This window comes from Pseudomonas linyingensis (genome assembly GCF_900109175.1).
GTDB lineage: Bacteria > Pseudomonadota > Gammaproteobacteria > Pseudomonadales > Pseudomonadaceae > Geopseudomonas > Geopseudomonas linyingensis.
The window spans coordinates 1-51057 of the sequence record NZ_FNZE01000025.1 but is presented as its reverse complement, the minus strand read 5'-3'; the positions used below and the strand labels follow the sequence as shown (position 1 = coordinate 51057).

The 51057-nt window shown below is 65.6% G+C and carries 45 protein-coding genes and 1 tRNA gene; 33 read left to right on the top strand and 13 right to left on the bottom strand.

Features of this window, described 5'->3' with window-relative positions:
* The 4 genes from BMZ19_RS20985 to BMZ19_RS20970 form a co-directional block, all read right to left on the bottom strand.
* Positions 1-958, bottom strand: a 958-nt coding sequence (locus tag BMZ19_RS20985; protein ID WP_090313540.1) for an aldehyde dehydrogenase family protein, incomplete at its 3' end; no start/stop codon positions are given.
* A gap of 16 nt (positions 959-974) precedes the next feature.
* A complete protein-coding gene (locus tag BMZ19_RS20980; RefSeq protein ID WP_090313538.1) occupies positions 975-1898 on the bottom strand; it encodes a catechol 2,3-dioxygenase in 924 nt (307 codons plus the stop codon).
* Positions 1899-1970: 72 nt separating this feature from the next.
* Entirely contained in the window at positions 1971-2267 is a 297-nt protein-coding gene (locus tag BMZ19_RS20975; RefSeq protein ID WP_090313536.1) for a 2Fe-2S iron-sulfur cluster binding domain-containing protein, read from the bottom strand.
* Between the two features lie 8 nt (positions 2268-2275).
* The gene (locus BMZ19_RS20970; protein WP_090313534.1) at positions 2276-2503 is read right to left on the bottom strand and encodes a hypothetical protein; all 228 of its coding nucleotides are present in this window, start codon (positions 2501-2503) and stop codon (positions 2276-2278) included.
* Between the two features lie 442 nt (positions 2504-2945).
* Between BMZ19_RS20970 and BMZ19_RS20965 the strand changes: the two genes are divergently transcribed.
* Positions 2946-4643, top strand: a complete 1698-nt coding sequence (locus BMZ19_RS20965; protein WP_090313532.1) for a sigma-54-dependent Fis family transcriptional regulator — start codon at positions 2946-2948, stop codon at positions 4641-4643.
* 34 nt (positions 4644-4677) lie between these two features.
* Here BMZ19_RS20965 and ald read toward each other — a convergent pair whose 3' ends face one another.
* Complete coding sequence (ald, locus tag BMZ19_RS20960; protein WP_090313530.1) at positions 4678-5799, bottom strand: alanine dehydrogenase; 1122 nt, start codon at positions 5797-5799, stop codon at positions 4678-4680.
* A gap of 167 nt (positions 5800-5966) precedes the next feature.
* On the opposite strand from ald, the gene BMZ19_RS20955 reads away from it, so the two are divergent.
* The 3 genes from BMZ19_RS20955 to zapE are packed head-to-tail and all read left to right on the top strand — an operon-like array spanning position 5967 to position 8405.
* Positions 5967-6860 carry an RluA family pseudouridine synthase gene (locus BMZ19_RS20955; RefSeq protein WP_090313528.1) on the top strand — a complete coding sequence of 298 codons (894 nt, stop codon included), beginning with the start codon at positions 5967-5969 and terminating at the stop codon, positions 6858-6860.
* A gap of 13 nt (positions 6861-6873) precedes the next feature.
* Positions 6874-7266: a cupin domain-containing protein gene (locus tag BMZ19_RS20950; RefSeq protein WP_090313526.1), complete on the top strand. Its 393-nt coding sequence runs from the start codon at positions 6874-6876 to the stop codon at positions 7264-7266.
* Positions 7267-7271: 5 nt separating this feature from the next.
* Positions 7272-8405, top strand: coding sequence for a cell division protein ZapE (gene zapE, locus BMZ19_RS20945; RefSeq protein WP_090313544.1), 1134 nt, complete (start codon positions 7272-7274; stop codon positions 8403-8405).
* A gap of 20 nt (positions 8406-8425) precedes the next feature.
* On the opposite strand, the gene BMZ19_RS20940 is transcribed toward zapE, so the two are convergent.
* From BMZ19_RS20940 to dnaA, 5 genes are all read right to left on the bottom strand, one after another.
* The gene (locus tag BMZ19_RS20940; protein WP_090313524.1) at positions 8426-8683 is read right to left on the bottom strand and encodes a hypothetical protein; all 258 of its coding nucleotides are present in this window, start codon (positions 8681-8683) and stop codon (positions 8426-8428) included.
* 162 nt (positions 8684-8845) lie between these two features.
* The gene (gyrB, locus tag BMZ19_RS20935) at positions 8846-11266 is read right to left on the bottom strand and encodes a DNA topoisomerase (ATP-hydrolyzing) subunit B (RefSeq protein WP_090313523.1); all 2421 of its coding nucleotides are present in this window, start codon (positions 11264-11266) and stop codon (positions 8846-8848) included.
* A complete protein-coding gene (recF, locus tag BMZ19_RS20930; RefSeq protein ID WP_090313521.1) occupies positions 11263-12363 on the bottom strand; it encodes a DNA replication/repair protein RecF in 1101 nt (366 codons plus the stop codon). The genes gyrB and recF overlap by 4 nt, the downstream gene beginning before the upstream one ends.
* Positions 12364-12514: 151 nt before the next feature.
* On the bottom strand, positions 12515-13618 hold the full coding sequence (gene dnaN, locus BMZ19_RS20925) for a DNA polymerase III subunit beta (RefSeq protein WP_090313519.1): 1104 nt from the start codon (positions 13616-13618) through the stop codon (positions 12515-12517).
* 29 nt (positions 13619-13647) lie between these two features.
* A complete protein-coding gene (dnaA, locus tag BMZ19_RS20920; RefSeq protein ID WP_090313517.1) occupies positions 13648-15114 on the bottom strand; it encodes a chromosomal replication initiator protein DnaA in 1467 nt (488 codons plus the stop codon).
* A 648-nt stretch (positions 15115-15762) separates the two neighbouring features.
* Here dnaA and rpmH point away from each other — a divergent pair.
* The 28 genes from rpmH (at position 15763) to siaD (ending at position 45704) form a co-directional block, all read left to right on the top strand.
* Positions 15763-15900: a 50S ribosomal protein L34 gene (rpmH, locus tag BMZ19_RS20910; RefSeq protein WP_090313513.1), complete on the top strand. Its 138-nt coding sequence runs from the start codon at positions 15763-15765 to the stop codon at positions 15898-15900.
* Positions 15901-15914: 14 nt separating this feature from the next.
* On the top strand, positions 15915-16319 hold the full coding sequence (gene rnpA, locus BMZ19_RS20905; protein ID WP_090313510.1) for a ribonuclease P protein component: 405 nt from the start codon (positions 15915-15917) through the stop codon (positions 16317-16319).
* Positions 16312-16557: a membrane protein insertion efficiency factor YidD gene (yidD, locus tag BMZ19_RS20900; protein WP_090313508.1), complete on the top strand. Its 246-nt coding sequence runs from the start codon at positions 16312-16314 to the stop codon at positions 16555-16557. Before rnpA ends, yidD begins: the two co-directional genes overlap by 8 nt.
* A 4-nt stretch (positions 16558-16561) precedes the next feature.
* Positions 16562-18229, top strand: coding sequence for a membrane protein insertase YidC (gene yidC / locus BMZ19_RS20895; RefSeq protein WP_090313506.1), 1668 nt, complete (start codon positions 16562-16564; stop codon positions 18227-18229).
* Between the two features lie 64 nt (positions 18230-18293).
* Positions 18294-19661, top strand: a complete 1368-nt coding sequence (gene mnmE / locus BMZ19_RS20890; protein WP_090313504.1) for a tRNA uridine-5-carboxymethylaminomethyl(34) synthesis GTPase MnmE — start codon at positions 18294-18296, stop codon at positions 19659-19661.
* A 549-nt stretch (positions 19662-20210) separates the two neighbouring features.
* Entirely contained in the window at positions 20211-22103 is a 1893-nt protein-coding gene (mnmG, locus tag BMZ19_RS20885; protein ID WP_090313502.1) for a tRNA uridine-5-carboxymethylaminomethyl(34) synthesis enzyme MnmG, read from the top strand.
* Complete coding sequence (rsmG, locus tag BMZ19_RS20880; protein WP_090313500.1) at positions 22103-22750, top strand: 16S rRNA (guanine(527)-N(7))-methyltransferase RsmG; 648 nt, start codon at positions 22103-22105, stop codon at positions 22748-22750. The genes mnmG and rsmG overlap by 1 nt, the downstream gene beginning before the upstream one ends.
* Positions 22751-22766: 16 nt before the next feature.
* Complete coding sequence (locus BMZ19_RS20875; protein WP_090313498.1) at positions 22767-23555, top strand: ParA family protein; 789 nt, start codon at positions 22767-22769, stop codon at positions 23553-23555.
* A gap of 10 nt (positions 23556-23565) precedes the next feature.
* Positions 23566-24435 (top strand): ParB/RepB/Spo0J family partition protein, encoded by an 870-nt coding sequence (locus tag BMZ19_RS20870; RefSeq protein ID WP_090313496.1) that lies wholly within the window; start codon positions 23566-23568, stop codon positions 24433-24435.
* Positions 24436-24580: 145 nt separating this feature from the next.
* Positions 24581-24979, top strand: coding sequence for a F0F1 ATP synthase subunit I (locus tag BMZ19_RS20865; RefSeq protein WP_090313494.1), 399 nt, complete (start codon positions 24581-24583; stop codon positions 24977-24979).
* Positions 24980-24994: 15 nt separating this feature from the next.
* Entirely contained in the window at positions 24995-25813 is an 819-nt protein-coding gene (gene atpB, locus BMZ19_RS20860) for a F0F1 ATP synthase subunit A (protein ID WP_090313492.1), read from the top strand.
* 63 nt (positions 25814-25876) lie between these two features.
* Positions 25877-26116 (top strand): F0F1 ATP synthase subunit C, encoded by a 240-nt coding sequence (gene atpE / locus BMZ19_RS20855; protein WP_090313490.1) that lies wholly within the window; start codon positions 25877-25879, stop codon positions 26114-26116.
* 89 nt (positions 26117-26205) lie between these two features.
* Positions 26206-26676 carry a F0F1 ATP synthase subunit B gene (locus tag BMZ19_RS20850; RefSeq protein WP_090313488.1) on the top strand — a complete coding sequence of 157 codons (471 nt, stop codon included), beginning with the start codon at positions 26206-26208 and terminating at the stop codon, positions 26674-26676.
* 12 nt (positions 26677-26688) lie between these two features.
* A complete protein-coding gene (locus BMZ19_RS20845; RefSeq protein ID WP_090313486.1) occupies positions 26689-27225 on the top strand; it encodes a F0F1 ATP synthase subunit delta in 537 nt (178 codons plus the stop codon).
* Positions 27226-27240: 15 nt separating this feature from the next.
* Positions 27241-28785 carry a F0F1 ATP synthase subunit alpha gene (gene atpA / locus BMZ19_RS20840; RefSeq protein WP_090313484.1) on the top strand — a complete coding sequence of 515 codons (1545 nt, stop codon included), beginning with the start codon at positions 27241-27243 and terminating at the stop codon, positions 28783-28785.
* 50 nt (positions 28786-28835) lie between these two features.
* Positions 28836-29705 carry a F0F1 ATP synthase subunit gamma gene (gene atpG / locus BMZ19_RS20835; RefSeq protein ID WP_090313482.1) on the top strand — a complete coding sequence of 290 codons (870 nt, stop codon included), beginning with the start codon at positions 28836-28838 and terminating at the stop codon, positions 29703-29705.
* Between the two features lie 28 nt (positions 29706-29733).
* The gene (gene atpD, locus BMZ19_RS20830) at positions 29734-31110 is read left to right on the top strand and encodes a F0F1 ATP synthase subunit beta (RefSeq protein WP_090313480.1); all 1377 of its coding nucleotides are present in this window, start codon (positions 29734-29736) and stop codon (positions 31108-31110) included.
* A 77-nt stretch (positions 31111-31187) separates the two neighbouring features.
* Positions 31188-31622 carry a F0F1 ATP synthase subunit epsilon gene (locus BMZ19_RS20825; RefSeq protein WP_090313478.1) on the top strand — a complete coding sequence of 145 codons (435 nt, stop codon included), beginning with the start codon at positions 31188-31190 and terminating at the stop codon, positions 31620-31622.
* A 162-nt stretch (positions 31623-31784) separates the two neighbouring features.
* Positions 31785-33152 (top strand): bifunctional UDP-N-acetylglucosamine diphosphorylase/glucosamine-1-phosphate N-acetyltransferase GlmU, encoded by a 1368-nt coding sequence (gene glmU, locus BMZ19_RS20820; RefSeq protein ID WP_090313476.1) that lies wholly within the window; start codon positions 31785-31787, stop codon positions 33150-33152.
* Between the two features lie 314 nt (positions 33153-33466).
* The gene (locus BMZ19_RS20815) at positions 33467-34240 is read left to right on the top strand and encodes a DeoR/GlpR family DNA-binding transcription regulator (protein ID WP_090313474.1); all 774 of its coding nucleotides are present in this window, start codon (positions 33467-33469) and stop codon (positions 34238-34240) included.
* Positions 34241-34251: 11 nt separating this feature from the next.
* Positions 34252-36087 (top strand): glutamine--fructose-6-phosphate transaminase (isomerizing), encoded by a 1836-nt coding sequence (gene glmS, locus BMZ19_RS20810; RefSeq protein WP_090313472.1) that lies wholly within the window; start codon positions 34252-34254, stop codon positions 36085-36087.
* Between the two features lie 198 nt (positions 36088-36285).
* Positions 36286-37470: a C17 cyclopropane fatty acid synthase CfaB gene (cfaB, locus tag BMZ19_RS20805; protein WP_090313542.1), complete on the top strand. Its 1185-nt coding sequence runs from the start codon at positions 36286-36288 to the stop codon at positions 37468-37470.
* Between the two features lie 248 nt (positions 37471-37718).
* Positions 37719-40652 (top strand): bifunctional diguanylate cyclase/phosphodiesterase, encoded by a 2934-nt coding sequence (locus tag BMZ19_RS20800; protein ID WP_090313468.1) that lies wholly within the window; start codon positions 37719-37721, stop codon positions 40650-40652.
* An 88-nt stretch (positions 40653-40740) separates the two neighbouring features.
* Positions 40741-41781: an NADP(H)-dependent aldo-keto reductase gene (locus BMZ19_RS20795; protein WP_090313466.1), complete on the top strand. Its 1041-nt coding sequence runs from the start codon at positions 40741-40743 to the stop codon at positions 41779-41781.
* 144 nt (positions 41782-41925) lie between these two features.
* The gene (gene siaA, locus BMZ19_RS20790) at positions 41926-43917 is read left to right on the top strand and encodes a biofilm regulation protein phosphatase SiaA (RefSeq protein WP_090313464.1); all 1992 of its coding nucleotides are present in this window, start codon (positions 41926-41928) and stop codon (positions 43915-43917) included.
* An 8-nt stretch (positions 43918-43925) separates the two neighbouring features.
* Entirely contained in the window at positions 43926-44468 is a 543-nt protein-coding gene (gene siaB / locus BMZ19_RS20785; RefSeq protein ID WP_090313462.1) for a biofilm regulation protein kinase SiaB, read from the top strand.
* A 20-nt stretch (positions 44469-44488) separates the two neighbouring features.
* Positions 44489-44869, top strand: coding sequence for a biofilm regulation phosphoprotein SiaC (gene siaC, locus BMZ19_RS20780; RefSeq protein WP_090313460.1), 381 nt, complete (start codon positions 44489-44491; stop codon positions 44867-44869).
* A gap of 7 nt (positions 44870-44876) precedes the next feature.
* The gene (siaD, locus tag BMZ19_RS20775; RefSeq protein WP_090313458.1) at positions 44877-45704 is read left to right on the top strand and encodes a biofilm regulation diguanylate cyclase SiaD; all 828 of its coding nucleotides are present in this window, start codon (positions 44877-44879) and stop codon (positions 45702-45704) included.
* A 119-nt stretch (positions 45705-45823) separates the two neighbouring features.
* On the opposite strand, the gene BMZ19_RS20770 is transcribed toward siaD, so the two are convergent.
* The 3 genes from BMZ19_RS20770 to gabD form a co-directional block, all read right to left on the bottom strand.
* Positions 45824-46894, bottom strand: a complete 1071-nt coding sequence (locus tag BMZ19_RS20770; RefSeq protein ID WP_090313456.1) for an FAD-dependent oxidoreductase — start codon at positions 46892-46894, stop codon at positions 45824-45826.
* A 292-nt stretch (positions 46895-47186) separates the two neighbouring features.
* The gene (gene gabT / locus BMZ19_RS20765) at positions 47187-48467 is read right to left on the bottom strand and encodes a 4-aminobutyrate--2-oxoglutarate transaminase (protein ID WP_090313454.1); all 1281 of its coding nucleotides are present in this window, start codon (positions 48465-48467) and stop codon (positions 47187-47189) included.
* A gap of 141 nt (positions 48468-48608) precedes the next feature.
* Positions 48609-50063 carry an NADP-dependent succinate-semialdehyde dehydrogenase gene (gabD, locus tag BMZ19_RS20760; RefSeq protein ID WP_090313452.1) on the bottom strand — a complete coding sequence of 485 codons (1455 nt, stop codon included), beginning with the start codon at positions 50061-50063 and terminating at the stop codon, positions 48609-48611.
* Positions 50064-50277: 214 nt separating this feature from the next.
* Between gabD and BMZ19_RS20755 the strand changes: the two genes are divergently transcribed.
* Positions 50278-50354, top strand: a tRNA-Arg gene (locus BMZ19_RS20755).
* Positions 50355-51057: the final 703 nt, after the last annotated feature.

The window sequence follows — 51057 nt, the reverse complement described above, 5'->3', positions numbered from 1 at the left end:
GCTCGCCGATCTTCAGGCCTTCTGCGCCGGCCTTCAGGCGGGCGACGAACTCGTCGAAGATCGACCGCTCGACGTACACGCGCTCGGTGCCCAGGCAGACCTGGCCGCAGTTGGCGAAGGCCGAGCGCAGGGTGCCCTCGATGGCCTTGTCCATGTCGCAGTCGGCGAACACGATGCCGGCGTTCTTGCCGCCCAGCTCCAGCGACACCTGGCGCACGCCCTTGGCGGCGGCGCGCATGATGGTCTCGCCGGTGCCGGTTTCGCCGGTGAAGGTGATGGCGTCGACGTCCGGGTGGGCGGTGAGGAAGGCGCCGGCTGAGTTGCCGCCGAAGCCGTGCACCACGTTGTAGACGCCGGCCGGCACGCCGGCGGCGTTCATCACCTCGCCGAGCAGGGCGGTGGTGGTGGGGGTTTCCTCGGAGGGCTTGACCACCACGGTGTTGCCGCAGGCCAGCGCCGGACCGACCTTCCAGGTCATCAGCAGCAGCGGCAGGTTCCACGGGCTGATCACGCCGATCACGCCCTTGGGGCGGCGCACGCCGTAGTTGAGCGCGCCGCTGCCATCCGGGGTGGCCATCTCGAAGGCCTCGGTGGGCACGTTCTTCACCAGGTCGGCGAACACCGAGAAGTTGGCCGCGCCGCGCGGGATGTCGATGTGCGAGGCGAGGGATTTCGGCTTGCCGGTGTCCAGGCACTCGGCTTCGAGGAACTCGTCGAAGCGCGCGGTGATGCCGGCGGCGACGCGGTGGAGGATCTCGGTGCGCTCGGCCACAGTCATACGGCCCCACGGGCCTTTCAGCGCTGCGCGCGCGGCCTTGACCGCGGCGTCGACCTCTGCCTCGCCGGCCTCGTGAATCTTGGCGATCACCTGGCCGTTGGCCGGGTTGACGTTGTCGAACAGCTTGCCGCTGGCCGAGCCGACGTATTCGCCGTTGATGAAGTGCTTGATCTCTTTCATGGATGCGGTCTCGGGATCAGGTCAGGACGGTGAGGAAGCGCTCGTTGAGCTCGCGGTCGTGATAGAAGATCGCCTTGCCCAGCTGGTCGGCGGTCCAGGTCACCGGCGGGTGGTCCGGGTAGTGGTAGTCGCCGCCGCAGAACACCTCGTTGCGGTTGCCGGACGGATCGAAGAAGTAGATGGTCTTGCCGTGGGTCAGGCCGTGGCGGGTCGGGCCGATGTCGATCGAGGTGTCGGTCATGCTGATCAGGTCGGCGGCGCGCAGCACGTCGTCCCAGGTCTCGAGGAAGAACGAGGCGTGGTGCAGCTTGCCCTGCTCGGCGTGCAGGATGAACGCCACGTCGTGGGCCTTCATGCCGACGGTGAGGAACTGGGCGACGCGCTTGCCCTCGGGGTCGATCACCTGCTCGGCCAGATCGAAACCGAGCACCTCGCTGAACAGGCGCAGGGTTTCATCCAGGTTGCCGCCGTAGAGCAGGGCGTGATCGAAGCGGGTCGCCTTCATGCCCTTGAGGCCGCGCGGCCAGGCTTCCGGGTTGATCTCGGCGATGCCCCACTTGCCGGTCTGCTCCTTCTCGGCGAACAGCTCGAAGCGGTGGCCGGTCGGCGCGCTGAAGCGGATGCGCCGGCCACAGCCCTTCAGCTCGCCGGCGGGGATGCTCTCGACCATGCAGCCGAAGGCCACCAGGTCCTCGCTCAGACGGCCGAGGGTGGCGTCGTCGAGCACCTTGAAGGCCATGAAGTCCATGCCGGCCTCGTCGGCCTCGCGCAGCACCACGGAGAACTTGTCGACCTCGGTCCAGCCCTTGAGGTACACGCGGCCCTTGTCGTCACGGTCGACCTCGATCAGACCGAGCAGCTCGACGTAGTGCTCGAGGGCCTTGGCCATGTCCAGCACGCGCAGCTGAATGTGCCCGGGGCGCATCACACCTTTTTTCATCTCGACACCTCTGTTGTCTTTTTTGTTGGGTCAAACGGGTTGCCCGGCCGTGCTAGCGCAGCGGCAGGGATGTCACGACCGGCCCGATGGAGCCGGCTGGATGGCCAGGTCGCTGCGCGGAAACAACCGGCAGGCGAGGACCAGGCCCTGCTCACGGTCGATGGCGTTGACATGGCGGCTGCTCATGCGCCCGCAGTCGAACTCGCCACTGACCACCTGCACCTTGCACAGGCCGCAGCCGCCGCCGCGGCAGCCGACCGGTACGCAGCGCTGGTGCTGCTGCTCCATGGCGGCAAGCACGCTCTGCTCATCGCTGCAGGCGAAGCTCTTGCCGCTGCGGGTTTCGGTAATGCGGAAGGATTGGCTCATGGGTCACCTCAGCTCCGCTTGGGCAACGCGGCAGGCGCGGCTGCCGAGCCGTCGAGGTCGACGCCCGTGGTCACTGGGGAAGTCAGGCCTGGCCGCAGGTTGCCCAGCGCGCCAAAGACAATGACGAGGGCGAGGACAGCGATTTCCAGCAGGCGGGCTCGGCGCCTTACGCGGGCGCCGCAGGGGGAAGGCTGGCGGATTGACCCCAGCGCATGGATCTTGGGTTGAATGCTCATGTCGACCGTACCGTTTTGTTTTTGTATCGGTTGGCGGCAGCAGGCTGATCAGTCTTCAGGCAGCTCTGCTTGTACGGAACACTGGAGCAATGGCTGTGCCAAGGCCGCCGCCGGCCTCGAGAATCGAATCTAAATAACTGATTTATATGAATTTTTTATCGAATATCGACGTACGGCGACGTCGTCACGATCAGCGGGCCGGCAGCGGGAGAGGATGGCCAGGCAAGAAAATTCACGATTTGATCAACTTCTCGCCACGCTCCCAAGCCAAAGGCCCAGCCCATGCAGGGCAGGGCGCTGCCGCGGCAAATTGCAGCAGATGATCAATTTCCGTCGTTTTTGACCATTTGATTGATTTTTTGCCGGCAACCCGGTTCCATGCCGATATCGGCCGCGCGCGCGCGCCACCTCCCCCCACAACAACAAGCAAGGGGCCCGCCCGATGGCGATCAAGTACAAGCCGCAACTGCAATACCCGGACATCCAGGACCTCAGCAACCAGATCCGCTTCGTCAGCCAGGAGGGCAAGATCTGGCTGGGCGAGCAGCGCATGCTGCTGATGCCGCTGTCGGCGCTGGCCAACTTCCGCCGGGAGATGGTCGACCTGCTCGGCGTCGAGCGCGCCAAGGGCTTCTTCCTGCGCCTGGGCTACCAGTCCGGCCTCAAGGACGCCGAGCTGGCGCGCAAGCTGCGCCCCGACTCCAGCGAGCTGGACATCTTCCTCGCCGGCCCGCAGCTGCACATGCTCAAGGGCATGCTGCGCTCGCGGCCGATCGAGGTGGACATCGACGTCGATAAGGGCCGCTTCTACGCCGAGATCGACTGGCTGGACTCCTTCGAGGTGGAGACCGAGCTGGGCCTGATGGACCAGCCGGTCTGCTGGACCCTGCTCGGCTACGCCTGCAGCTATACCTCGGCGTTCATGGGCCGCGAGATCATCTTCAAGGAGATCAGCTGCCGCGGCCGTGGCGACGACAAGTGCCGGGTGATCGGCAAGACCGCCGAGGAGTGGGAGGACACCGCCGAGTTCAAGGCCTACTTCAAGAACGACCCGGTGATCGAGGAACTCTACGAGCTGCAGTCGCAGGTCGCCACCCTGCGCAGCCGCCTGCAGACCCACGACGGCCAGTACTACGGCGTCGGCCAGTCGCCGGCCTACCAGCGCATCTGCCAGACCATCGACAAGGCCGCGCGCGGCAAGGTCTCGGTGCTGCTGCTCGGCGAGACCGGGGTGGGCAAGGAGGTGATCGCACGCAGCGTGCACCTGCGAAGCGCGCGCGCCGAGCAGCCGTTCGTGGCGGTGAACTGCGCAGCCATCCCGCCGGACCTGATCGAGGCCGAGCTGTTCGGCGTGGAGAAAGGCGCCTACACCGGCGCCACCCAGTCGCGCGCCGGGCGCTTCGAGCGCGCCCACGGCGGCAGCATCTTCCTCGACGAGGTGATCGAGCTGACCCCGCGCGCCCAGGCCACCCTGCTGCGCGTGCTGCAGGAGGGCGAGCTGGAGCGGGTCGGCGGCCAGCGCACCCACAAGATCGACGTGCGGGTGATCGCCGCCACCAACGAGGATCTGGCCGAAGCGGTGCAGGCCGGACGTTTCCGCGCCGACCTGTACTACCGTCTCAACGTGTTCCCGGTGCAGATCCCGCCGCTGCGCGAGCGCCTCGAGGACATCCCGCTGCTGGCCGAGCACTTCCTCAAGAAGTTCCACGAGCAGTACGCCAAGAAGACCCTCGGCCTGTCCGACCGCGCCCTCGAGGCCTGCCAGCACTACGCCTGGCCGGGCAACATCCGCGAGCTGGAGAACGTCATCGAGCGCGGGGTGATCCTCACCGACAGCAACGAGAGCATCAGCGTCGAGGCGTTGTTCCCCGGGCTGGTGCTGGAAGGCGAGAACAGCGGCGTGCGCCTGTCGCGGGCCGGCGAGCTGACCGCCGGCACCGCGGCGGCGGCGGCGGTGCACTGGGTCGAGCAGATCCTCGAGGGCGGCATCAGCCTCGACGAGGTGGAGGCCATCCTGATGCGCGAGGCCATGCGCCGCAGCCAGAACAAGGTGTCGCGCGCCGCGCGCCTGCTCGGGGTGACCCGCCCGGCGCTGGCCTACCGGCTGAAGAAGGCCGAGGGCGACATGCCGGCCGGCTGATGCCATCCGGCCGCCCCTGTTCCACGTGGAACACTCACAGGCGCAGCAGCACTTCCTCGGTCGGCACGTACGGCAACTTGTGCGCCTGTGCCACGCCGGCATTGTTGATCGCGCCGCTGGCGACGTTGAGGCCGTTGCGCAGATGCACGTCCTCCTCCAGCGCCCGCCGGATGCCCTTTTCGGCCAGGGCGACGACGAAGGGCAGGGTGGCGTTGTTGAGCGCCAGAGTGGCTGTGCGCGCCACGCCGCCGGGCATGTTGGCCACGCAGTAGTGCACCACCTCGTCGACCACGTAGGTCGGATGGGTGTGGGTGGTCGGCCGCGAGGTCTCGGCGCAGCCGCCCTGGTCGATGGCCACGTCGACCAGCACCGCGCCGGCCTTCATCTGCCGCACCATGCCGGCGCTGATCAGCTTGGGCGCCGTCGCGCCGGGGATCAGCACGCTGCCGATCACCAGATCGGCCGCCAGCACCAGCTCGCTCAGCGCCGCGCGGGTCGAGTAGCGGGTGGCGATGCGGTTGCCGTACTGCGCATCCAGACGGCGCAGGGCCTCCATGTTCTTGTCGAGGATGGTCACCTCCGCGCCGAGGCCGATGGCCATCGCCGCGGCATGACTGCCAACCACACCGCCGCCGACGATCACCACCTTGCCCGGCGCCACCCCGGGTACGCCGCCAAGCAGCACGCCGCGCCCACCATGGACCTTCTCCAGGCAGCTGGCGCCGACCTGGATCGACATGCGCCCGGCCACCTCGGACATCGGCGCCAGCAGCGGCAGGCGGCCCTTGGCATCGGTGACCGTCTCGTAGGCGATGCAGGTGGCGCCGCTGGCCAGCAGCTCGTCGGTCTGCGGCCGATCCGGCGCCAGGTGCAGGTAGGTGAACAGGGTGTGTCCGGCATGCAGGCGGGCGCGCTCCGAGGCCAGCGGCTCCTTGACCTTGACGATCAGCTCGGCCTCGGCGAACACCTGCTCGCCATCCGCGGCGATCCGCGCCCCGGCCTTCTCGTAGTCGGCGTCGCTGAAGCCGATGGCCGCCCCCGCCTGGGTCTCCACCCAGATATGGTGACCGAGCGCGCGCAGCTCGGCGACCGACTGCGGGGTCAGTCCGACGCGGTACTCATGATTCTTGATTTCCCTGGGGACACCGATACGCATGGCAGTTCTCCGTAGCCGCACATGGACTTTTCCTGAGCGTAGCACGGTGCCAGCACCCTGCCGCCGACCGGCGGCGGGGCAGCGGCGGGGCGCAAATGGTCGCGCACTTTTGACGGCGGCGACCGCCTGCGGCCTAATGCACTCCATCCAGCAGCCCGAGTGTCGCCATGTCCCTTCCGTCGTCCAGCGCCGTCATGCGTCCGAGTACCCTGCACCTGCCGCAGGGCGCCTGGGCCACGGTGCTCGACTGCCTGTGCGAGCATTTCCCGGCCATCGACCGCGCCACCTGGCTGGCACGCATGCAGCGCGGCCGGGTGCTGGACGGCGACGGCGCGCCGCTCAACGCCGCGCATCCCTACCGGGTCGGCCTGCGCATCCACTATTTCCGCGAGGTGGCGGAGGAGACGCCGATCCCCTTCGAGGAATGCGTGCTGCATGCCGACGAGCACCTGCTGGTGGTCGACAAGCCGCACTTCCTGCCAGTGATGCCGGCCGGCGCCTGGGTCGAGCAGACCCTGCTGGCGCGCCTGGTACGCCGCCTCGGCAATCCGCAGCTGGTGCCGCTGCACCGCATCGACCGGCCGACCGCCGGGCTGGTGCTGTTCTCCACCAACCCGGCCAGTCGCGGACGCTATCAGGCACTGTTCCGCGAGCGGCAGATCGACAAGCACTACGAGGCCATCGCTCCGGCGTTGCCGCAGCTGCAATTCCCGCTGCAACGCGCCACCCGCCTGGTGGCCGGCGAGCCGTTCTTCCGCATGCAGGAGGGCCCCGGCACGCCGAACAGCGAAACGCGCATCGAAGTGCTCGAGCGCCGCGGCGCGCTGTGGCGCTACGCGCTGTATCCGGTCACCGGCAAGAAGCACCAGCTTCGCGTGCACCTGGCCGCCCTCGGTGCGCCAATCTGCAACGATCCCTTCTATCCCGAGCTGACTGCCGCCCTCGACGCCGCGGACGACTTCGAGCGTCCGCTCAAGCTGCTGGCCCGCGGCCTGCACTTTCGCGACCCGCTGAGCGGCGAGCCGCGCACCTTCACCAGCCGCCTGCAGCTGGACTGGTAAACCGGAGTCCCCGATGCCCGCCAACCTGTTCCAGCCGCTGCCCGATGCGCGCAGCGGCGAGTGCTTCGACGACCTGCTCGAGCGGCCCGGCTGCCGGATCGAGCGCATCGTCTCCCACGGCCAGGCCAGCCCGCCGGGCTTCTGGTACGACCAGGCCTGGGACGAATGGGTGCTGCTGCTCAGCGGCAGTGCCGTGCTGCGCCTGGAACCGCAGGCCGAAGCCGTCGCGCTGCAGCCCGGCGATCACCTGCTGATCCCGGCCGGCGTACGCCATCGCGTCGAAGCCACCGCAGCGGGACAACCGACGGTGTGGCTGGCGGTGCACTGCGGCGCAGCGGCCACGCCCGTGTGGCCGCGCGAATCGCCAGCCGCGCGACCCGAACAGCAAGGAAACCCTCTCCCGTGAACACGCTGGATGTCGTCTCGCCCCTGACCGCCTACCGGCAGGCCATCGACCAGCACGGCTTCGTCGCCGATGCAGCGCAATGGCAGGCCGTGCAGCAGCTGGAAGCCTGCCATCAGGCCCTGCATCGGCAGTTTGATCCGCTGTCGCCGCCGCGCGGGGTGTACCTGTGGGGGCCGGTCGGGCGCGGCAAGACCTGGCTGATGGACCGCTTCCACCACAGCCTGCGCATCCCGGCGCGACGCCAGCACTTCCACCATTTCATGCGCTGGGTGCACCGCCGCCTGTTCCAGCTCACCGGCACGCCCGACCCGCTGCAGGCGCTGGCCGGCGAGCTGGCGGCGGAAGTGCGCGTGCTGTGTTTTGACGAACTGTTCGTCAGCGACATCGGCGACGCCATGCTGCTCGGCCCGCTGCTGCAGGCGATCTTCGCCGCCGGGGTGACGGTGGTCGCCACCTCCAACCAGCCGCCCGAACAGCTGTATGCCGACGGCTTCAACCGCGAACGCTTGCTGCCGGCGATTGCCGCCATCCAGCGCCACATGCAGGCGCTCGCCGTCGACGGCGGCCAGGACCACCGCCTGCATCCCGGCGCGCAGCAGCCGCGCTACTGGGTCGCCGAGCCGGCCAGCAGCAGCGCCCTGCACACGCTATTCGACCGCCTGAGCGCGGGGCAGCCGCTATCCACGGCACCCATCGAACTGGGCCGGCGGCACATCGCCGCCGTGCAGCACAGCAGCACGGTAGTCTGGTGCCGCTACGCCGAGCTGTGCGAGCAACCGCTGTCGGCCTTCGACTTCATCGCCCTGTGCGACCGCTTCAGCGCCATCCTGCTCGGCGAGGTGCCGCGCCTCGGCGGCCAACAGCGCGCGGCGAAGATCGCCCGCGGCACCGAGGACGGCAGTCAACGGGTGGTCGCCGGCGACCGCCAGCTGCCGGCGCTCGCCGCCCACGACGACAGCGTGCGCCGCTTCATCGCCTTGGTCGACGAATGCTACGACCGCCGCGTGCCACTGTACCTGGAGGCCGCCGTGCCGCTGGAAGAGTTATACACAGAGGGTTATCTGGAGTTTCCGTTCCGCCGCACCCTGAGCCGGCTACGGGAGATGCAGCTGGCGCGATTCGGCGACAGCTGTGGATAACTACCCGACAACACCTCAGCTCACTTGCCCAACAGACGATCGGCCGCCGCAATGATCCGGCGCATCTGGCCCACCGTCCGTGCGGTCAGCGCCATGACGATATGCTGGCGCAGCTGGCCCTCGAGAATCTGCGAGTTGTAGACCCTGAGCGCAAACACCACGCTGGCCCGCAGCGACATATCCACAGCCCTGCCGTCCGGCAGGCTCAGCCCCGCCGCGTCGACCAGCACGCTGGCGGCGCAACCATCCGCCGGGCGGGAATCGTTCATGTTGTCCATAGCTGGCGCATTCTCCAAGAGTTACCCACATTGTCGGCAGCATGTAGCTCGCGCTTGAGCACGTTCGGCGCCCAGAAAAACGAAACCCCCGGCAGACGTTCATCCACCGGGGGTTTTGCTAGCCTCACCTGTGGATAACAATCTTATCCACTGTTTTTTCTGTCACACGTCCAGATTCGACACCGCCAGGGCGTTGGTCTCGATGAACTCCCTGCGGGGCTCCACCGCATCCCCCATCAGGGTGTTGAAGATCTGGTCGGCGGCGATGGCGTCCTCGATGGTCACCTTGAGCATGCGGCGCACCGCCGGGTCCATGGTGGTTTCCCACAGCTGCTCGGGGTTCATCTCACCAAGACCCTTGTAGCGCTGGATGCTGTGGCGCTTGGTGCTTTCGGTCATCAGCCAGTTGAGCGCTTCCTTGAAGGTCGCCACCGGCTTCTTGCGCTCGCCGCGCTGCACGTAGGCGCCTTCCTCGAGCAGACTGTTGAGCTGCATGCCGAGATCGGTGACGGTGCGGTAGTCGTTGCTGGCGAAGAAGTCGCGGTTGAAGGTGACGTAGCTGGACAGGCCGTGGGCGACCAGCTCGACTTCCGGCAGCCACAGGTGGCGTTCGCGATCCTCGTGCAGGCTGAGCCGGTAGCTCTGCCCGGACTTTTCCACCGCCTTGAGACGTTCGCCCAGGCCGGCCAGCCAGGTCTGCATGGCGGCATGGTCGGCGAGCTGCTCGACATCGACGCGCGGCAGGTAGACGAAGTGCTCGGTGATCTCCTGGGGATAAAGTCGCGACAGGCGGGCGAGGGTCTTCATCACCGTGCGGTAGTCGTTGACCAGGGTCTCCAGCGCGGTGCCGGACAGACCCGGGGCGCTCTCGTTGACGTGCAGGCTGGCGTCCTCGAGGGCCGACTGGGTCATGTATTCCTCCATGGCCTCGTCGTCCTTGATGTACTGCTCCTGCTTGCCCTTCTTGACCTTGTACAGCGGCGGCTGGGCGATGTAGATGTAGCCGCGTTCGACCAGCTCGGGCAGCTGGCGGAAGAAGAAGGTCAGCAGCAGGGTGCGGATGTGCGAACCGTCGACGTCGGCATCGGTCATGATGATGATGTTGTGGTAGCGCAGCTTGTCGATGTTGTACTCGTCGCGGCCGATGCCGCAGCCCAGCGCGGTGATCAGCGTGCCGACCTCCTGCGAGGAGATCATGCGGTCGAAGCGGGCGCGCTCGACGTTGAGGATCTTGCCCTTGAGCGGCAGGATCGCCTGGGTCTTGCGGTTGCGGCCCTGCTTGGCGGAGCCGCCCGCGGAGTCACCCTCCACGATGTACAGTTCGGAGAGGGCGGGGTCCTTCTCCTGGCAGTCGGCCAGCTTGCCGGGCAGCCCGGCGATGTCCAGCGCGCCCTTGCGGCGGGTCATCTCGCGCGCCTTGCGCGCAGCCTCGCGGGCGCGGGCGGCGTCGATCATCTTGCCGACCACGGCCTTGGCCTCGTTGGGGTTTTCCAGCAGAAAGTCGGCGAACTGCTTGCCCATCTCCTGCTCGACCGCGGTCTTCACCTCGCTGGAGACCAGCTTGTCCTTGGTCTGCGAGCTGAACTTGGGGTCCGGCACCTTGACCGAGATGATCGCGGTGAGGCCTTCGCGGGCGTCGTCACCGGTGGTCGCCACCTTGAACTTCTTGGCCAGGCCCTCGGCCTCGATGTAGTTGTTCAGGTTGCGGGTCAGCGCCGAGCGGAAGCCGGCCAGGTGGGTGCCGCCGTCGCGCTGCGGGATGTTGTTGGTGAAGCAGAGGATGTTCTCGTTGAAGCTGTCGTTCCACTGCAGCGCCACTTCCACGCCGACGCCGTCTTCCTCGCGCTGCACGTTGAAGTGGAACACCTGGTTGACCGGGGTCTTGTTGGTGTTCAGGTAGTCGACGAAGGCCTTGAGGCCGCCCTCGTAGCGGAATTCCTCTTCCTTGCCGCTGCGCTCGTCCTTGAGGACGATGCCCACCCCGGAGTTGAGGAACGACAGTTCGCGCAGGCGCTTGGCGAGGATGTCCCAGCTGAAGTGGATGTTGTGGAAGGTTTCGGCCGAGGGCTTGAAGTGGATCTGCGTGCCGGTGCTGTCGGTGTCGCCAACTGGCGCCAGCGGGGCCTGCGGCACGCCGTGCACGTAGGTCTGCTCCCAGACCTTGCCGCTGCGGCGCACGGTCAGCACCAGCAGTTCGGACAGCGCGTTGACCACCGACACGCCGACGCCGTGCAGGCCGCCGGAAACCTTGTAGCTGTTGTCGTCGAACTTACCGCCGGCGTGCAGCACGGTCATGATGACCTCGGCTGCGGAGACGCCTTCTTCCTTGTGGATATCCACCGGGATACCGCGACCGTTGTCGCGTACGGTGATCGACTCGTCGGTGTGGATGGTAATGCTGATGTCGTTGCAATGACCGGCCAGCGCCTCGTCGATGGAGTTATCCACAACTTCGAAGACCATGTGGTGCAGACCGGTACCGTCGTCGGTGTCACCGATGTACATGCCGGGGCGCTTGCGTACGGCGTCCAGACCTTTCAGCACCTTGATGCTGGAGGAGTCGTACGTGTTGTTCTCGCTCATGCCTTAACTCCCGAGTATTCAATACGGCCATGCTCCACGTGGAACATGGCGACCGGCGTATCCGTGCGCCAGCCGTCTTTGAGGGTTGCGCCATCGACGCCGGTGATGAATACCTGGCAGTCGAGGTCTTCCAGCAGGCGGCACAGTGCGTGCCGGTGCTGTTCGTCGAGTTCCGAGGGCAGGTCGTCCACCAGGTAGACGCACTGTCCGTGTTTGGCCTGGTTGACCAGGTGACCCTGGGCGATGCGCAGGGCGCAGACCACCAGCTTCTGCTGGCCGCGCGAGAGGATGTCGGCGGCGTTGTGGCTGCCGATGCGCAGGCGCAGGTCGGCGCGCTGGGGTCCGGCCTGGGTATGGCCGAGCTGCTGGTCGCGCAGCAGGCTGGCCGCCAGCACCTCGTCCAGGCTGCGTTCGCGGTCCCAGCCGCGGTAGTAGCTGAGGGTCAGTTCCGGCAGTTCGACCAGCTGCGCCAGGGTGCGTTCGAACACCGGCTTGAGCGCCTGGATGTAGGCGCGGCGGTACTCGTCGATCACCTCGCTGGCCAGGGCCAGTTCGCGGTCCCAGGCGGCCTGCGCAGCGGGGTCGATTCTACCATGGCGCAGCCACGAGTTCCGCTGCCGCAGGGCTGCCTGCAGGCGCTGCCAGGCAGCGAGAAAGCGTGGTTCCACGTGGAACACGCCCCAGTCGAGAAACTGTCGGCGGATCTTCGGGGCGCCTTCGAGCAGGCGGAAGCTGTCCGGGTTGATCAGCTGCAGCGGCAGCACCTCGGCCAGCTGCGCGGCGCTGCGCGCGTTCTGCCCGTCGATGCGGATCTGACAGTTGCCGTTGCGCTCGCGGGCGATGCCGAGACTGCTCTGCCGGCCGTCGGCCAGCTGCACCAGGCCGAACACCACCGCGCGCTCCTGGTCGTGCTGGATCACCGGGGTGAGGCGGGTGCTGCGAAACGAGCGGGCCAGGCCGAGCAGGTGGATGGCCTCCAGCACGCTGGTCTTGCCGCTGCCGTTGTCGCCATGCAGCAGGTTGATGCGCGGCGAAGGCGTCAGCTCCTGGGCCTGCAGGTTGCGGATGGCAGTGAGGTTCAGGCGGATCAGCGACATGGGCAGCCGCCATAACTGTGGATAAACGGGACTGACAGCTTGTGCACAGCGTTATCCACAGGTCTATCCAGCCACATGCTGCACAGCCCGGGGTGGGGCAGACCCTGTGGCGGGTACATCCACATCTTATCCACAGGATCCGCCCGGCAGGTCACAGACGCATCGGCATCACGACGTAGGACGAATCGTCGTTGTCGGCTTCCTGCAGCAGGGCGCTGCTGTTGGCGTCGGCGAGGGTGATGCGCACCTGGTCGGCGGTCATCACGCCGAGCACGTCGAGCAGGTAGCTGACGTTGAAGCCGACTTCCAGGGCATCGCCGAAGTAGTTGACCTGCACTTCTTCCTCGGCCTCTTCCTGCTCCGGGTTGTTGGCCTGGATCTTCAGCTGGCCGTTGCTCAGCTGCAGGCGGATGCCGCGGTACTTCTCGTTGGAGAGGATGGCGGTGCGGCTGAACGCCTCGCGCAGCGCCTGGCGGTCGCCGAGGACCAGCTTGTCGCCATTGCGCGGCAATACGCGCTGATAATCGGGGAACTTGCCGTCCACCAGCTTGGAGGTGAAGGTGAACTCGCCGGTGGTGGCGCGGATATGGTGCTGGCCGAGGACGATGCTGATCGCCTCATCCGGCGCCGTCAGCAGGCGCGCCAGCTCGAGGATGCCCTTGCGCGGCACGATGACCTGGTGCTTGTCGGCCGCTTCGATGCCGGCCTCCAGCGAGCACAACGCCAGGCGGTGGCCGTCGGTGGCGACGGCGCTGAGACGGCCGGCGTTGACCTCCAGCAGCAGGCCGTTGAGGTAGTAGCGCACGTCCTGCTGGGCCATGGCGAAGCTGGTGCGCTCGATCAGCCGGCGCAGCTTGCTCTGCGCCACGGCGAAGGTCAGCGAACCCTGGCTTTCCTCCACCGAGGGGAAGTCGTTGGCCGGCAGGGTGGACAGGCTGAAGCGGCTGCGCCCGGCCTTGATCAGCAGTTTCTGCTCGTCGACGCGGATGTCGACCAGCGCGTCGGACGGCAGGCTCTTGCAGATGTCCATCAGCTTGCGCGCCGGCACGGTGATCTCGCCGGCTTCGGCGGGCTCTTCCAGCTGCACGCGGCCGACCAGCTCGACCTCGAGGTCGGTGCCGGTCAGCGACAGCTGCTGGCCCTGCACCACCAGCAGCACGTTGGACAGCACCGGCAGGGTCTGCCGGCGTTCGACGACACCGGCGACCAGTTGCAGCGGCTTGAGCAGGGCTTCGCGTTGAATGGTGAAATGCATCTTCAGTCTCGGCTTCCGGGGCACGCCTGTCAGGTAGTCAGGGTGCGCAGCAGGTTCTTGTAGTCTTCACGAATGTCGGCGTCCTGCTCGCGAAGCTCGGCGATCTTGCGGCAGGCGTGCAGCACGGTGGTGTGGTCGCGACCGCCGAAGGCATCGCCGATTTCCGGCAGGCTGTGGTTGGTCAGCTCCTTGGACAGGGCCATCGCCACCTGGCGCGGACGGGCCACCGAGCGCGAGCGGCGCTTGGACAGCAGGTCGGAAATCTTGATCTTGTAGTACTCGGCCACGGTGCGCTGGATGTTGTCGATGCTGACCAGCTTGTCCTGCAGGGCGAGCAGATCCTTCAACGACTCGCGCACCAGCTCGATGCTGATCTCGCTGCCGGTGAAGTGGGCGTGGGCGATCACCCGTTTCAGCGAGCCTTCCAGTTCGCGCACGTTGGAGCGGATGCGCTGGGCGATGAAGAAGGCGGCGTCGTGGGGCAGGTCGACCTTGGCCTGCTCGGCCTTCTTCATCAGGATCGCCACGCGGGTTTCCAGTTCCGGCGGCTCGACGGCGACGGTCAGGCCCCAGCCGAAGCGCGACTTCAGGCGCTCCTCCAGGCCCTCGATCTCCTTCGGGTAGCGGTCGCTGGTGAGGATCACCTGCTGGCCGCCCTCGAGCAGGGCGTTGAAGGTGTGGAAGAACTCCTCCTGGGAACGCTCCTTGCGGGCAAAGAACTGGATGTCGTCGATCAGCAGGGCGTCCACCGAGCGGTAGAAGCGCTTGAAGTCGTTGATCGCGTTGAGCTGCAGGGCCTTGACCATGTCGGCGACGAAGCGCTCGGAATGCAGGTAGACCACCTTGGCATTCGGGTTCTTCTTCAACAGGTGGTTGCCCACCGCATGCATCAGGTGGGTCTTGCCGAGGCCGACGCCGCCATACAGGAACAGCGGGTTGTAGCCGTGCTTGGGGTTGTCGGCCACCTGCCAGGCGGCGGCGCGCGCCAGCTGGTTCGACTTGCCCTCGACGAAGTTCTCGAAGGTGAAGTTGCGGTTCAGGTAGCTGGTGTGTTTCAGGCCGCCCTCGACTTGCACGGTGCGCTCGGTACGCACCAGCGGCGCGCTCTGCACTTCGGTCACCGCCTTGGCCGCCGCCGATTCGGCGCTGGCCACCGCGCTGTCGGCCACCGTCGGTTCAAACATCGGCGCGGACGCCACCTGGGCCATCTGCGCCGAGGGGGCGGCAGGCGCCGGGCGCGGGGCAGCGGGACGCTTGCTGCCGATCAGCAGGGACAACGCCGGCGTCTGGCCGTTGCCGCGCTCGCCCATCAGTTCGAGCAGGCGACCGATGTATTTCTCGTTGACCCAGTCGAGCACGAAACGGTTGGGCGCGTACACGCGCAACTCGTCGCCGTGCGTCTCGACCTGCAGCGGACGGATCCAGGTGTTGAATTGCTGGGAAGGCAGCTCGTCGCGCAGAACCTCCACGCATTGCTGCCACAGTTCCACGGACACTCGGTTTCCCTCGCTAGGAAAGCGTCTTGATAGACAGGGCAAAGGACGCATTGTAGCGGCGCGTTGCAAAGTTATCCACATGCCCGAGCAGCTTCCAGCGCCTGACGGAGGGCAAATCCGACATTTTTTGCCGCCTCCCGCCACCCGACCGTCCAAGGCATGTGGATAACCGGGCCGCAAAGTGCCCCGCAACCCTCTGGACAAGCTGGTCGATAATCCGTCTGTGGATAAAAGCGCCTTTCATCCCCAGCTTTCCCCAAGGGCCCACACACCCGCAGCCCACCTTCTCGACAGCCTTTTGTTTTTGGCAAAGCCTTGTGGATAAAGGGCTCCATAGGGTTATCCACAGAAAATGGCCTGTGTATATATCATTACCAGAACTATCTTTTAAGAATTCTTCTTCGTTTATGTTGTTTGTGGACAGTTCGAAACCCGTGGCGAGCCGACCAGATCGCCCGCTCATCGCCAAGCGCTGGGCAAAGACAGCCCTGACGAGCAACGTCGACAAACCGAGCCGAACGCCGCCTGTGGATTACCGTAGCAACCTGCTGGTTGGAAATTGACCTATGGCGCCGCTTTCAATAGAATCGCCGGTCTCTTTAACTGCGGACCCCTGTCGGGTTCCTGTGATCACTAGGTAAATGACCCATGAAACGTACCTTTCAGCCCAGCAATCTGAAGCGCGCCCGCACCCACGGCTTCCGTGCGCGCATGGCAACCAAGAACGGTCGTGCAGTCCTGTCGCGTCGCCGCGCCAAGGGCCGCAAGCGTCTGACCACCGTCTGACTTGCCCGGGAAGGGTGGTGAGTCGGAGTTTCGGCCGGGACAAGCGTCTGCTCACGTCCCGACAATTCACGGCAGTCTTCGACTCCCCCACCGGCAAGGCTCCCGGCAAGTCCGTTCTACTGTTGGCCCGTGAAAACGGCCTCGATCATCCGCGCCTCGGCCTGGTGATCGGCAAGAAGAGCGTCAAGCTTGCCGTCGAGCGCAATCGCCTGAAGCGCCTCATCCGCGATTCCTTCCGTCTGCATCAGGAGATGCTCGCCGGTCTGGATATCGTGATGGTCGCGCGCAAGGGTCTCGGCGATCTGGACAATCCCGAGCTGCACCAGCAGTTCGTCAAGCTCTGGAAACGCCTGGCGCGCAACCGGCCTGGTCCGCAAGCCCGCCCCGAACAGCCCCTGGCCAACGGATCCCATGCGTAAACTGGCACTCGCACTGATCCAGTTCTATCGCTATGCCATCAGTCCCCTGATGGCCAGCCGCTGTCGCTTCTATCCCAGCTGTTCCTGCTACGCCCACGAAGCCATCAGCACGCATGGCTTTGCTCGTGGTGGCTGGCTGACCCTGCGTCGGCTGTCACGCTGCCACCCCTGGCATGCCGGTGGTTATGACCCGGTGCCAGCCTCCCGCACGTCCCGACCCTCATCGATGGCCGAATAAAATCATGGACATTCAACGCTCGATACTGATCGTCGCTCTGGCAATCGTGTCTTATCTGATGGTTCTGCAGTGGAACCAGGACTACGGACAACCGCAGATGCCGCCGCCGGCCGTGGCCGCCACTGCCGCTCCGGCACTGCCGACAACCGATGTCCAGGGCAATGCCGGCGTCAACGCCGATGTGCCCAGCGCCAGCAACCAGCAGATCGAACCGGCCAGCCAGGTTGCCGCCAGCAGCCGTGCGCTGATTCAGGTGGAAACCGATGTACTGAAGCTGGCCATCGATCCGCAGGGTGGCGACGTGGTGCAGCTGGCGCTGCCGGCCTACCCGCGTAGCTTGCAGAACAGCGACGTGCCTTTCGCGCTGTTCGACAACGGTACCGAGCGTACCTATATCGCCCAGAGCGGTCTGGTCGGCGACGGTCCGGATGCCCGTGCCAGCGGTCGTCCGCTGTACAGCGCGGCGCAGCAGCAGTACCGCCTGGTCGACGGCCAGGACGAGCTGGTGGTCGAGCTGAAGTTCAGCGAGGCCGGCGTCGACTACGTCAAGCGCTTCAGCTTCAAGCGTGGCGACTATGCCTTCGCGGTCAGCCATCGCATCGCCAACCACAGCGACAAGGCGTGGAGCGGCAACCTGTTCGCCCAGCTCAAGCGCGATGCCAGCGGCGACCCGTCGCAGACCAGCGCCACCGGCATGGCCACCTATCTAGGCGCCGCGCTGTGGACCGCCGACTCGCCGTACACCAAAGTCCCCATGAAGGACATGGACGACAAGAACCTGCGCGAAAGCGTGCAGGGCGGCTGGGTCGCCTGGCTGCAGCACTACTTCGTCACCGCCTGGGTGCCGAGCAAAGACGACACCAACCTGGTCACCACCCGCAAGGACAGCCAGGGCAACTACATCATCGGTTTCGTCGGCCCGCAGCTGAACGTGGCGCCCGGCGCCAGTGCTGAAACCAGCGCCACCCTGTACGCCGGTCCGAAATCCCAGGGCAAGCTCGAAGAGCTGTCACCGGGTCTCGAACTGACCGTCGACTACGGCTTCCTGTGGTTCATTGCCCAGCCGATCTTCTGGCTGCTGCAGGTTATCCACAGCATCGTCGGCAACTGGGGCTGGTCGATCATCTTCCTCACCGTGCTGATCAAGCTGGCGTTCTTCCCGCTGTCGGCGGCCAGCTACAAGTCCATGGCGCGCATGCGCGCAGTGGCGCCCAAGCTGCAGGCCCTCAAGGAGCAGTACGGCGACGACCGCCAGAAGATGTCCCAGGGCATGATGGAGCTGTACAAGAAGGAGAAGATCAATCCGCTGGGCGGCTGCCTGCCGATCCTGGTGCAGATGCCGGTGTTCCTCGCCCTGTACTGGACCCTGCTGGAAAGCGTGGAGATCCGCCAGGCGCCGTGGCTGGGCTGGATCGTCGACCTATCGATCAAGGATCCGTACTTCATCCTGCCGATCATCATGGGCGCCACCATGTTCTTCCAGCAGACCCTCAACCCGACCCCGCCGGATCCCATGCAGGCCCGGGTGATGAAGCTGATGCCGATCATCTTCACCTTCTTCTTCCTGTGGTTCCCGGCCGGTCTGGTGCTGTACTGGGTGGTCAACAACGTCCTCTCCATCGCTCAGCAGTGGTACATTACCCGGAAGATCGAGCGGGCCGCACAGGCCTGAATCAGTCGCTGAATGCAGACGCCCCCTCGTGGGGCGTCTTGCTATCCGCCATCCGGAGACCGCCATGCAACCCGTCCGTGACACCATTGCCGCCGTCGCCACCGCGCAGGGTCGCGGCGGGGTCGGCATCGTCCGCGTTTCCGGTCCGCGCGCGCGGGCCATCGCCATCAGCCTCAGCGGCCGCGAGCCCGAGCCGCGCCACGCCTACTACTGCGAGTTCTTCGCTGACGACGGCGAGGTGATCGACCAGGGCCTGCTGCTGTTCTTCCGCGGCCCCAACTCGTTCACTGGCGAGGACGTCCTCGAGCTGCAGGGCCACGGCGGCCCGGTAGTGCTCGATGTGCTGCTGCGCCGCTGTCTGGAACTGGGCGCGCGCCTGGCGCACCCCGGCGAGTTCAGCGAGCGCGCCTTCCTCAACGACAAGCTCGACCTGGCCCAGGCCGAGGCCATCGCCGACCTGATCGAGGCCAGCAGCGAACAGGCGGCGCGCAATGCCGTGCGCTCGCTGCAGGGCGAGTTCTCGCGCAAGGTGCAGCGCCTGTCCGACAAGCTGATCGAGCTGCGCATGTACGTCGAGGCGGCCATCGACTTCCCCGAGGAGGAGATCGACTTTCTCGCCGACGGCCACGTGCTCGGCCAGCTCGACGGCGTGCGCGCCGAGCTGCTGGCGGTGCAGCGCGAGGCGGGGCAGGGCGCCCTGTTGCGCGACGGCATGACCGTGGTGATCGCCGGGCGGCCGAATGCCGGGAAGTCCAGCCTGCTCAACGCCCTGGCCGGGCGCGAGGCGGCGATCGTCACCGAGATCGCCGGCACCACCCGCGACGTGCTGCGCGAACATATCCACATCGACGGCATGCCGCTGCACGTGGTCGACACCGCCGGCCTGCGCGCTACCGAGGACCAGGTCGAGCGCATCGGCGTGGAACGCGCGCTCAAGGCCATCGGCGAGGCCGACCGGGTGCTGCTGGTGGTCGACGCCACCGCGCCGGAGGCCGTCGATCCGTTCGCCCTGTGGCCGGAGTTCCTCGACCAGCGCCCCGACCCGGCGAAGGTCACCCTGATCCGCAACAAGGCCGACCTGTCCGGCGAAGCGGTGCGTCTGCAGACCTGCGCCGACGGCCACGTCACCCTCAGTCTGTCGGCGCGCCACGGCGCCGGCCTCGAGCTGCTGCGCGAGCACCTCAAGGCCTGCATGGGCTTCGAGCAGACCACCGAAAGCAGCTTCAGCGCCCGCCGCCGCCACCTCGACGCCCTGCGTCAGGCCGCCGCCTGCCTCGACCACGGCCGCCAGCAGCTGACCCTGCTCGGCGCCGGCGAACTGCTCGCCGAGGACCTGCGCATGGCCCACCAGGCGCTCGGCGAGATCACCGGCGCCTTCACCCCCGACGACCTGCTCGGGCGGATCTTCTCCAGCTTCTGCATCGGCAAGTAAGTCCTCCTCCCGGCCCGCCGACGAACGTCGGCGAGCAGTCTTTTCCTGCATTGTGCTGCCAGCACCGGTCTTGCCATCGGCGCTGCGCCAGCGTGCGCCGGTTTTTTGCCTTCCCTGCAGCCGTCAGGGCTTGTCCACAGAATAAATCCGTGCGGATAAGCTCTGTGGACAACTCATCACAAGCTCCGTAGACAAGACGGCGCGCCAGCTGTGGATAAGCGCGCCTGTGGATAAGTCACTTGTCCACACACAGGCTCAGGCTGCTTGTCCAGAGCCCTCAGAGCTGCCTGTATACAGCCTTATTCAGTGCATAACTGCTTGATTTTAAATGGCTATATGAAACTATCCACAGATTCTGTGCACACCTATAACAAGCTCTAAAACAAGCCTTTAAAAAATCCTTCTCTCTATTTTCTTGTTGATCACTCGTTCCGTGCAGCCTCTCGACCGACTGGCTATTTTTTGTCCACACAGCTTCATTCACCCCGGATAAGCCTCTATACTGCGCGGCTCTCTGAATTCCCTTCCTGAACAGGCACGAGGTGCGTGGTGGATTTCCCTTCCCGTTTTGATGTGATCGTCATCGGTGGCGGCCATGCCGGTACCGAAGCGGCACTGGCAGCAGCACGCATGGGGGTGAAAACCCTGCTGCTTACCCACAACGTGGAAACCCTCGGCCACATGAGCTGCAATCCGGCCATCGGCGGGATCGGCAAGAGCCATCTGGTCAAGGAAATCGATGCGCTTGGCGGCGCCATGGCCGAAGCCACCGACAAGAGCGGCATCCAGTTCCGCATCCTCAACAGCCGCAAGGGCCCGGCGGTACGGGCGACCCGGGCGCAGACCGACCGCGCGCTGTACAAGGCCGAAGTACGTCGCATCCTGGAAAACCAGCCGAATCTGTGGATATTCCAGCAGTCCGCCGACGACCTGATCGTCGAGGGCGAACAGGTGCGCGGCGTGGTCACCCAGATGGGCCTGAAATTCCATGCCGACAACGTAGTGCTGACTGCCGGCACCTTCCTCGGCGGACTTATCCACATCGGCCTGCAGAACTACTCCGGCGGTCGCGCCGGCGATCCTCCGTCGCTGGCCCTGGCCAGACGCCTGCGCGAGCTGCCGCTGCACGTCGGCCGTCTGAAGACCGGCACTCCGCCGCGCATCGACGGCCGCTCGGTGGATTTCTCGCGGATGACCGAGCAGGCTGGGGATAACCCGGTGCCGGTGATGTCGTTCCTCGGATCGCGCGAGCAGCATCCGACCCAGGTCAGCTGCTGGATCACCCACACCAACGCGCGCACCCACGAGATCATCGCCGGCAACCTGGACCGCTCGCCGATGTATTCGGGGGTGATCGAGGGCATCGGCCCGCGCTACTGCCCGTCGATCGAGGACAAGATCCACCGCTTCGCCGACAAGGACAGCCACCAGGTGTTCATCGAGCCGGAAGGCCTGAGCACCCACGAGCTGTATCCCAACGGCATCTCCACCTCGCTGCCGTTCGACGTGCAGCTCGAGATCGTCCGCTCGATCCGCGGCATGGAGAACGCCCACATCGTGCGCCCCGGCTACGCCATCGAGTACGACTTCTTCGATCCGCGCGACCTGAAATACAGCCTGGAAACCAAGGTGATCGGCGGGCTGTTCTTCGCCGGACAGATCAACGGCACCACCGGCTACGAGGAGGCCGGCGCCCAGGGTCTGCTCGCCGGCGCCAACGCCGCGCTGCGATCCCAAGGCCGCGAGGCCTGGTGCCCGCGCCGCGACGAGGCGTACATCGGCGTGCTGGTCGACGACCTGATCACCCTCGGCACCCAGGAGCCGTACCGCATGTTCACCTCGCGCGCCGAGTACCGGCTGATCCTTCGCGAGGACAACGCCGACCTGCGCCTGACCGAGAAGGGCCGCGAACTGGGCCTGGTCGACGACCGCCGCTGGGCGGCGTTCTGCGCCAAGCGCGAGGGCATCGAACGCGAGGAACAGCGCCTGAAGAGCACCTGGGTGCGCCCGGGTACCGCACAGGGCGAGGCCATCGTCGCGCGCTTCGGCACCCCGCTGACCCACGAGTACAACCTGCACAACCTGCTGGCGCGTCCGGAGATCGACTACGCCGGTCTGGCCGAAATCACCGGCGCGGCTGTGGATAACCCGCAGGTGGCCGAGCAGGTGGAAATCCGCATCAAGTACGCCGGCTACATCGACCGCCAGCAGGAGGAGATCGAGCGCCTGCGCGGCAGCGAGAACACCGCGCTGCCTGACGACCTCGACTACGCGGGGATTTCCGGGCTGTCCAAGGAAATCCAGGGCAAGCTCGGCGCCGCCCGTCCGCAGACCCTCGGCCAGGCTTCGCGGATTCCCGGGGTCACCCCGGCCGCCGTGTCGCTGCTGCTGATTCACCTGAAGAAACGCGGCGCCGGCCGCCAGCTGGAGCAGAACCTCTGATGTCCGCCGTGACCCCGGCGCACGCCGCCGAACTGGCGCGCGGCGCCGCCCAGCTCGGTGTCGAGCTGAACGACCACCAGCAGCAACAGCTGCTGGCCTACCTGGCCCTGCTGATCAAGTGGAACCAGGCCTACAACCTCACCGCGGTGCGCAATCCCGACGAGATGGTGTCTCGGCATCTGCTCGACAGCCTGAGCCTGGTGCCGTTCGTCCGCGCGGCCGGCGACAACTGGCTGGACGTCGGCAGCGGCGGCGGCATGCCCGGCATCCCGCTGGCCATCCTGTTCCCCGAGCGGCGCTTCACCACCCTGGACTCCAACGGCAAGAAGACCCGCTTCCAGACCCAGGTCAAGCTGGAACTCAAGCTGGCCAACCTCGAAGTTGTCCACAGCCGTGTGGAAAACTTCCAGCCGGCGCAGCCGTTTGCCGGCATAGTGTCGCGGGCGTTCAGCTCGCTGGCGGATTTCGCCCACTGGACCGGTCATCTGGGCGACGCCGAGACCTGCTGGCTGGCGATGAAGGGCCAATATCCACACGAGGAACTCGCCGCGCTGCCGGCGGATTTCCGCGTCGAAGCCGAACACGTGCTGCAGGTGCCCGGTTGCCAGGGCCAGCGCCATCTGCTGATACTGCGCCGCAGCGCCTGAAGGGAGACTGCCGAGCATGGCTAAAGTATTTGCGATCGCCAATCAGAAGGGCGGGGTGGGCAAGACCACCAGTTGCGTCAACCTCGCCGCCTCGCTGGTGGCCACCCAGCGCCGCGTGCTGCTGATCGACCTCGATCCGCAGGGCAACGCCACCACCGGCAGCGGCGTGGACAAGCTCAACCTCGAGCATTCGGTCTACGACGTGCTGGTCGGCAACTGCGATCTGGCCCAGGCCATGCAGACCTCCGAGCACGGCGGCTACCAGCTGCTGCCGGCCAACCGCGACCTCACCGCCGCCGAGGTCACCCTGCTCGATCTGCCCAACAAGGAGCAGCGCCTGCGCCAGGCGCTGGTGCCGATCCGCGACAACTACGATTTCATCCTGATCGACTGCCCGCCGGCGCTGTCGATGTTGACCATCAACGCGCTGGTCGCCGCCGACGGAGTGATCATCCCCATGCAGTGCGAGTACTACGCGCTGGAGGGGCTGTCCGACCTGGTCAACAGCATCCAGCGCATCGGCCAGCTGCTCAATCCGAGCCTGCGCATCGAGGGCATCCTGCGCACGATGTACGACGCGCGCATCGGCCTGACCAACGAGGTCACCGCGCAGCTGCAGGCGCACTTCGGCGAGACCCTCTACGAAACCACCATTCCGCGCAACGTGCGCCTGGCCGAGGCGCCCAGCCACGGCATGCCGGCGCTGGTCTACGACAAGGCCTCGCGCGGGGCCAGGGCCTACCTGGAACTGGCCAAGGAACTGGTCACCCGTCAGCGCCGCGTCAAGCGCGCCGTCACCGCTTGAGGAGTAGCACATGGCTGTGAAGAAACGCGGTCTCGGCCGCGGCCTGGACGCCCTGCTCGGCGGTACCAGCGTCAGCGCCCTGCAGGAGCAGGCGGTCAAGGTCGATCGCCAGGAGCTGCAGCAGCTGCCCCTGGACCTGCTTCAGCGCGGCAAGTACCAGCCGCGCCGCGACATGAATCCGCAGGCACTGGAGGAGCTGGCGCAGTCGATTCGCCGCCAGGGCCTGATGCAGCCGATCGTGGTGCGCCCGATCGATGGCGAGCGTTACGAGATCATCGCCGGCGAACGACGCTGGCGGGCCAGCCAGCTGGCCGGCCTGGAGCGCATCCCGGCGCTGGTGCGCGAGGTCAGCGACGAGGCGGCGATCGCCATGGCGCTGATCGAGAACATCCAGCGCGAGGACCTCAATCCGATCGAGGAGGCCGCCGCCCTGCAGCGCCTGCAGCAGGATTTCCAGCTGACCCAGCAGCAGGTCGCCGACGCGGTGGGCAAATCGCGTGTGACCGTTGCCAACCTGCTGCGTCTCATTGCCCTGCCGGATGAAGTAAAGACCCTGCTCGCCCATGGCGATCTGGAGATGGGCCATGCCCGTGCACTGCTCGGCTTGCCGGCTGCGCAGCAGGTGGAAGGGGCGCGACATGTTGTCGCGCGTGGGCTGACCGTTCGTCAGACCGAGGCGCTGGTGCGCCAGTGGCTGAGCGGCAAGCCCGAGACGCCGGCGGCCAAGGCCGATCCGGACATCGCCCGCCTCGAACAGCGCCTGGCCGAGCGGCTGGGCGCGGCGGTGCAGATCCGCCACGGCGACAAGGGCAAGGGCCAACTGGTGATCCGCTACAGTTCGCTGGACGAGTTGCAGGGTGTGCTGGCGCATATCCGCTGACATATGCGGACATGTAGCGAATGGTTTTTTTTGACTACCTGACAGTTGAACGGGGGAATTTACCCCCCTATACTCCCGGCGCAATTTTTGCCGGCACAGAGTCTGCACTGCAGACGGTCCAGCAACACGGAAGCGGGGCAACGCGGTGAAAATTCGCAACAAGACCCCCCTGCATCGCCTGGCGGTGTTTCCGTTGCTGCTGACCCAACTGGCGGTCGCTCTGCTGGCTGCTACAGTCGGCTGGCTGTGGAAGGGTCCGCTTGCCGGATACTCCACGCTGCTCGGCGGCATGATTGTGCTGGTGCCGAACCTGTACTTCACGTACAAAGCGTTTCGCTACTTCGGAGCGCGTTCGGTCAACGCCATCGTCCAGTCCTTCTGGTCGGGCGAGATGGGCAAACTGATTCTGACGGCAGCGTTGTTTGCGCTGGTGTTTGCAGGAGTGGAGCGGTTGAACGTGGCGGCGCTGTTTGTCGGCTACGGACTGGTGCTAGGCACCTCCGCCTGTTCCCTCCTGCTGGTGAAAGGCTTTCCAAAGCATTAGAGCATTGAGGCGTTTATGGCTAACACACCGGCTGAATACATTCAGCACCACCTGCAGAACCTGGTCTTTGGCTCCCATCCGGTAAACGGCTGGAGCTTTGCCCAGAACCACGAACAAGTTAAGGAAATGGGCTTCTGGGCCATCCATGTGGATACCCTGGGCTGGTCGGTCTTCATGGGCCTGATCTTCCTGTTCCTGTTCAGCCGCGTCGCCAAGCATGCCAACGCCGGTGTCCCCTCCGGTCTGCAGAACCTGGTGGAAATGGTCATCGAGTTCGTCGAAGGCGTCGTCAAGGACACCTTCCACGGCCGCAACCCGGTGGTAGCCCCGCTGGCGCTGACCATCTTCGTCTGGGTGTTCCTGATGAACAGCCTGAAGTGGATCCCGGTCGACTACATCCCGGGCCTGGCCCACCTGATGGGCGTGCCCTACTTCAAGATCGTGCCGACCGCTGATCCGAACGGCACCTTCGGCCTGTCGCTCGGCGTGTTCATCCTGATCCTGTTCTACAGCGTCAAGGTCAAGGGTCTCGGCGGCTTCACCAAGGAGCTGGCGTTCACCCCGTTCAACCACTGGTCGCTGGTCCCGTTCAACCTGTTCCTCGAGATCCTCGGCCTGCTGACCAAGCCGCTGAGTCTTGCCCTGCGTCTGTTCGGCAATATGTATGCCGGTGAGGTGGTGTTCATCCTCATCGCCCTGCTGCCGTTCTTCGTGCAGCCGGTACTGAATGTGCCGTGGGCGATCTTCCACATCCTGGTGATCCCGCTGCAGGCCTTCATCTTCATGGTGCTGACAGTGGTGTATCTGAGCGCCGCCCACGAAGACCACCACTGACCAGTGGCCCCAACCCTAGTCTTAACCACTAAACGTAACCTTTAGAAAACCTCAGGAGCTGTTATGGAACTCGTTATCATCGCTGCCGCCATCATGATCGGTCTGGGTGCCCTGGGCACCGGCATCGGCTTCGCCCTGCTGGGCGGCAAGCTGCTGGAATCCACCGCGCGTCAACCGGAGCTGGGTGCCCAGCTGCAAACCAAGACATTCCTGATGGCCGGTCTGCTCGACGCCGTACCGATGATCGGCGTTGGTATCGCGATGTACCTGATCTTCGTTGTTGCCCCTGGCATGGCTGGCTGATTGACCGGTTCCGGTACCTGGCAGGGTTCGCCCTGCCAGATCAATCGTCATCCCCCGGGACTCAACGGAATAGCACGAGGTAAATCGCTGTGAACATTAACTTGACGCTGTTCGGTCAAACGATTTCCTTCGCTATTTTCGTCTGGTTCACCATGAAGTTTGTGTGGCCGCCGATCACCGCTGCCATGCAAGCCCGCCAGAAGAAAATTGCCGAAGGTCTGGATGCCGCCGGCCGTGCCCAGCGCGACCTGCAACTGGCCCAGGAAAAAGCTGCCCAGACGCTCCGTGAAACCAAGGAGCAAGCTGCCGAGATTCTCGACAAGGCGAGCAAGACCGCCAACGCGATCGTCGAGGAATCCAAGCAGCAGGCCCGTAGCGAAGGCGAGCGTCTGCTTGTCGCCGCCAAGGCCGAAATCGAGGTTGAAGTGAATCGCGCCAAGGATCAACTGCGCGCCCAGGTTGCGGCTCTTGCCGTCGCTGGTGCCGAGAAGATCCTGGAGTCCTCCGTGGACGCCAAGGCACACAACGATCTGGTCGCAAAACTGGCCTCCCAACTCTAAGCGAGGCGAGCGATGGCAACTATCAATACGCTTGCTCGGCCTTATGCGAAAGCCGCTTTCGAGTTCGCTTCCGCCGCCAAACAAACCGATGCCTGGTCGAACATGTTGGCTCTGAGCGCCGCCTTCGTGGAGTCTCCCGAAGTCATCGCCCAGCTGCATAACCCGGCCCTGACCCACGACCGCAAGGCCGGGGTTCTGGTTCAGCTGTGCGCTGAAAGCATCGACGAGTCGTTCCGCAACTTCGTGGCGGCCCTGGGTGAAAACGATCGCCTGGAGCTGCTGCCGACCGTGCGCGACCAGTTCGAGCTGCTGAAGGCGGAAGCCGAGCGTTCGATCGAGGTCGAGGTCGAAACGGCTCACGAACTGAGCGCCGAACAACTCCAAACTCTGGCTGCCGCCTTGTCGAAGCGGCTAGATCGTACCGTCCAGCCTACCCCGATCGTCAATCCCGCCCTTATCGGCGGTTTGATCATTCGTGCGGGTGACCTGGTTATCGACGGTTCGGTCCGCGGCAAACTGAACCAGTTGGCCGAAGCGTTGAAATCCTGATTTGAGGGGCATGGCATGCAGCAACTGAATCCTTCCGAAATTAGCGAAATCATCAAGCAGCGTATCGCCAAGCTTGATGTGACCGCGCAGGCCCGTAACGAAGGCACCGTCGTCAGCGTATCTGACGGCATCGTGCGCATCTTCGGTCTGGCCGATGTAATGTACGGCGAAATGATCGAGTTCCCGGGCGGCGTCTACGGTATGGCGCTGAACCTGGAGCAGGACTCCGTTGGCGCCGTGGTTCTGGGCAGCTACCAGAGCCTGAACGAAGGCATGAGCGCCAAGTGCACCGGCCGCATCCTCGAGGTTCCGGTTGGTCCGGAACTGCTGGGTCGCGTGGTCGATGCCCTGGGCAACCCGATCGACGGCAAAGGCCCGATCGATGCCAAGGAAACCGATGCGGTCGAGAAAGTCGCTCCGGGCGTGATCTGGCGTAAGTCGGTCGACCAGCCGGTACAGACCGGCTACAAGTCGGTCGATGCGATGATCCCGGTAGGCCGTGGCCAGCGCGAGCTGATCATCGGCGACCGTCAGATCGGCAAGACCGCGATGGCCATCGACGCCATCATCAACCAGAAGAACAGCGGCATCCGCTGCGTGTACGTGGCTATCGGTCAGAAGCAGTCGACCATCGCCAACGTGGTGCGCAAGCTGGAAGAGCACGGCGCCCTGGCCAACACCATCGTGGTGGCTGCGTCGGCTTCCGAATCCGCTGCCCTGCAGTACCTGGCGCCGTACTCCGGTTGCACCATGGGCGAATACTTCCGCGACCGCGGCGAAGACGCCCTGATCGTGTACGACGACCTGTCCAAGCAGGCCGTGGCCTACCGCCAGATCTCCCTGCTGCTGCGCCGTCCGCCGGGCCGCGAAGCCTACCCGGGCGACGTGTTCTATCTCCACAGCCGTCTGCTGGAGCGCGCTTCCCGCGTTTCCGAAGAGTATGTCGAGAAGTTCACCAACGGTGCCGTGACTGGCAAGACCGGTTCGCTGACCGCTCTGCCGATCATCGAAACCCAGGCTGGCGACGTTTCCGCGTTCGTTCCGACCAACGTGATCTCGATCACCGACGGTCAGATCTTCCTGGAATCGGCGATGTTCAACTCGGGTCTGCGTCCGGCCGTCAACGCCGGTATCTCGGTATCCCGTGTGGGTGGTGCCGCCCAGACCAAGATCATCAAGAAGCTGTCCGGTGGTATCCGTACCGCGCTGGCCCAGTACCGTGAACTGGCGGCCTTCGCCCAGTTCGCCTCGGATCTGGATGACGCGACCCGCAAGCAGCTCGACCATGGTCAGCGCGTTACCGAGCTGATGAAGCAGAAGCAGTTCGCGCCGATGTCCATCGCCGACATGTCGGTGTCCCTGTACGCCGCCGAGCGTGGCTTCCTGGCCGACGTCGACGTGAAGAAAGTTGGCGCCTTCGAGCAGGGCCTGATCGCCTTCTTCAACCGCGAGTTCGCCGACCTGATGGCGAAGATCAACGTGAAGGGCGACTTCAACGACGAAATCGACGCAGGCCTCAAGGCCGGCATCGAGAAGTTCAAGGCCACTCAGAGCTGGTAAGCCGCAGCGGGAGCCGCAAGGCTCCCGCCTGCTAACCCGAAAGGTGTCACATGGCAGGCGCAAAAGAGATTCGCAGCAAGATTGCGAGCATCAAGAGCACGCAGAAGATCACCAACGCCATGGAAAAAGTGGCGGTCAGCAAGATGCGCAGGGCTCAGCAGCGCATGGCCGCCGGCCGTCCGTACGCGGTGCGTATCCGTGAGGTGATCGGTCACCTGGCCAAGGCCAACCCGGAATACCGCCATGCCTTCATGGTGGAGCGTCCGGTCAAGCGTGTCGGCTACATCCTGGTATCCAGTGACCGTGGTCTCTGTGGTGGCCTGAACATCAACCTGTTCAAGGCCCTGATCAAAAACATGAAGGACTGGTCCGATGCGGGCGTTGAGGCAGAGTTCTGCGTCATCGGCAGCAAGGGCGCCAGCTTCTTCCGCAGCTACGGCGGCAACGTGGTTGCTGCGGTCAGCCACCTGGGTGATGCGCCGTCGGTCAATGACTTGATCGGCAGCGTCAAGGTCATGCTGGATCGGTTCAACGAAGGTCAGCTGGATCGCCTGTACCTGGCGTCCAACAAGTTCGTGAACACCATGACCCAGAAGCCGGCGGTTGAACAATTGCTCCCCCTGGCTCCCGCTACCGATGCCGACGACGGCGCGAAGCAGGGCCTGTGGGATTACCTGTACGAACCCGACGCCCAGCAACTGCTGGATGCCCTGCTGGTTCGCTATGTCGAATCGCAGGTGTATCAGTCCGTGATCGAGAACAACGCCTGTGAGCAGGCGGCGCGGATGATCGCCATGAAGAATGCCACCGACAACGCCGGTCAGCTGATCAAGGATCTGCAGCTGATCTACAACAAGGCGCGTCAGGCTGCGATCACGCAAGAGATCTCGGAAATCGTCGGCGGCGCTGCCGCGGTTTAACAGGTTCAAATATTCAGAGGAACCAGATATGAGTAGCGGACGTATCGTTCAAATCATCGGCGCCGTTATCGACGTGGAATTCCCGCGCGATCAGGTGCCGAGCATTTATGACGCGCTGAAAGTCGAAGGCGCGCAGACCACCCTGGAAGTCCAGCAGCAGCTGGGCGATGGCGTGGTTCGTTCCATCGCCATGGGTTCCACCGAAGGCCTCAAGCGTGGCCTGACCGTGAGCAACACCGGTGCCGGCATCTCCGTGCCGGTCGGCAAGCAGACCCTGGGCCGCATCATGGACGTCCTCGGCAACCCGATCGACGAAGCCGGCCCCATCGGCGAGGAAGAGCGCTGGAGCATCCACCGCGCTGCCCCGTCCTACGCGGAGCAGGCCGGCGGCAACGAGCTGCTGGAAACCGGCATCAAGGTCATGGACCTGGTTTGCCCGTTCGCCAAGGGCGGCAAGGTCGGTCTGTTCGGTGGCGCCGGTGTCGGCAAGACCGTGAACATGATGGAACTGATCCGCAACATCGCCATGGAACACAGTGGTTACTCCGTGTTCGCCGGCGTGGGTGAGCGTACTCGTGAAGGTAACGACTTCTATCACGAGATGAAGGACTCCAACGTTCTGGACAAGGTAGCCCTGGTCTACGGTCAGATGAACGAGCCGCCAGGCAACCGTCTGCGCGTGGCACTGACCGGTCTGACCATGGCCGAGAAGTTCCGTGACGAAGGCCGCGACGTTCTGCTGTTCGTCGACAACATCTACCGTTACACCCTGGCCGGTACCGAAGTGTCCGCGCTGCTGGGTCGTATGCCGTCCGCGGTGGGTTACCAGCCGACTCTGGCCGAGGAAATGGGCGTTCTGCAGGAGCGCATCACCTCCACCAAGAACGGCTCGATCACCTCCGTGCAGGCCGTATACGTTCCCGCGGACGACCTGACCGACCCGAGCCCGGCGACCACCTTCGCCCACCTCGACGCCACCGTGGTACTGTCCCGTGACATCGCCTCCCTGGGTATCTACCCGGCAGTCGACCCGCTGGACTCCACCTCCCGTCAGCTGGATCCGCTGGTGGTTGGCCAGGAGCACTACGACACCGCCCGCGGTGTGCAGTACGTGCTGCAGCGCTACAAGGAACTGAAGGACATCATCGCGATCCTCGGCATGGACGAACTGTCCGAAGCCGACAAGCAGCTGGTATCTCGCGCTCGTAAGATCCAGCGCTTCCTGTCCCAGCCGTTCTTCGTGGCCGAAGTCTTCACTGGCGCCCCGGGCAAGTACGTCCCGCTGAAAGAGACCATCCGTGGTTTCGCCGGCATCCTCAACGGTGATTACGATCACCTGCCGGAGCAGGCGTTCTACATGGTCGGCACCATCGACGAAGCCGTCGAAAAAGCCAAGAAACTGTAACTGGCGCGCCCGCTAGCGGGCGCTCGATCAGGCGGCGGCTACCCCGGTAGCGCCGCCTGCTTACCGAGGCATGAAGTATGGCTATGACAGTCCACTGCGACATCGTCAGTGCGGAAGAAGAGCTGTTCTCGGGGCTGGTGGAAATGGTCGTCGCCCACGGCAACATGGGTGATATCGGTGTTCTGCCGGGCCACGCCCCGCTGCTGACCGATCTCAAGCCGGGTCCGGTGCGGGTGATCAAGCAGGGTGGCGAGCAGGAGGTGTACTACATCTCCGGCGGTTTCATCGAAGTGCAGCCGAACATGGTGAAGGTTCTCGCCGACACCGCGATCCGCGCTGCCGACCTCGACGAAGCAGCGGCTCTCGAAGCCCGCAAGGCGGCGGAGAAGGCCCTCAACGAGAAGAGTGCCGAGTTCGACTACTCCACCGCTTCCGCTCGTCTGGCCGAGGCTGTCGCACAGCTGCGGACCATTCAGGAACTGCGCAAGAAGTTCGGTGGTTCGGCGCACTGATCCGCATTGCGGCGCAGTCGTCCGGTTCACGGGAAAAGGGGGTAGCCTTGGCTACCCCCTTTTTTTATTGCCGGCTCGCCGTGCGTTGCGCTGCTGCCGCCCATACTATTCGTGTCCATTTCGCTCCAGCCCGGCGCTGGGGCTGCATAGGGAAGTACACCAATGAGTCTGGAAATCGTCATCCTCGCCGCCGGTCAGGGCACCCGCATGCGTTCGGCGCTGCCCAAGGTCCTGCACCCGGTGGCCGGCAAGGCCATGCTTGGCCATGTCATCGACACCGCTCGTGAGTTGAATCCGCAGCGCATCCATGTGGTCATCGGCCACGGCGCCGAGGCGGTGCGCGAGCGCCTGGCGGCCGACGACCTGAATTTCGTCCTGCAGGAACAGCAACACGGCACCGGCCACGCCGTGGCCCAGGCCCTGCCGTTCATCAGCGCCGAGCAGGTGCTGGTGCTGTATGGCGACGTGCCGCTGATCGAGGCGCCGACCCTCGAGCGCCTGCTGGCCCATGCCGGCCCCGCGCAGCTGGCGTTGCTCACCGTCGCCCTCGACGATCCCACCGGATACGGACGGATCATTCGTGACGCCCGGGGGCAGGTCACCGCGATCGTCGAGCAGAAGGACGCCACGGAAGAGCAGCGCGCGATCCGCGAGGGCAACACCGGCATCCTCGCCATGCCCGGCGCGCGCATGGCCGAGTGGATGGGCCGGCTGTCCAACAGCAATGCCCAGGGCGAGTACTACCTGACCGACGTGATCGCCATGGCGGTGGCCGACGGTCTGGCGGTGGCCACCGCCCAGCCGGAAGACGCCATGGAAGTGCAGGGTGCCAACGACCGTCGCCAGCTCGCCGAGCTGGAGCGCCATTACCAGCAGCGTGCTGCGTGCCGGCTGATGGCCCAGGGCGTGACCCTGCTCGATCCGGCGCGCTTCGATGTGCGCGGCGAGGTGAGCGTCGGCCGCGACGTGGTCATCGACATCAACGTGATCCTCGAGGGCAGGGTGGTCATCGAGGACGGTGTCGAGATCGGTCCCAACTGCGTGATCCGCAACAGCACCCTGCGCTGCGGCGCGGTGGTCAAGGCCAACAGCCACCTGGAAGGCGCCGAGCTGGGCGAGGGTGCCGACTGCGGTCCGTTCGCCCGTCTGCGTCCGGGCAGCGTGCTGGGCGCCAGGGCCCACGTCGGCAACTTCGTCGAGCTGAAGAACGCGGTGCTGGGCGAGGGCGCCAAGGCCGGTCACCTGGCCTACCTGGGCGACGCCGAGATCGGTGCGCTGAGCAACATCGGCGCCGGCACCATCACCTGCAACTACGACGGCGCCAACAAGCATCGCACGGTGATCGGCGTGGACGCCTTCATCGGCACCAACAACTCGCTGGTGGCGCCAGTCACCATCGGCGACGGCGCCACCACTGCGGCCGGTTCGGTGATCACCAGCGAGGTGCCGGCCGCCACCCTGGCGGTGGGGCGTGCGCGCCAGCGCAATATCGATGGCTGGCAGCGCCCGGTGAAGAAGCCCAAGGCCTGAAGCTCGTACTGTGGCGGTGTGCGGCGCTCGCTTGTGGATAACCATTTGATGCAGGCGCCATGCCGGCCAGGTGCCCATTCCTCTGTGGACAAGCTGATACAGACTTTTCCACAGAGGGCAAGTATCGTCATCCTATCTGGCCCTGTGGATAAACATAACTTCTCGCTTGGATGTTTTTATCCACAAGCCTTTCAACCTCCATGTATGAACAGACCATCCATCATTCTGTGGATAGTTCTGTCCACAGGTGCTTGACGCTCGTCCGTTCCTGAGTTTTGATTCACACCTATAAAGTTACGAATCGAAACTTAGGCATGTCGAAACGCAACACACCGCAACGTCGCCACGCCATCCTCGCCCTGCTCGCCGAGCAGGGCGAGGTGCACGTGGACGCGCTGGCCCGCCACTTCGAAACCTCGGAAGTGACCATCCGCAAGGACCTGGCTGCGCTGGAGAGCAATGGTCTGCTGCTGCGTCGCTACGGCGGCGCTCTGCCGATGCCCCACGAGCTGGTCGCCGAACCGAGCCAGCCGGTGTCGCCGTACAAGCAGGCCATCGCCCGTGCCGCTGCGGCCTGCATCCGCGAGCATGCGCGGATCATAATCGACAGCGGCAGCACCACCGCCGCGCTCATCCCCGAGCTGGACCGCCGCCCGGGCCTGGTGGTGATGACCAACTCGCTGAACGTGGCCAACGCCCTGCGCGAGTTGGAGCAGGAGCCGGTGCTGCTGATGACTGGCGGTACCTGGGATCCGCATTCCGAGTCGTTCCAGGGCCAGGTCGCCGAGCAGGTGCTGCGCTCCTACGACTTCGACCAGCTGTTCATCGGCGCCGACGGTCTCGACCTGGCGCGCGGCACCACCACCTTCAATGAGCTGCTGGGCCTCTCGCGGGTCATGGCCGAAGTGGCCCGCGAAGTGATTGTCATGCTCGAGGCCGACAAGGTCGGCCGGCGCATGCCCAACCTGGAGCTGCCATGGGGCAGCATCCATACGCTGATAACCGACGAGCGCCTCGAGCCCGAGGTGCGTGAGCAGATTCTGGCGCGCGGGACCAAACTGGTCTGTGCCGCCGTTGAAAACCGATAAGGAGAGCCCGCATGTGCGGAATTGTTGGCGCCATCGCCGAGCGTAATGTCAGTGCCATTCTCATCGAGGGCCTCAAGCGCCTCGAATACCGCGGCTACGACAGCGCCGGGGTGGCGATCTATAGCCAGGACGGCGGGCTGCGCCGCAGCCGCCGCATCGGCAAGGTCGCCGCGCTGGAGCAGGCGCTGGCCGAAGAGCCGCTCGCCGGCCGTCTGGGCATCGCCCACACGCGCTGGGCGACGCACGGCGTGCCCAGCGAGGCCAACGCCCACCCGCATTTCTCGGGCAGCGACCTGGCGGTGGTGCACAACGGCATCATCGAGAACCACGAACAACTGCGCGAGCAGCTCAAGGCCCTCGGTTATGTGTTCAGCTCGGAAACCGACACCGAGACCATCGTCCACCTGCTGCACCACAAGCTGCAGGGTCTGCCGGAGCTGGCCGACGCGCTGAAAGCAGCGGTCAAGGAGTTGCACGGCGCCTACGGTCTGGCGGTGATCTCGGCCGCGCAGCCCGACCGCATCCTCGCCGCCCGCAGTGGCAGCCCGCTGGTCATCGGTCTGGGCCTGGGCGAGAACTTCCTCGCCTCCGACCCGCTGGCCCTGCGCCAGGTCACCGACCGCTTCGTCTACCTGGAGGAGGGCGACATCGCCGAGATCCGCCAGGCCAGCCTGCAGATCTGGGATGCCGAAGGCCGCAGCGTGCAGCGCGAAACCGTGCAGTTCCACGAGGGCGCCGAGGCGGCGGAGAAGGGCGAGTATCGCCACTTCATGCTCAAGGAAATCCACGAGCAGCCGAAGGTGGTGCAGCGCACCCTCGAAGGCCGCCTGGGCAGCGACCATGCGCTGGTGCAGGCCTTCGGTCCGCAGGCCGCCGAACTGTTCGCCCGGGTGCGCAACGTGCAGATCGTCGCCTGCGGCACCAGCTACCACGCCGGCATGGTAGCCCGTTACTGGCTGGAGGAGCTGACCGGCATCCCCTGCCAGGTCGAGGTGGCCAGCGAGTTCCGCTATCGCAAAGTTGCGGTGCAGCCCGATTCACTGTTCGTCACCATCTCCCAATCCGGCGAGACCGCCGACACCCTGGCCGCCCTGCGCAACGCCAAGTCGGCCGGCTACCTGGCCAGCCTGGCGATCTGCAACGTCGGCACCAGTTCGCTGGTGCGCGAGTCCGACCTAACCCTGCTGACCCAGGCCGGTCCGGAGATCGGTGTGGCCTCGACCAAGGCCTTCACCACCCAGCTGGTCGGCCTGCTGCTGCTGACCCTGTCCCTCGGGCGGGTGCGCGGCACCCTGGCGACCGACGTCGAGGCCAAGCTGGTCGAGGCGCTGCGCCATCTGCCGGGCAACCTGGAGGAAGCCCTGGCCATGGACAAGACCGTGGAGCGGATCTCCGTGTTGTTCGCCGACAAGCACCACACCCTGTTCCTCGGCCGTGGCGCGCAGTATCCGGTGGCGATGGAGGGGGCGCTCAAGCTCAAGGAAATCTCCTACATCCATGCCGAGGCCTACCCGGCCGGCGAGCTCAAGCATGGTCCGCTGGCGCTGGTCGACAGCAACATGCCGGTGGTCACCGTAGCGCCCAACAACGAGCTGCTCGAGAAGCTCAAGTCCAACCTGCAGGAGGTGCGCGCGCGCGGCGGCGAGCTGATCGTTTTCGCCGACCGTACCGCCGCCATGGACAACGGCCCCGGCGTGCACGTGGTCAACATGCCGCCGATCCACGACCTGCTGGCGCCGATCCTCTACACCATCCCGCTGCAGCTGCTGTCCTACCACGTCGCCGTGCTCAAGGGCACCGACGTCGATCAGCCGCGCAACCTGGCCAAGTCGGTCACGGTGGAATAAGGCGTTTCGGCTATTTTGCGGTTACCACAATGCCCGGTCCAAGCCGGGCATTGTCGTTTTCGGCGGAGCGATTTCCGGGGCACGAACCCGGCGGACAATCCCCAGTGTTCCACGTGGAACATCGGCGTCGCCCCGGCGTCCGACAATCCCGCCGAACTGGTCTACCCTTGACATGGCTTCCATGAAAGGGGATTGGACATGCTGGCGATGCTTCCGCCCGTCCTGCGCAATCTGCAACTGCCATTGCGACTGCGGCTATGGGACGGTCATCAACTGGATCTCGGCCCCGAGCCGCAGGTGACGCTGGTGGTGCGCGATCCGCAACTGCTCAGCCGGCTCGGTAGTCCCAGCCTCGACCTGCTGGGCAGTGCCTATGTCGAGGGAGCGATGGATATCCAGGGGCCGATCGACGCGGTGATGCGCATCGCCGATGCGCTCAGTGGGGCGCTGCTCGGCGAGGCGGATGCGGCTGCGCCCCAGCGGCCGGCCCACGACAAGGCCAGCGATGCCGAGGACATCCACTACCACTACGACCTCTCAAACGACTTCTACCGGCTGTGGCTGGACCGTGACATGGTCTATTCCTGCGCCTACTTCGAGACCGGCACGGAAGACCTGGATACTGCCCAGCAGGCCAAACTGCGTCACCTGTGCCGCAAGCTGCGTTTGCAGCCCGGTGAGCGGCTGTTGGACGTCGGTTGCGGCTGGGGTGGGTTGGCGCGCTTTGCCGCCCGTGAGTTCGGTGCCGAGGTCTACGGCATCACCCTCAGCGGCGAGCAGCTCAAGCTGGCGCGCGAGCGGGTGGCGGCCGAGGGCCTGCAGGATCGCGTGCAGCTGGAGCTGCAGGACTACCGCGACCTGCCCAGCGATGGCCGTTTCGACAAGGTGGTCAGCGTCGGCATGTTCGAGCACGTCGGTCACGCCAATCTGGGCCTGTACTTTCGCACCCTGTATCAGGCGGTGAGACCCGGCGGACTGGTGATGAACCACGGCATCACCGCGAAGAACACCGATGGCCGGCCGGTTGGCCGGGGGGCCGGCAAATTCATCGACCGTTATGTGTTCCCCCATGGCGAGCTGCCGCACCTGGCCACCGCGGTGGCGCGGATGAGCGACGAAGGGCTGGAGGTGGTGGACGTGGAAAGCCTGCGTCTGCACTACGCGCGCACCCTGCGCTTCTGGAGCGAGCGCCTGGAGCAGCATCTGGAGGAGGCGGCCCGGCTGGTTCCGGAACGGGCCTTGCGCATCTGGCGGCTGTATTTGGCCGGCTGCGCCTACGGCTTCGAGCGCGACTGGATCAATCTACACCAGATCCTCGCAGTGCGCCCGCGCGCGGACGGCTCCCACGATCTGCCGTGGAGTCGGGCGGATCTGTACCGCTGATCCGCGGGCGAAGAAACAGGGTGTCGACGACGGCGATGGCACTGGCTGGCGGTGCAGGTCTATGTCGCTACTTTTGGGATCTGTCGTCAAAATAACGGCATAAGGCACCGATTTTCGCGCTTTCCTCGTGCGCGCAGACAATCATTGACGCCTGCCGGGCAGACAGGCACAGTCGCGCGTCACATTGGTGCCGCGGACAATCGTCACACTGGCGATTTTCGACAGCCAACGGGCTGGCGGCGCTTCTCATGGATAGGGGTAGTGAGCGCGTGCGATTGGGCTTGAAGCGGGTTCACCCGCAACACCGGGAATTCCTCGGCCAGCCACTGGCGGTTCTGGTCCTCCTGCTGGCCGGCGTGCTGCTGACGACTCAGTTCGGCGGGGCGCTGCCGCATGTCGACGGTTACCTGGCCTGGCACATGCTGCTGGAAACCACGGCCATCGCCGTGGCGGTCCTGGTCTTTGCCGTCGGCTGGAACACCCACAGCCTGCACCCGCAGCGCAACATCCTGCTGCTGGCCTGCGGCTTTCTCGGCGTGGCCATCCTCGATTTTTCCCACATGCTGTCGTACCGGGGGATGCCTGACTACGTGACCCCCAGCGGGGTGGAAAAGGCCATCCACTTCTGGCTGGTGGCCCGCTACCTGGCCGCCGGCGCCCTGTTGCTGGTGGCCTGGCTGCCCTGGTCGGCGATCGGCGTCGCCCAGGACCGGCGGCTGGCGCGGCGACGCTGGCTACCCCTGCTGGGCGTGCTGTCCGGCGTGGCCGTGGCTCACTGGGTGTTTCTCTACCACCCGCAGTGGCTGCCGTCGACCTTCGTGGCCGGGCAGGGGCTCACCGCCTTCAAGCTGGGTGCGGAGTACGGGGTGATCGTCGTGCACCTGCTGACCGTCGGCGTGCTGCTCGGCCGCCTGCGCCAGGCCGGTGACTTCAACGTTTCGCTGCTGCTCGGCGCTGTGCTGGCGATGATCCTCAGCGAGGGATTCTTCACCCTGTACGCCTCGGCCACCGATGTGTTCAACCTGATGGGCCACGTCTACAAGGTGCTGGCCTACCTGCTGCTGTATCGCGCCGTGTTCGTCGAGATGATCGCCGCCCCCTACCGGGCGCTGAGCGAAGCCCGCCAGCACGCGCAGGCGATTCTCGAGGCGATTCCCGACCTGCTGTTCGAGTTCGACGCGGACGGTCGCTATCTGCAGGTGCACGCACCGCGCAGCGAGCAGCTGGCCGCAGCGGCCGCCCAGTTGCTCGGCCGGACTCTCTACGAGGCATTGCCGCTCGAGAGCGCGCGGACCTGCATGGCGGCGCTGCAGGAGGCGCTGGCCCACGGCTATTCGACCGGCCGGCAGGTGCAGATCCCGCTGGACGACGGCAACCACTGGTTCGAGCTGTCGGTGTCGCTGATGCGCCAGGCGCCACATCAGGCGCCGCGCCTGGTCATGCTGTCGCGCGATATCACCGCGCGCACCCGCGACCAGGCCACCCTGCGCAAGCTGAGCCAGGCCGTCGAGCAGAGCGCGAGCACCATCGTCATCACCGATCTCGCCGCGCGCATCGAATACGCCAACCAGGCCTTCACCCGGGCGACCGGCTACAGCCTGGAGGAGGCCATGGGCTGCAATCCGAAACTGTTGCACTCCGGCAAGACGCCGCAAGCCACCTATGACGACATGTGGCAGCAGCTCACCAGCGGCAATACCTGGCGCGGCGAGTTCGTCAACCGGCGCAAGGACGGCAGCGAGTACACCGAGTCGGTGCTGATCTCGCCGGTGTTCGACGATGCCGGCCTGCCCACTCACTACCTGGCGATCAAGGAAGACATCACCCAGCGCAAGCTGGACGAGCAGCGCATCGAGCGCCTGGCCCATTTCGATGCGCTGACTGACCTGCCCAACCGCAAGCTGTTCGCCTCCCGTTGCGAACAGGCACTGAGCCTGTCCGAGCGCAGTCACCAACCGCTGGCGGTGCTGTACCTGGATCTCGATCACTTCAAGCACATCAACGATTCTCTGGGCTACCGGGTGGGCGACGCCTTCCTGGTCGAGGTCGCCCAGCGCCTGAAGTCGGTGCTGCGTGACGAGGACACCCTGTCGCGCCAGGGCGGCGACGAGTTCGTGTTGGTATTGCCCTACACCGATGCCAAGGGCGCCGCGCATGTCGCCGAGCGGCTCAAGGCGCTGCTGGCCACGCCCTGCCGGATCGAGGAGCACGGTCTGGTGGTGACCACCTCGATCGGCATCGCGGTGTTCCCCGAGGACGGCCGCGACTTCGAGAGCCTGGCGCAGCGCGCGGACATCGCCATGCACCGTGCCAAGCAGGAGGGCCGCAACGGTTACCGCTTCTTCACCAGCGAGATGCAGCGCCAGTCCACGCGCATCCTGCAGCTGGAAAGTGCCTTGCGCCAGGCGCTGGACAACCGCGAACTGCACCTGTGCTTCCAGCCGCAGGTGAGCATCGCTGGACAGCGACTGGTCGGCGCCGAAGCCCTGCTGCGCTGGACCCACCCGCAACTGGGGGTGATCAGCCCGAGCGAATTCATCCCCATCGCCGAGGGCAGCGGGCTGATCCTGCCGATCGGCGAATGGGTGCTGCGCAGCGCGGTGCGGCAGATGAAGGCCTGGCTGGACCAGGGCTATCCGCCGGACATGACCATTGCGGTGAACCTGTCGCTGGCCCAGTTCCGCCACCCGGGGCTGGTCGAGCTGGTGGTGGATGTCCTGCAGGAGAGCGGCCTGCCGGCCCACTGCCTGGAGCTGGAGCTGACCGAGAGCGTGGCCATGCACGATCCGGCGGCGGCCATCGCGGTGGTGCGCCGCCTGCATGCCCTCGGCGTGCTGCTGTCGGTCGACGATTTCGGTACCGGCTATTCGTCGCTCAGCTACCTCAAGAGTTTTCAGGTCCACAAGCTGAAGATCGACCAGTCCTTCGTCCGCCAGATCAGCGAGGACGGTCACGACCAGTCGATCGTGCGGGCGATTCTGGGCATGGCCGGGAGCCTGGGCATGCTGACCATCGCCGAAGGGGTCGAGACGGCCGCGCAGTTGGCCGAGCTCGAGCGCCTCGGTTGCGACGAGGTGCAGGGCTACCTGTTTGCCAGGCCGCTGTCCGCCGCGGAGTTCGAGAACTTCGTGTGCCAGCGCCGGCAGGTGACAGCCGGCGGTCGGACGCCCGCCATGTCCTGAGTTGGCGGCTGCCGGTCGGTGCGCGTGGCGGCATCTGCGGTACATTTAGCCGCAGATCCGTTCAGTCACCTTCGTGCAGGAGTTCCCGATGATTTACCGCCCTCTCGGCAGAACCGACATCCAGGTCAGCGCGCTGGCGCTCGGCAGCATGACCTGGGGCGAGCAGAACAGCGAAGCCGAAGGCTTCGAGCAGATCCGCCGCGCCCAGGCGGCCGGCATCAACTTCATCGACACCGCCGAGATGTACCCGGTGCCGCCGAAGGCCGAGACCTGTGGTGCCACCGAAACCATCATCGGCCACTACTTGCAGCGTCACGGCGGGCGCGACCAGTGGATCATCGCCAGCAAGGCGGCGGCGCCGGGCAACGGCATCAACCACATCCGCGGTGGCCGTCCGCACCACGACCGCGCCAACCTGATCGCTGCGGTGGAGGGCAGCCTCAAGCGTCTGCACACCGACTACATCGACCTCTACCAGCTGCACTGGCCGGACCGGCAGACCAACTACTTCGGCCAGCTCGGCTATCGCCACGATCCGGAGGCGCACATGACGCCGATCGAGGAGTCGCTGGAGGTGCTCGCCGAGCTGGTGCAGAGCGGCAAGATCCGCCACATCGGCCTGTCCAACGAGACGCCCTGGGGCGTGCATCGTTTCCTGCACCTGGCCGAGACCCGTGGCTGGCCACGGGTGGTGTCGATCCAGAACCCCTACAACCTGCTCAACCGCAGTTTCGAGGTGGGTCTGGCGGAAATGGCCATTCGCGAGCAGGTCGGTCTGCTGGCCTACTCGCCGCTGGCCTTCGGTCTGCTCTCCGGCAAGTACGAGAATGGCGCGCAGCCGCCCAAGGGGCGCCTGACCCTGTTCGAGCGTTTCCAGCGCTACAACAACCCGCAGGCCCGCCAGGCGGCCAGCGCCTACGTCGCGCTGGCCCGCGAGCATGGCGTCGATCCGGCGCAGCTGGCGCTGGCCTACGTCAGCAGCCGGCCGTTCCTGACCAGCAACATCATCGGCGCCACCAGCCTCGAGCAGCTGGACAGCAACCTGGCCAGCCTCGAGTTGACCCTCAGCGACGAGCTGCTGGCCGGTATCGAGCGTATCCACAGCGTGCAGCCCAACCCGGCACCCTGATGGTGTGCCTGGTGCGCCGGCCGGCGGGGGGGCAGACGCTTTTTTGGCGCATGCCTATACCCCTTGGCGCGGGCGCACTGCACAATGCCGCTTTTGCCGGCCGTAGCGCTGGGCGGTGGATACGACGGGGGCGGGGGGACATTCATGGCGGCGAACTGGGGGCTGCGCAGCAAGTCGGTACTGGCCTTGCTACTGGCGTGCGTGCTGGCACTGATCCCGGCGGTATTGCTCGGCTGGCGGGCCATGGAGGACATTCGCCAGCACTTCGGCGAAGCCTATGCGCGCAACTTCACCCTGTTGCACCGCGAGCGTATCCTCGCCCCGGTGACACGCGAGCTGGCGCTGGCGCGGCGACTGGCCGATGCGCAGCTGACCCGGCGCTGGCTGCAGGACGAGGACGACCCCGAGCGGCGGGCGCAGTTCTTCGCCGAGGCCGCAGGCTATCAGCGCGACTTCCACGACCACTCCTGGTTCGTCATCGCCAATGCCAGCCGCCACTACTACTTCAACGACGCCCTGCAGCCACAAAGCGTGCAGCCGCGCTACGTGCTGGATCCGCATGACCCGCAGGACGCCTGGTTCTTCGCTAGCGTGGCGGGGGCGGCCGACTACAACCTGAACGTCAATGTCGACGACAAGCTCAAGGTCACCAAGGTGTGGTTCAACATCCTGGTCCGCGACGGCGCCCGGGTGCTCGGTCTGGCCGGCACCGGGCTTGACCTGAGCGGTTTTCTCGACAACTTCATGGTCAGTCGCGAGCCGGGCGTGACGCCGATGATCCTCGCCGCCGACGGTGCCATTCAGGCCCATCCGGATCGGGCGCGGATTGCCTTCAACTCGGGAGTCGATGGTAGTGGCGGCGGCTCGCGGGTGTTCGAGCTGCTGTCCCGGCCGGACCAGCGCGAGACGCTGCAGGCGGCCATGCGCCGCGCCGAGGCCGAGCCGGAAGGGGTGCAGATCGTCAAGGCAACGTTGGAGGGCAAGCCGCAACTGCTGGCCCTCAGCTATATCGCGCCGCTGCGCTGGCACTTGCTCACCGCCGTCGACCTGCATGCCGCGCAGGTGCTCGACAACCGCTGGCTGTGGCCGCTGCTGGGCACCCTGGTGGTTTTGCTGGCCGCGCTGCTGCTGGGCTTCGCCTATGCGGTGGATCGTCTGCTGCTGCAGCCGTTGCGCAGCCTCAAGCACTCGGCCAAGGCGATTGCCGCCGGCCACTATGACACCCGCCTGCCGCCGGCGCGCGGCGACGAGATCGGCGAGCTGTCGGCGGCCTTCGCCAGCATGGCGGCGCAGGTGCACCGGCATACCGTCGAGCTGGAGGGCCGGGTGCGCGAGCGTACCCACGCGCTGGAGCAGGCCAACCGCGAGATGGCCGCCGCCCACAAGCAGATCGACGACTCGATCGACTATGCCAGCCTGATCCAGCGCGCCGTCCTGCCGGATCGCCAGCTGGCCGCCTCGCTGGGCGAGCACCACTTCGTTCTGTGGAAGCCGCGTGACGTGGTCGGCGGCGACTTCTACGTCTACCGCGAGCGCGCCGGCGGCTATCTGCTCGGCGTGGTCGACTGTGCCGGCCACGGCGTGCCTGGTGCGCTGATGACCATGCTGGCGCAGGCGGCCATCGACCATGCCATCGGCGTGGCCGGTGTCGACGATCCGGCGGCCATTCTCCGCGAGACCGACCGCACCGTGCGTGGCATGCTGCGCGAGGAGCAGGTGTCGCGGGGGCTGGCGACCAACATGGACGCCGGCCTGGTGTGGGTCGACCCTGGTGGCCGGAAGCTGCGCTTCGCCGGGGCCAAGATCGCCCTGTTCGCCAGCGACGGCAGCGAGGTGCGTGAGTTCAAGGGCGCACGGCGGGCGCTGGCGGACAAGCGTCAGGGCGACTATGCCAACCTCGAGGTCGAGCTGCCGCCGGGTTGGACCTTCTACCTGTGTACCGACGGTTTCCTCGACCAGGCGGGCGGTGAGCACGGATTCGGCTTCGGCAACCGGCGCTTCACCGAACTGCTGCGCGAGCATGCGCGGCGACCGCTGGCCGAGCAGGCCGATCTGTTCGTTGCCAGCCTCGCGGCCTATCAGGGCGAGCTGCCGCAGCGCGACGACATCACCATTCTTTCCTTCCGCTTCGACTAGGGGTGCTCATGGAGACCTACGACCTGCTGGCCATGCGCGAGAACTACAACCGCCAGCGCATCATGCTCTGCTTCAATGGACCGATTTCGCGCAGCCTGATCGAGGAAATCGGCAACGCCCTGCGCAACTACCTGACTGCCGAACAGGCACAGCCCTCGGCGGCGATGGATGTGTTCGCCGTGTATATCGAAATGACCCAGAATATCCGCCACTATGCTACCCGGATGAACTACGCCGAGTCGGATGCGGCGGCCACCGTGGCGATTTCCCGCGATGAGCAGGGGCGCTACGTGGTGGCGGCCGGTAACCTGGTCGAGCGCGAGGATGGCCGGCAGCTGGTGGAGTGGGTCGAGAGCCTGGCGCCGCTGGACAAGGCCCAGCTCAAGGCCGCCTACAAGGAGCAGCTGCGCAAGCCGCGCAGCGGCGAGAGCGCCAGTGGCGCGGGCCTCGGCCTGCTCGATATCGCCCGCAAGTCGAGTGTGCCGCTGCTGGCCTCGCTCAGCGAGCAGGCGGAAGGACGCGCCTTTTTCAGCCTGCGCGCTGTCATCTGACCCTTTGCACGAGTGACACCATGACAGAATTGAACATCAACGGAACCCAGTCAACGCCGGCGATTCAGGGCGACTGGCTCGCTGGCGTGCTGGCCATGCAGGGCGACTCCTATCCGGAAAACTCCTTCGAGCTGTTCGGGCAGGTGATCGACTGGGTCGAGCGTTTCCTGCACGAAGCGACCCGGCCGCTGGCCCTGGAACTGCGCCTGCTATACCTCAACACCAGTTCGATCAAGGCGCTGATGGACATCCTCGACCTGCTCGAGGAGGCACACCGCAAAGGGCAGCCAGTCAGCGTCAACTGGCACTACGACAGTCGCAACGAGCGGGTCGCCGAGCTGGCCGAAGAGTTCCGCGAGGACTGCAGCTTCCCCTTTGCCATCCTGCCCTACAGCGAGTGATCGAACGATGAGCTGCGAGCGCGAGCTGGACCTGCTGGTGGAAGACCTGCTGAGTGACCCCCAGCACTACGGGCATCCGTTGCGCGAGGGGCTGGCGCGTCTGCAGCAGCAGAACCTCGACCAGTTGTCGCGACTCGAGCGCATCGCCCGGATCTCCGACGGCTACCAGTCGCTGGCGCGCGAGGAGAGTCTCTCGCTTTCCGAACGCTACCACCGGCAGTTGCGTCAACTGGAGAAGGTTGCGCGCATTTCCGACCGTTACCAGGACATGCTGCGCGATCTCAATCATGCGCTCCAGGAAGCCTCGCTGCACGACGCTCTGACCGGCCTGCCGAATCGACGCATGCTGATGGAGCGCCTGCGTGCCGAGGAGTTGCGCAGCCAGCGTGGAGAGCGGCCATTCGTGCTGGCGATGATCGATGTCGATCACTTCAAGCAGATCAACGACACCTGGGGACATGAGGCCGGCGACCGCGTGCTCAGCGCGATCGCGGCGCTGCTGCAGGCTGAACTCCGTGGCTCCGATCTGTGTGGCCGCTGGGGTGGTGAGGAGTTCCTGCTGCTGTTGCCGGAAACCACGCTGGCCAGATCGGAACCGTTCATCGAGCGGCTGCGCGGCGGCCTGCGCAACCTGCGGGTGACGTTCGGCAGCGATGTGTTATCGATTACCGCCAGCTTCGGTGTGGCCGAACGCCTGCCCGAGGAGGGCTACTCGCAGACCCTCAGCCGCGCCGATGCGGCCCTGTTCGAAGCCAAGCACAATGGTCGTGACCGCTGCGCCAGGGCTCTCGGGAGCTGGTGCGAGTTCGGACAGCCGACGCCCTGGCCGGCATGAGTCGATCGAGGCCGAGGTGAGCAGGGATGCTCCGCTCCGCGGATCTGCTCGCGGTCAGTGATTGCACTTCACACCCACGCCGGGGCGGCCGTGAGTCGGCCGCCCTGTCGCCGGGGTGTTCAGACCTGGTGGCGCAGGATGAATTGCCGGTCGCACAGATCGCGCCACCAGCCGCACAGCCGGCCGCCGGCGGACCAGCCGTTCCAGTCGAGCAGGGCGCCGCCGTCGCCGGTGGCGACCAGCAGCGCTCGCTGGCGGGGCGGCCGGTAGCGGGCCAGCGGTCTTTCCTGTAGCACCGCGCTGAGATTGGCGGCCAACTGCGAGGCCTGGCGCGTGGCCTGCCAGGCATTGCGGGGAGCGTCGGGCAGGCTGGCGCAGTCGCCACTGGCGAAGATCCGCGGATGGCTGTGGCTTTGCAGGGTACGTCCGATCTGGATGAAGCCGTCGTCGGCGCAGACCAGGCCGCTGTGGGTCAGCCAGGGCAGCGGCTGGCTGCCGCTGGCCAGCAGCAGGCGCGGGCCGTGCCACACGGCGCCGGCGTCGCTGTACAGGGTTTGTCCCTCGATATGGCTGATCGGGCAGTGCTCGCGACCGCTCACGCCGCGCTGGCGCAGGTGGCCGAGGGCGCGCAGGCGCAGGCCCGGCGAGCCGCCCTCGAGCAGGGCGCCGGCGCAGAACTGACTGAGTTCCGGCACCTGCCCGGCCAGCGCCAGCGCCAGTTCGACCCCCGCCGCACCGGCGCCGACGATCGCCAGCGGCTGCGGATCGCGTTGCCATTCGCTCCAGGCGGCGAGAAATGCCGCGAAGGGTTTTACTCCTAGCACCTGCATGCCCCCGCCGCGCTGCTCGGGCGCCGGTGGCGCCGCGCCGACATTCAGCGACAGCCAGCTGGCCTGCAGGGTGCGTCCGTCGGCCAGCGCCAGGCGGCGCTCGTCGGCGTCCAGGCCGGTCACCACACCCTGCAGCAGCTCCACTCCGGCGGCGTGGCACAGCGGCGCCAGCTCGATCCGGCAATCGGTTTCTGTATAGCGTCCGGCCAGCAGTCCCGGCAGGCGTCCGGCATACCAGGCGTGCGGACTGTCGCTCAGCAGCGCCAGGCGGCCCGGTGGTCGCTGGCCGCGCGCCCAGCGGCGCAGCACACCGAGATGGCTGTGGCCGGCACCGACCAGCAGAAGGTCAGGGTTGCTCATCGACGCCTCGCGGGGCGGCGGAAGGGGCGGGCATGACGGGGCGGCTCCGTGGGGTCCGGGTGCGGTGTGCGCTGGCCGGTTGGATCGGCTGCCGGTCGGGAGGTTCCACATCGCACCGGCCACAGGTACTACGGCCTGTTGTAGCACAGGCGAGCGTGCTTCCGGTGATGAGGAGCGGCAGAAATGGCCAAGCCCGCGACCATGATGGTCGCGGGCTTGGCGGTACAGACTGCCGGTCGCTGGATACCATGCACAAGCATGGAGCCGCGACCGGCTGGGGCGTCGAGAGGGTTCAGGCCAGCTCGTCGAAGCACTCGGCGATGATCGCCATGCCGCGGTCGAGCAGCTCGTCCTCGGCGGTCAGCGGTACCAGGATGCGCAGCACGTTGTAGTAGGGGCCGCAGGACAGCAGGATCAGGCCCTTCTCGCGGGCGCGGGTGACAACCTTGCCGACCAGCTCGGCGTTGGGTTTTTCCGGGTTGCCCGCGTCGAACAGCTCGATGGCGATCATCGCGCCGAGACCGCGCACGTCGCCGATCACCGGGTGCCGGGCCTGGATGTCGCGCAGACCCGCCTTCAGCCGCTCGCCCACGGCCTGGCAGCGCTGCAGCAGTTGCTCCTCTTCGAATACCTCCAGTACCGCCAGCGCCGCGACACAGGCCAGCGGGCTGCCGGCGTAGGTGCCACCCAGACCACCGGGGGCGACGGCGTCCATGATCTCGGCCTTGCCACATACGCCGGCCAGCGGGAAGCCACCGGCGATGGACTTGGCGAAGGTGGTCAGATCGGCGGCCACCCCCATCTGTTCCATGGCGAAGAAGGTGCCGGTACGCCCGGCACCAGTCTGCACCTCGTCGGCGATCAGCAGGATGCCGTGCTGGTCGCACAGCGCACGCAGGCGCTGCATGAATTCCTTCGGTGCGGCGTAGAAGCCGCCCTCGCCCTGCACCGGCTCGATGACGATGGCGGCGATGTCGCGCGGCTCGGCATCGTTCTTGAACACCCGCTCGATGCTGGCGATGGACTCGTCAACGCTGACCCCGTGCAGCTCGCAGGGATAGATGGCGCGGTACACGCCGCCCGGCATCAGGCCCATGCCGGCGGCGTAGGGCACCTTCTTGCCGGTCAGCGACAGGGTCATCATGGTGCGGCCGTGGTAGCCGCCAGTGAAGGCGATCACCCCGCTGCGGCCGGTGGCGGCGCGGGCGATCTTCACCGCGTTTTCCACCGCCTCCGAGCCGGTGGTGACCAGCAGGGTCTTTTTGGCGAAGTCGCCCGGCACCAGGGCGTTGATCTTCTCGCACAGCTCGATGTACGGCTCGTAGGCCAGCACCTGGAAGCAGGTGTGGGTCAGCTTGCCGAGTTGCGCCTGCACTGCGGCGATCACCTTGGGATGCAGGTGGCCGGTGTTGAGCACGGCGATGCCGCCGGCGAAGTCGATGAACTCGCGACCCTCGACGTCGACCACGGTGCTGTTCTTGGCGTGGTCGGCGACGATCGGGTGGATCGCGCTGACGCCACGGGCAACTGCCGCCTGGCGGCGCTGCATAAGGGATTCGTTGCTCTTGCTCATGGACAGTTCTCGCAACTGAGGTTCGTGGGTTGGGCGGGGCCTGTCAGGTTGCAGGCGCCGCCGGAATAGAGGGGTGAAGGACCATCGCCGACAAAAACATGGCCTTCACCCACCCCAGGCCGTGGCCCGGAGTTCGTGCAGTCAGATGCCGCCCAGGCACAGGTATTTGAGCTCCAGGTACTCGTCGAGACCGTACTTGGAACCCTCGCGACCGAGGCCGGACGCCTTCATGCCGCCGAAGGGCGCCACCTCGGTGGAGATCACCCCGGTGTTGATGCCGACCATGCCGTATTCCAGCGCCTCGGCGACGCGGAACACCCGGCCCAGGTCGCGGGCATAGAAGTAGGCCGCCAGGCCGAACTCGGTGTCGTTGGCCTGCTGGATCACGTCGGCCTCGTCGTGGAAGCGGAACAGTGGCGCCAGCGGGCCGAAGGTTTCCTCCTTGGCCACCCGCGCGCTCGTCGGTACATCGATCAGGATAGTCGGCTCGAAGAAGTTGCCGCCCAGCCCGTTGCCGCCGGCCAGCACTCGTGCGCCCTTGCTCACGGCATCGTCGAGGTGCTGGCGCACCTTGGCCACGGCGTTGCCATCGATCAGCGGACCGGTGGTAATGCCCGGTTCGGCACCGTTGCCGATCTTGAGCTTGGCTACGGCGTCGGCCAGCTTGGCGGCGAAGGCGTCGTAGATCTTGTCCTGCACGTAGAGACGATTGGCGCAGACGCAGGTCTGCCCGGCGTTGCGGTATTTGGAGATGATCGCGCCCTCGACCGCGGCATCCAGATCTGCATCCTCGAAGACGATGAAGGGCGCGTTGCCACCCAGCTCCAGCGACAACTTCTTCAGGGTTGGCGCGCACTGCTCCATCAGCTTGATACCGACGCCAGTCGAGCCGGTGAACGACAGCTTGCGCACCACCGGGTTCTCGCACAGCTCGGCGCCGATTTCGCGACTGCTGGCAACATCCGCCGGCAGCACGCTGAGCAGCCCGGCCGGGATGCCGGCGCGATCGGCCAGTTCGGCCAGGGCCAGGGCGGAGAAGGGGGTTTGCGGTGCCGGCTTGAGCACCATGGCGCATCCCGCCGCCAGCGCCGGGCCGGCCTTGCGGGTGATCATCGCGCTGGGGAAGTTCCACGGCGTGATCGCGGCGGTGACACCGACCGGCTCCTTCTGTACCAGGATGCGCTTGTCGGCGGCATGCGCCGGGATCACGTCACCGTAGGCCCGCTTGGCCTCCTCGGCGAACCACTCGATGAAGGAGGCGGCATAGGCGACCTCGCCGCGAGCCTCGGCGAGCGGCTTGCCCTGTTCGGCGGTCATGATCTGCGCCAGGTCTTCCTGGTTGGCCATGATCAGCTCGAACCAGTTGCGCAGCCTGCCGGCGCGCTCCTTGGCGGTCAGGCGGCGCCAGGCCGGCTGCGCGGCCTGCGCCGCGAGGATGGCGCGGCGGGTTTCCGCGCGCCCCATGTTCGGCACGCTGCCCAGCTTGTCCCCGGTGGCCGGGTTGAAGATGTCGGTCCGCGTGCCGTGGTCGGCCTCGCACCATTGACCGTTCAGATAGGCTTGCTGGCGGAACAGGCTGGGGTCTTTCAGTTCCATCGCGGTCTCCGGTGGAATGTTCGAAATGTCAAACAATCCTAGGGCAGGATTTCAGCTTATGGCAATACCTTGTGCGAAAAAAACAACAAAAAACGGCTTTAGCGTAAATTTTTCGATTCCATGGCCGTTTTGTGGAGTGTGCTCGTTCGAGATCATGCACGAACGCTGGGCGGATGGACGACGTCAGCCAAGATGCGTATCATGGCGCCGCACTGCATCCGTAGCTCAGCTGGATAGAGTACTGCCCTCCGAAGGCAGGGGTCGTGGGTTCGAATCCCGCCGGGTGCGCCATACACGAAAGGGCCTGCGTGAAAACGCAGGCCCTTTTTGTTTGTCGCTCCTGAGCTCCTGCGCGTGGACGCGAGCTGGATCGCTGCGGGCAATTGCTCCGGCCTGGTGGATTGTCATCGCCGGGTGGGACGCCACAAGCTTGTTGAAAGGCAGTGTGTCGATATCCACCAGGGCGACGGGACTCTGCACAATCCATGGCCGCAGCCGAGGGGCTCTGCGGTTATCAGGTGCGTTGCTTATATAGGACGCGCGGAGAAGTAACCTGTTGATCGCTATCGCGTGAAGCATGCCCATCCGTATCTAGGTATGGGCGCAGGGGATGCCGGTGTTAGCCGGCGAACTGCCGAAGCAGGAACTTTTGCAACAAGTTGAACGGAGGTGTTGACAGCGTTTTTCAAGGCTGTATTATTCGCCTCCTCGCTGCAGCGGCCTCCGGGTTACGGCAGCGAGAGAGTTACGCAAGTGGTTGAGTAGAAAAGAAAATTTCGAAAAACGCTTGACAGAATGCAAGGCTGCTGTAGAATTCGCGGCCTCGGTTGAGACGAAAGACTTGATCGAAACGCTCTTTAACAAGTTGAATCAAGCAATTCGTGTGGGTGCTTGTGAGATAAGACTGACAGTCGCAAGATTATCAGCATCACAAGTAGTCTCGTGAATTCATGAGTTTATTTGCGATTGCTGAGCCAAGTTTAGGGTTTTCTCA

What these genes read in the sequence shown, in the direction of transcription:
- BMZ19_RS20870 (WP_090313496.1), top strand. Translation starts at nt 23,566, where the DNA reads ATGGCTGTGAAGAAACGCGGTCTCGGCCGCGGCCTGGACGCCCTGCTC.
- BMZ19_RS20770 (WP_090313456.1), bottom strand. Translation starts at nt 46,894, where the DNA reads ATGAGCAACCCTGACCTTCTGCTGGTCGGTGCCGGCCACAGCCATCTC.
- dnaN (WP_090313519.1), bottom strand. Translation starts at nt 13,618, where the DNA reads ATGCATTTCACCATTCAACGCGAAGCCCTGCTCAAGCCGCTGCAACTG.
- BMZ19_RS20795 (WP_090313466.1), top strand. Translation starts at nt 40,741, where the DNA reads ATGATTTACCGCCCTCTCGGCAGAACCGACATCCAGGTCAGCGCGCTG.
- BMZ19_RS20965 (WP_090313532.1), top strand. Translation starts at nt 2,946, where the DNA reads ATGGCGATCAAGTACAAGCCGCAACTGCAATACCCGGACATCCAGGAC.
- atpB (WP_090313492.1), top strand. Translation starts at nt 24,995, where the DNA reads ATGGCTAACACACCGGCTGAATACATTCAGCACCACCTGCAGAACCTG.
- BMZ19_RS20875 (WP_090313498.1), top strand. Translation starts at nt 22,767, where the DNA reads ATGGCTAAAGTATTTGCGATCGCCAATCAGAAGGGCGGGGTGGGCAAG.
- glmU (WP_090313476.1), top strand. Translation starts at nt 31,785, where the DNA reads ATGAGTCTGGAAATCGTCATCCTCGCCGCCGGTCAGGGCACCCGCATG.
- BMZ19_RS20980 (WP_090313538.1), bottom strand. Translation starts at nt 1,898, where the DNA reads ATGAAAAAAGGTGTGATGCGCCCCGGGCACATTCAGCTGCGCGTGCTG.
- BMZ19_RS20940 (WP_090313524.1), bottom strand. Translation starts at nt 8,683, where the DNA reads ATGGACAACATGAACGATTCCCGCCCGGCGGATGGTTGCGCCGCCAGC.
- BMZ19_RS20970 (WP_090313534.1), bottom strand. Translation starts at nt 2,503, where the DNA reads ATGAGCATTCAACCCAAGATCCATGCGCTGGGGTCAATCCGCCAGCCT.
- BMZ19_RS20950 (WP_090313526.1), top strand. Translation starts at nt 6,874, where the DNA reads ATGCCCGCCAACCTGTTCCAGCCGCTGCCCGATGCGCGCAGCGGCGAG.
- ald (WP_090313530.1), bottom strand. Translation starts at nt 5,799, where the DNA reads ATGCGTATCGGTGTCCCCAGGGAAATCAAGAATCATGAGTACCGCGTC.
- atpG (WP_090313482.1), top strand. Translation starts at nt 28,836, where the DNA reads ATGGCAGGCGCAAAAGAGATTCGCAGCAAGATTGCGAGCATCAAGAGC.
- rsmG (WP_090313500.1), top strand. Translation starts at nt 22,103, where the DNA reads ATGTCCGCCGTGACCCCGGCGCACGCCGCCGAACTGGCGCGCGGCGCC.
- gyrB (WP_090313523.1), bottom strand. Translation starts at nt 11,266, where the DNA reads ATGAGCGAGAACAACACGTACGACTCCTCCAGCATCAAGGTGCTGAAA.
- siaA (WP_090313464.1), top strand. Translation starts at nt 41,926, where the DNA reads ATGGCGGCGAACTGGGGGCTGCGCAGCAAGTCGGTACTGGCCTTGCTA.
- yidD (WP_090313508.1), top strand. Translation starts at nt 16,312, where the DNA reads ATGCGTAAACTGGCACTCGCACTGATCCAGTTCTATCGCTATGCCATC.
- BMZ19_RS20800 (WP_090313468.1), top strand. Translation starts at nt 37,719, where the DNA reads ATGGATAGGGGTAGTGAGCGCGTGCGATTGGGCTTGAAGCGGGTTCAC.
- atpA (WP_090313484.1), top strand. Translation starts at nt 27,241, where the DNA reads ATGCAGCAACTGAATCCTTCCGAAATTAGCGAAATCATCAAGCAGCGT.
- atpD (WP_090313480.1), top strand. Translation starts at nt 29,734, where the DNA reads ATGAGTAGCGGACGTATCGTTCAAATCATCGGCGCCGTTATCGACGTG.
- BMZ19_RS20815 (WP_090313474.1), top strand. Translation starts at nt 33,467, where the DNA reads ATGTCGAAACGCAACACACCGCAACGTCGCCACGCCATCCTCGCCCTG.
- siaD (WP_090313458.1), top strand. Translation starts at nt 44,877, where the DNA reads ATGAGCTGCGAGCGCGAGCTGGACCTGCTGGTGGAAGACCTGCTGAGT.
- BMZ19_RS20955 (WP_090313528.1), top strand. Translation starts at nt 5,967, where the DNA reads ATGTCCCTTCCGTCGTCCAGCGCCGTCATGCGTCCGAGTACCCTGCAC.
- BMZ19_RS20845 (WP_090313486.1), top strand. Translation starts at nt 26,689, where the DNA reads ATGGCAACTATCAATACGCTTGCTCGGCCTTATGCGAAAGCCGCTTTC.
- BMZ19_RS20975 (WP_090313536.1), bottom strand. Translation starts at nt 2,267, where the DNA reads ATGAGCCAATCCTTCCGCATTACCGAAACCCGCAGCGGCAAGAGCTTC.
- recF (WP_090313521.1), bottom strand. Translation starts at nt 12,363, where the DNA reads ATGTCGCTGATCCGCCTGAACCTCACTGCCATCCGCAACCTGCAGGCC.
- atpE (WP_090313490.1), top strand. Translation starts at nt 25,877, where the DNA reads ATGGAACTCGTTATCATCGCTGCCGCCATCATGATCGGTCTGGGTGCC.
- gabT (WP_090313454.1), bottom strand. Translation starts at nt 48,467, where the DNA reads ATGAGCAAGAGCAACGAATCCCTTATGCAGCGCCGCCAGGCGGCAGTT.
- BMZ19_RS20825 (WP_090313478.1), top strand. Translation starts at nt 31,188, where the DNA reads ATGGCTATGACAGTCCACTGCGACATCGTCAGTGCGGAAGAAGAGCTG.
- yidC (WP_090313506.1), top strand. Translation starts at nt 16,562, where the DNA reads ATGGACATTCAACGCTCGATACTGATCGTCGCTCTGGCAATCGTGTCT.
- gabD (WP_090313452.1), bottom strand. Translation starts at nt 50,063, where the DNA reads ATGGAACTGAAAGACCCCAGCCTGTTCCGCCAGCAAGCCTATCTGAAC.
- siaB (WP_090313462.1), top strand. Translation starts at nt 43,926, where the DNA reads ATGGAGACCTACGACCTGCTGGCCATGCGCGAGAACTACAACCGCCAG.
- mnmE (WP_090313504.1), top strand. Translation starts at nt 18,294, where the DNA reads ATGCAACCCGTCCGTGACACCATTGCCGCCGTCGCCACCGCGCAGGGT.
- glmS (WP_090313472.1), top strand. Translation starts at nt 34,252, where the DNA reads ATGTGCGGAATTGTTGGCGCCATCGCCGAGCGTAATGTCAGTGCCATT.
- siaC (WP_090313460.1), top strand. Translation starts at nt 44,489, where the DNA reads ATGACAGAATTGAACATCAACGGAACCCAGTCAACGCCGGCGATTCAG.
- cfaB (WP_090313542.1), top strand. Translation starts at nt 36,286, where the DNA reads ATGCTGGCGATGCTTCCGCCCGTCCTGCGCAATCTGCAACTGCCATTG.
- rpmH (WP_090313513.1), top strand. Translation starts at nt 15,763, where the DNA reads ATGAAACGTACCTTTCAGCCCAGCAATCTGAAGCGCGCCCGCACCCAC.